The 57671-nt window shown below is 39.8% G+C and carries 54 protein-coding genes, 2 tRNA genes and 9 pseudogenes (1 of these 65 running past the window's edge); 19 read left to right on the top strand and 46 right to left on the bottom strand.

Going from position 1 to position 57671, the window contains the following annotated elements; genetic code table 11:
- The 8 genes from glnA to PRIP_RS13610 all read right to left on the bottom strand — a co-directional run.
- Window positions 1-878, bottom strand: the 5' portion of a protein-coding gene (gene glnA / locus PRIP_RS13645; RefSeq protein WP_036101727.1) for a type I glutamate--ammonia ligase. Its footprint begins 460 nt before the window's first position; only the first 878 of its 1338 coding nucleotides appear in the window; its start codon is at window positions 876-878; the stop codon falls past the left edge of the window.
- A gap of 59 nt (window positions 879-937) precedes the next feature.
- The gene (locus tag PRIP_RS13640; protein ID WP_036085503.1) at window positions 938-1306 is read right to left on the bottom strand and encodes a MerR family transcriptional regulator; all 369 of its coding nucleotides are present in this window, start codon (window positions 1304-1306) and stop codon (window positions 938-940) included.
- A 196-nt stretch (window positions 1307-1502) separates the two neighbouring features.
- Window positions 1503-2780, bottom strand: coding sequence for a methionine gamma-lyase family protein (locus tag PRIP_RS13635; RefSeq protein WP_149023835.1), 1278 nt, complete (start codon window positions 2778-2780; stop codon window positions 1503-1505).
- Window positions 2777-3991, bottom strand: a complete 1215-nt coding sequence (gene hflX / locus PRIP_RS13630; RefSeq protein ID WP_036101725.1) for a GTPase HflX — start codon at window positions 3989-3991, stop codon at window positions 2777-2779. Before hflX ends, PRIP_RS13635 begins: the two co-directional genes overlap by 4 nt.
- Window positions 3992-4130: 139 nt before the next feature.
- Window positions 4131-4364 (bottom strand): RNA chaperone Hfq, encoded by a 234-nt coding sequence (hfq, locus tag PRIP_RS13625; protein WP_036064844.1) that lies wholly within the window; start codon window positions 4362-4364, stop codon window positions 4131-4133.
- Between the two features lie 133 nt (window positions 4365-4497).
- A complete protein-coding gene (gene miaA, locus PRIP_RS13620; protein WP_036101723.1) occupies window positions 4498-5424 on the bottom strand; it encodes a tRNA (adenosine(37)-N6)-dimethylallyltransferase MiaA in 927 nt (308 codons plus the stop codon).
- Window positions 5425-5507: 83 nt separating this feature from the next.
- On the bottom strand, window positions 5508-7178 hold the full coding sequence (locus tag PRIP_RS13615) for a glycerol-3-phosphate dehydrogenase/oxidase (RefSeq protein WP_036101721.1): 1671 nt from the start codon (window positions 7176-7178) through the stop codon (window positions 5508-5510).
- A 196-nt stretch (window positions 7179-7374) separates the two neighbouring features.
- Window positions 7375-8103 carry a glycerophosphodiester phosphodiesterase gene (locus PRIP_RS13610; protein ID WP_036101719.1) on the bottom strand — a complete coding sequence of 243 codons (729 nt, stop codon included), beginning with the start codon at window positions 8101-8103 and terminating at the stop codon, window positions 7375-7377.
- A 266-nt stretch (window positions 8104-8369) separates the two neighbouring features.
- Here PRIP_RS13610 and PRIP_RS13605 point away from each other — a divergent pair, with 266 nt between their 5' ends.
- Window positions 8370-10211: an acyltransferase family protein gene (locus PRIP_RS13605; RefSeq protein ID WP_036101717.1), complete on the top strand. Its 1842-nt coding sequence runs from the start codon at window positions 8370-8372 to the stop codon at window positions 10209-10211.
- A gap of 39 nt (window positions 10212-10250) precedes the next feature.
- Here the strand turns inward: PRIP_RS13605 and PRIP_RS13600 are convergent, their stop codons facing one another.
- The 7 genes and pseudogenes from PRIP_RS13600 to PRIP_RS13570 form a co-directional block, all read right to left on the bottom strand.
- Window positions 10251-10895 carry a hypothetical protein gene (locus tag PRIP_RS13600; protein ID WP_036101715.1) on the bottom strand — a complete coding sequence of 215 codons (645 nt, stop codon included), beginning with the start codon at window positions 10893-10895 and terminating at the stop codon, window positions 10251-10253.
- A gap of 23 nt (window positions 10896-10918) precedes the next feature.
- Window positions 10919-11230: a hypothetical protein gene (locus tag PRIP_RS13595; protein WP_036101712.1), complete on the bottom strand. Its 312-nt coding sequence runs from the start codon at window positions 11228-11230 to the stop codon at window positions 10919-10921.
- Window positions 11231-11385: 155 nt separating this feature from the next.
- Window positions 11386-11854 (bottom strand): annotated as a pseudogene (locus PRIP_RS13590) (S-ribosylhomocysteine lyase).
- A gap of 94 nt (window positions 11855-11948) precedes the next feature.
- Window positions 11949-14378 carry a DNA topoisomerase IV subunit A gene (parC, locus tag PRIP_RS13585; RefSeq protein WP_036101710.1) on the bottom strand — a complete coding sequence of 810 codons (2430 nt, stop codon included), beginning with the start codon at window positions 14376-14378 and terminating at the stop codon, window positions 11949-11951.
- Window positions 14375-16342, bottom strand: a complete 1968-nt coding sequence (gene parE / locus PRIP_RS13580; protein ID WP_036101708.1) for a DNA topoisomerase IV subunit B — start codon at window positions 16340-16342, stop codon at window positions 14375-14377. The genes parC and parE overlap by 4 nt, the downstream gene beginning before the upstream one ends.
- A gap of 204 nt (window positions 16343-16546) precedes the next feature.
- Entirely contained in the window at window positions 16547-16966 is a 420-nt protein-coding gene (locus PRIP_RS13575) for a CoA-binding protein (protein WP_036101706.1), read from the bottom strand.
- Between the two features lie 73 nt (window positions 16967-17039).
- The gene (locus PRIP_RS13570; protein WP_036101704.1) at window positions 17040-18326 is read right to left on the bottom strand and encodes a purine/pyrimidine permease; all 1287 of its coding nucleotides are present in this window, start codon (window positions 18324-18326) and stop codon (window positions 17040-17042) included.
- A 189-nt stretch (window positions 18327-18515) separates the two neighbouring features.
- On the opposite strand from PRIP_RS13570, the gene plsY reads away from it, so the two are divergent.
- Window positions 18516-19109, top strand: coding sequence for a glycerol-3-phosphate 1-O-acyltransferase PlsY (gene plsY, locus PRIP_RS13565; RefSeq protein ID WP_036101703.1), 594 nt, complete (start codon window positions 18516-18518; stop codon window positions 19107-19109).
- Window positions 19110-19151: 42 nt separating this feature from the next.
- Here the strand turns inward: plsY and PRIP_RS13560 are convergent, their stop codons facing one another.
- From PRIP_RS13560 to PRIP_RS13480, 18 genes and pseudogenes are all read right to left on the bottom strand, one after another.
- Entirely contained in the window at window positions 19152-20018 is an 867-nt protein-coding gene (locus PRIP_RS13560; RefSeq protein ID WP_036101745.1) for an aldose 1-epimerase family protein, read from the bottom strand.
- A 12-nt stretch (window positions 20019-20030) separates the two neighbouring features.
- Window positions 20031-20333 (bottom strand): annotated as a pseudogene (locus PRIP_RS17450) (hypothetical protein); the annotation flags it as partial.
- An 8-nt stretch (window positions 20334-20341) separates the two neighbouring features.
- Entirely contained in the window at window positions 20342-20761 is a 420-nt protein-coding gene (locus PRIP_RS13555) for an acyl-CoA thioesterase (protein ID WP_036101701.1), read from the bottom strand.
- Between the two features lie 177 nt (window positions 20762-20938).
- Window positions 20939-21718 (bottom strand): GTP-sensing pleiotropic transcriptional regulator CodY, encoded by a 780-nt coding sequence (gene codY, locus PRIP_RS13550; RefSeq protein WP_036101699.1) that lies wholly within the window; start codon window positions 21716-21718, stop codon window positions 20939-20941.
- Window positions 21719-21738: 20 nt separating this feature from the next.
- Window positions 21739-23131: pseudogene (gene hslU / locus PRIP_RS13545) on the bottom strand (ATP-dependent protease ATPase subunit HslU).
- 23 nt (window positions 23132-23154) lie between these two features.
- Window positions 23155-23683, bottom strand: a pseudogene (gene hslV, locus PRIP_RS13540) (HslVU peptidase proteolytic subunit).
- A 26-nt stretch (window positions 23684-23709) separates the two neighbouring features.
- Window positions 23710-24613 (bottom strand): annotated as a pseudogene (gene xerC, locus PRIP_RS13535) (tyrosine recombinase XerC).
- 255 nt (window positions 24614-24868) lie between these two features.
- Window positions 24869-26173 (bottom strand): FADH(2)-oxidizing methylenetetrahydrofolate--tRNA-(uracil(54)-C(5))-methyltransferase TrmFO, encoded by a 1305-nt coding sequence (gene trmFO, locus PRIP_RS13530; protein WP_036101698.1) that lies wholly within the window; start codon window positions 26171-26173, stop codon window positions 24869-24871.
- 59 nt (window positions 26174-26232) lie between these two features.
- Window positions 26233-28311, bottom strand: a complete 2079-nt coding sequence (gene topA / locus PRIP_RS13525; protein WP_036101696.1) for a type I DNA topoisomerase — start codon at window positions 28309-28311, stop codon at window positions 26233-26235.
- A gap of 285 nt (window positions 28312-28596) precedes the next feature.
- Window positions 28597-29451 carry a DNA-processing protein DprA gene (gene dprA, locus PRIP_RS13520; RefSeq protein ID WP_036101695.1) on the bottom strand — a complete coding sequence of 285 codons (855 nt, stop codon included), beginning with the start codon at window positions 29449-29451 and terminating at the stop codon, window positions 28597-28599.
- 150 nt (window positions 29452-29601) lie between these two features.
- Complete coding sequence (locus tag PRIP_RS13515) at window positions 29602-30381, bottom strand: ribonuclease HII (protein ID WP_036101694.1); 780 nt, start codon at window positions 30379-30381, stop codon at window positions 29602-29604.
- Window positions 30356-31252, bottom strand: coding sequence for a ribosome biogenesis GTPase YlqF (ylqF, locus tag PRIP_RS13510; protein WP_036101692.1), 897 nt, complete (start codon window positions 31250-31252; stop codon window positions 30356-30358). Before ylqF ends, PRIP_RS13515 begins: the two co-directional genes overlap by 26 nt.
- Window positions 31253-31264: 12 nt before the next feature.
- Window positions 31265-31804 (bottom strand): type I signal peptidase SipZ, encoded by a 540-nt coding sequence (sipZ, locus tag PRIP_RS13505; protein WP_036101690.1) that lies wholly within the window; start codon window positions 31802-31804, stop codon window positions 31265-31267.
- A gap of 153 nt (window positions 31805-31957) precedes the next feature.
- Window positions 31958-32557, bottom strand: coding sequence for a signal peptidase I (gene lepB, locus PRIP_RS13500; protein WP_052008937.1), 600 nt, complete (start codon window positions 32555-32557; stop codon window positions 31958-31960).
- 204 nt (window positions 32558-32761) lie between these two features.
- Window positions 32762-34030 (bottom strand): ATP-dependent protease ATP-binding subunit ClpX, encoded by a 1269-nt coding sequence (gene clpX, locus PRIP_RS13495; RefSeq protein WP_036101688.1) that lies wholly within the window; start codon window positions 34028-34030, stop codon window positions 32762-32764.
- Window positions 34031-34291: 261 nt separating this feature from the next.
- Window positions 34292-35609 (bottom strand): annotated as a pseudogene (tig, locus tag PRIP_RS13490) (trigger factor).
- A 118-nt stretch (window positions 35610-35727) separates the two neighbouring features.
- Window positions 35728-36678 carry a hypothetical protein gene (locus tag PRIP_RS13485; protein ID WP_036101686.1) on the bottom strand — a complete coding sequence of 317 codons (951 nt, stop codon included), beginning with the start codon at window positions 36676-36678 and terminating at the stop codon, window positions 35728-35730.
- Window positions 36679-36863: 185 nt separating this feature from the next.
- Window positions 36864-37076: a helix-turn-helix domain-containing protein gene (locus PRIP_RS13480; protein ID WP_036101684.1), complete on the bottom strand. Its 213-nt coding sequence runs from the start codon at window positions 37074-37076 to the stop codon at window positions 36864-36866.
- Window positions 37077-37227: 151 nt separating this feature from the next.
- Between PRIP_RS13480 and PRIP_RS13475 the strand changes: the two are divergent.
- The 4 genes and pseudogenes from PRIP_RS13475 to PRIP_RS13460 all read left to right on the top strand — a co-directional run bounded on the left by PRIP_RS13475 (window position 37228) and on the right by PRIP_RS13460 (window position 41133).
- A pseudogene (locus PRIP_RS13475) lies at window positions 37228-37636 on the top strand (helix-turn-helix domain-containing protein).
- Window positions 37637-37766: 130 nt separating this feature from the next.
- A complete protein-coding gene (locus PRIP_RS13470) occupies window positions 37767-38954 on the top strand; it encodes a PrsW family glutamic-type intramembrane protease (protein ID WP_036101682.1) in 1188 nt (395 codons plus the stop codon).
- Window positions 38955-39061: 107 nt separating this feature from the next.
- Window positions 39062-39889: a glutamate 5-kinase gene (gene proB, locus PRIP_RS13465; protein WP_036101680.1), complete on the top strand. Its 828-nt coding sequence runs from the start codon at window positions 39062-39064 to the stop codon at window positions 39887-39889.
- Entirely contained in the window at window positions 39886-41133 is a 1248-nt protein-coding gene (locus PRIP_RS13460) for a glutamate-5-semialdehyde dehydrogenase (protein WP_036101679.1), read from the top strand. The genes proB and PRIP_RS13460 overlap by 4 nt, the downstream gene beginning before the upstream one ends.
- Before the next feature lie 20 nt (window positions 41134-41153).
- Here the strand turns inward: PRIP_RS13460 and PRIP_RS13455 are convergent, their stop codons facing one another.
- The gene (locus tag PRIP_RS13455) at window positions 41154-42074 is read right to left on the bottom strand and encodes an alpha/beta fold hydrolase (RefSeq protein ID WP_036101678.1); all 921 of its coding nucleotides are present in this window, start codon (window positions 42072-42074) and stop codon (window positions 41154-41156) included.
- A gap of 141 nt (window positions 42075-42215) precedes the next feature.
- Between PRIP_RS13455 and PRIP_RS13450 the strand changes: the two genes are divergently transcribed.
- Both PRIP_RS13450 and PRIP_RS13445 read left to right on the top strand, forming a co-directional pair.
- Window positions 42216-42680: a hypothetical protein gene (locus tag PRIP_RS13450; protein WP_036101677.1), complete on the top strand. Its 465-nt coding sequence runs from the start codon at window positions 42216-42218 to the stop codon at window positions 42678-42680.
- Between the two features lie 123 nt (window positions 42681-42803).
- Window positions 42804-43439, top strand: coding sequence for a DUF1361 domain-containing protein (locus PRIP_RS13445; protein WP_036101676.1), 636 nt, complete (start codon window positions 42804-42806; stop codon window positions 43437-43439).
- A 218-nt stretch (window positions 43440-43657) separates the two neighbouring features.
- Here the strand turns inward: PRIP_RS13445 and PRIP_RS17800 are convergent, their stop codons facing one another.
- Genes PRIP_RS17800 through PRIP_RS13435 form a run of 3 tightly spaced genes read right to left on the bottom strand, consistent with a single transcriptional unit; the run spans window position 43658 to window position 44671 of the window.
- Window positions 43658-43807, bottom strand: coding sequence for an AzlD domain-containing protein (locus PRIP_RS17800; protein WP_241434186.1), 150 nt, complete (start codon window positions 43805-43807; stop codon window positions 43658-43660).
- 46 nt (window positions 43808-43853) lie between these two features.
- Window positions 43854-43982 (bottom strand): AzlD domain-containing protein, encoded by a 129-nt coding sequence (locus PRIP_RS18030; protein WP_277620102.1) that lies wholly within the window; start codon window positions 43980-43982, stop codon window positions 43854-43856.
- On the bottom strand, window positions 43979-44671 hold the full coding sequence (locus PRIP_RS13435) for an AzlC family ABC transporter permease (RefSeq protein ID WP_036101675.1): 693 nt from the start codon (window positions 44669-44671) through the stop codon (window positions 43979-43981). The genes PRIP_RS18030 and PRIP_RS13435 overlap by 4 nt, the downstream gene beginning before the upstream one ends.
- A 170-nt stretch (window positions 44672-44841) precedes the next feature.
- On the opposite strand from PRIP_RS13435, the gene PRIP_RS13430 reads away from it, so the two are divergent.
- From PRIP_RS13430 to PRIP_RS13410, 5 genes are all read left to right on the top strand, one after another.
- Entirely contained in the window at window positions 44842-45417 is a 576-nt protein-coding gene (locus PRIP_RS13430) for a TetR/AcrR family transcriptional regulator (protein WP_036101674.1), read from the top strand.
- Between the two features lie 2 nt (window positions 45418-45419).
- The gene (locus PRIP_RS13425; protein ID WP_036101672.1) at window positions 45420-46058 is read left to right on the top strand and encodes a FusB/FusC family EF-G-binding protein; all 639 of its coding nucleotides are present in this window, start codon (window positions 45420-45422) and stop codon (window positions 46056-46058) included.
- 44 nt (window positions 46059-46102) lie between these two features.
- A complete protein-coding gene (locus PRIP_RS13420; RefSeq protein WP_036101670.1) occupies window positions 46103-46516 on the top strand; it encodes a VOC family protein in 414 nt (137 codons plus the stop codon).
- A 237-nt stretch (window positions 46517-46753) separates the two neighbouring features.
- Window positions 46754-46843: transfer RNA gene (locus tag PRIP_RS13415), tRNA-Ser, on the top strand.
- 244 nt (window positions 46844-47087) lie between these two features.
- A complete protein-coding gene (locus PRIP_RS13410) occupies window positions 47088-48734 on the top strand; it encodes a SpaA isopeptide-forming pilin-related protein (protein WP_036101668.1) in 1647 nt (548 codons plus the stop codon).
- A 21-nt stretch (window positions 48735-48755) separates the two neighbouring features.
- Here the strand turns inward: PRIP_RS13410 and ybaK are convergent, their stop codons facing one another.
- Together ybaK and PRIP_RS13400 are read right to left on the bottom strand one after the other, a co-directional pair.
- The gene (gene ybaK / locus PRIP_RS13405) at window positions 48756-49253 is read right to left on the bottom strand and encodes a Cys-tRNA(Pro) deacylase (RefSeq protein WP_036101667.1); all 498 of its coding nucleotides are present in this window, start codon (window positions 49251-49253) and stop codon (window positions 48756-48758) included.
- A 68-nt stretch (window positions 49254-49321) separates the two neighbouring features.
- Entirely contained in the window at window positions 49322-49777 is a 456-nt protein-coding gene (locus PRIP_RS13400; protein ID WP_036101665.1) for a YslB family protein, read from the bottom strand.
- A gap of 200 nt (window positions 49778-49977) precedes the next feature.
- Here PRIP_RS13400 and racE point away from each other — a divergent pair, with 200 nt between their 5' ends.
- The 5 genes from racE (at window position 49978) to PRIP_RS13375 (ending at window position 52923) form a co-directional block, all read left to right on the top strand.
- Window positions 49978-50796 carry a glutamate racemase gene (gene racE, locus PRIP_RS13395; protein ID WP_036101664.1) on the top strand — a complete coding sequence of 273 codons (819 nt, stop codon included), beginning with the start codon at window positions 49978-49980 and terminating at the stop codon, window positions 50794-50796.
- Window positions 50793-51542, top strand: a complete 750-nt coding sequence (gene rph, locus PRIP_RS13390) for a ribonuclease PH (protein WP_036101663.1) — start codon at window positions 50793-50795, stop codon at window positions 51540-51542. The genes racE and rph overlap by 4 nt, the downstream gene beginning before the upstream one ends.
- Entirely contained in the window at window positions 51539-52144 is a 606-nt protein-coding gene (locus PRIP_RS13385) for an XTP/dITP diphosphatase (RefSeq protein ID WP_036101662.1), read from the top strand. Before rph ends, PRIP_RS13385 begins: the two co-directional genes overlap by 4 nt.
- 32 nt (window positions 52145-52176) lie before the next feature.
- Window positions 52177-52701 (top strand): metallophosphoesterase, encoded by a 525-nt coding sequence (locus PRIP_RS13380; RefSeq protein WP_036101661.1) that lies wholly within the window; start codon window positions 52177-52179, stop codon window positions 52699-52701.
- 148 nt (window positions 52702-52849) lie between these two features.
- Window positions 52850-52923, top strand: a tRNA-Arg gene (locus tag PRIP_RS13375).
- Between the two features lie 257 nt (window positions 52924-53180).
- Here the strand turns inward: PRIP_RS13375 and PRIP_RS13370 are convergent.
- Genes PRIP_RS13370 through PRIP_RS13345 form a run of 6 tightly spaced genes read right to left on the bottom strand, consistent with a single transcriptional unit; the run spans window position 53181 to window position 55525 of the window.
- Window positions 53181-53507 carry an Imm59 family immunity protein gene (locus PRIP_RS13370; RefSeq protein ID WP_036101659.1) on the bottom strand — a complete coding sequence of 109 codons (327 nt, stop codon included), beginning with the start codon at window positions 53505-53507 and terminating at the stop codon, window positions 53181-53183.
- Window positions 53504-54055 carry a TNT domain-containing protein gene (locus tag PRIP_RS16840; RefSeq protein WP_241434185.1) on the bottom strand — a complete coding sequence of 184 codons (552 nt, stop codon included), beginning with the start codon at window positions 54053-54055 and terminating at the stop codon, window positions 53504-53506. Before PRIP_RS16840 ends, PRIP_RS13370 begins: the two co-directional genes overlap by 4 nt.
- Complete coding sequence (locus PRIP_RS17795; protein WP_241434184.1) at window positions 54027-54482, bottom strand: hypothetical protein; 456 nt, start codon at window positions 54480-54482, stop codon at window positions 54027-54029. Before PRIP_RS17795 ends, PRIP_RS16840 begins: the two co-directional genes overlap by 29 nt.
- On the bottom strand, window positions 54479-54979 hold the full coding sequence (locus tag PRIP_RS13355) for a hypothetical protein (RefSeq protein ID WP_149023832.1): 501 nt from the start codon (window positions 54977-54979) through the stop codon (window positions 54479-54481). Before PRIP_RS13355 ends, PRIP_RS17795 begins: the two co-directional genes overlap by 4 nt.
- A gap of 35 nt (window positions 54980-55014) precedes the next feature.
- Window positions 55015-55305, bottom strand: a complete 291-nt coding sequence (locus PRIP_RS13350; protein ID WP_036101653.1) for a hypothetical protein — start codon at window positions 55303-55305, stop codon at window positions 55015-55017.
- Window positions 55289-55525: a hypothetical protein gene (locus PRIP_RS13345; protein WP_036101647.1), complete on the bottom strand. Its 237-nt coding sequence runs from the start codon at window positions 55523-55525 to the stop codon at window positions 55289-55291. The genes PRIP_RS13350 and PRIP_RS13345 overlap by 17 nt, the downstream gene beginning before the upstream one ends.
- Before the next feature lie 277 nt (window positions 55526-55802).
- Here PRIP_RS13345 and PRIP_RS13340 point away from each other — a divergent pair.
- Window positions 55803-56930: pseudogene (locus PRIP_RS13340) on the top strand (IS3 family transposase).
- A gap of 195 nt (window positions 56931-57125) precedes the next feature.
- Here the strand turns inward: PRIP_RS13340 and PRIP_RS13335 are convergent.
- A pseudogene (locus PRIP_RS13335) lies at window positions 57126-57671 on the bottom strand (ACT domain-containing protein); the annotation flags it as partial.

Genomic DNA, 57671 nt, shown 5'->3' with positions numbered 1-57671 from the left:
GTCGGATTTGTCACAGCAGTGTAACCTTTTGCATGCTTTAACATACCTGCTAAGAAATGATAGGCTGTTTGGCTTAATTGCTCTTCACCATTCTCATCGAAGAACGCATTTCCATTTTCATTAAATAGGGACATATTAAAGTGCATACCTGAACCATTTACGCCGAACAATGGTTTTGGCATGAATGTCGCATGTAATCCGTGTTTACGCGCAATCGTTTTTACCACTAGCTTAAAGGTTTGGATATTGTCACAAGCAGTAACAGCATCCTCATATTTAAAGTCAATTTCATGTTGCCCTGGCGCTACTTCATGGTGGCTAGCTTCAATTTCAAAGCCCATTTCTTCAAGTTCTAATACAATATCACGACGACAGTTTTCACCTAAATCCGTTGGTGCTAAGTCGAAATAACCGCCGCTATCGTTCAATTCCAATGTCGGTTTGCGATTCTCATCTAGTTTGAAAAGGAAGAATTCGGGTTCAGGTCCTAAGTTAAAATCTGTAAATCCTAAATCATGCATTTCGGCTAATACACGTTTTAAGTTAGCACGCGGATCCCCTGCAAAAAGCGTTCCATCTGGATTATGAATATCACAAATTAGACGTGCAACCTTGCCTTTTTCGGCTGTCCATGGGAAAACTACCCACGTATCAAGGTCTGGAAATAAGTACATATCGGACTCTTCAATACGAACAAAGCCTTCGATGGAGGAACCATCGAACATCATTTTGTTATCCAATGCTTTCGTCAATTGGCTAATCGGAATTTCTACGTTCTTGATAATTCCTAGAATATCCGTGAATTGCAAACGGATGAATTTCACATTTTGTTCGTCTGCGAAGCGAAAAATGTCTTCTTTAGTATACGATGTCGTCATAATTAAATCCCCCTAATATTTTGATATTATATAAACTTTTTAAAAGTAAATATCTTCTGTTAGAACCTCGGCAACTGTTGCTTTCCAGAGGCATCTTGTTTCACAAAGCGACCAGCTTGTTGCATTTCTTTGCGTAAGATCTTGCGCACATCTTCATCCGTGAGTGGTGTTTTCTGTTCATCCTGCTGCATTTGGTACATTTTCTTAATTCCTGCAATATTCAGACCATCATTCAAATAATCTTTAATCTCAAGTAATGTATCGATGTCTTGAAGCGAATATAACCGATGATTCCCTTGATTTCTTGCTGGGTGTATTAATCCTTGATCCTCATAGTAACGAATTTGCCTAGCTGTTAAATCCGTTAACTTCATCACAGGGCCAATTGGGAAAAGAGGCATCGATCTTCTAATTTCCTTCTCACTCACGATTTTTCCCCCTTTACAAAACAGCATTTTTTCATTTGTTAGTTGCATTATAATGTATGTAATATCTTTTGTCAAATTTATGTTAGATAATCTAACATAACCAGAAAACCTCTCATATCAGTGCTTTTGCTACCAAATAAAAAAAAACAGCAAAAATAAATTTACTGTTTTTTTCAAACTTTTTTACACCTAGATGTCATACCGGTAATTGTAAAAGTCCACGTTCTATTAGGCTTGCCATTGCTTGTAATACAGCAATTTTTACGTGTTCATAGGTCAGACCACCTTGAACATATAATTGGTATGGCTCGCGAATTGGACCATCAGCAGTCAATTCTAAACTAGCGCCTTGAATAAATGTTCCTGCTGCCATAATGACATCATTTTCATAGCCAGGCATATAAGCACCTTCGGGAGTTACGTGCGCATTGATTGGAGACGCTGATTGAATCGCTTGGGCAAAAGCAACCATTTTTTCTTGGTCGTGAAAAGATACACTTTGAATAAGATCCGTTCGCGATGCATCCCAGACTGGATCCGTTTTGATTGCGCATGCCGCTAACATTCCGGCTGTGAACCGCGCCCCTTTTATAGCTTGTGAAACGACATGTGGCGCTAGAAAAAAGCCTTGGTACATTTCTAATAAGCTATATAAAGATGCGCCTGCTTCCGCTCCGATTCCTGGTGTCGTTAAACGGTATGCGCAACGTTCTACTAAATCACTGTGTCCCGCAATATACCCTCCAGTTTTCGCTAGCCCACCACCAGGATTTTTAATTAAAGAACCCGCAATCAAATCTGCACCAGCTTCAATTGGTTCTGTCATTTCGACAAATTCGCCGTAGCAATTATCTACAAAGACAATAACATCCGACTTTATTTGACGAACATGAGCAATCATTTCTTGTATTTGCGCAATCGTGAACGACGGCCGGTCTGCGTATCCTCGCGAACGCTGAATACCAATCATTTTTGTTTTCGCCGTTATCTTTCTCCGTACCGTTTCTAAATCTACTGCACCGTCTGCAAGTAACGGCACCATGTCATATCCAATCTGATATTCTTTCAATGAACCTATGCCCGCACCCCGAACACCAACGATTTCTTCTAACGTGTCATATGGCGCGCCTGTCACATATAACAAATCATCTCCAGGTCGCAAAACGCCGAATAAAGCTGTCGCAATCGCATGTGTCCCAGAAATAATTTGCGGCCGAACTAACGCAGCTTCCGCTTTGAACACATCCGCATATACACGCTCTAATGTATCTCTGCCATCGTCATCATAGCCATAACCTGTTGAAGGCGTAAAATGAAAATCGCTAACTCTGTTTTTCTGAAAAGCTTGCATGACTTTCCATTGGTTTTCTAGTGCTATCTGCTCGGTTTCTTGTTGCAATGGCAAAATCTGTTTTTCCACTTGACTAGCTAATGCTTGTAGCGGCTCAGGTATTTGATTAAAAAATGTTGTCATTTCCTCGGTTCCTTTCGTGCTTGATACCCTTTTAATTGATAATTTTCCGTCTCCTCATCAAATGTTTCTTCAATGACGACCGTTTTTTGTTTGTATTGATATAACGCATGTCCATCACTCACCGGAATCGTCACAATGTACGGTTGCCAAATTTGTTTAATCTCCCATAACATATGCTCTTTTAAAATGGCTTGGGAGGATGGCTCTAGTGCACTAATTTGGACATAGTTCGGCTGCGTTGGAATAAAATAAGGTAACTGCTTGTCCGCTTTATTATAGATCGTCAAAATAGGAATATGTTGCATCTCCAGTTCTGCTAAAAGTTCAAGTACCGTTTTTTCATGCTGTACATAGTCTGGATTCGAGCAATCTACCACATGCAACAGTACATCAACATTCGCAGTTTCCTCTAGCGTCGAGCGAAACGCAGCCACCACCGTCGTTGGCAAATCCTGAATAAATCCAACTGTATCCGTCAAAAGTGCCGTGTAACCTTGCGCAAATCCTAGTTTTCGCGTGGTCGGATCAAGTGTCGCAAACAACTGATCTTCTTCCAGCGTCTTCGCGTCGCTTAAACGATTGAACAGCGTCGATTTACCAGCATTCGTATAACCAATCAAGCCGAACCTGAAAATATCCTGATCATTTCGCCTTGCCGTCATCCGTTCTCGGTGTTTCACAATAACGTCTAGCTGCTTCTTAATATCCACCATCTTTTGCCTAATATGGCGCCTATCCATTTCAAGCTTCGTTTCCCCAGGGCCACGCGTCCCAATCCCACCACCAAGCCGTGACAAAGAAATTCCCTGTCCGCTAAGTCGAGGTAATAAATACTGATACTGCGCCAAAGCCACTTGCAATTTCCCTTCTCGCGTTTTGGCCCGCATCGCAAAAATATCTAAAATCAACTGCGTCCGATCCAAAATTCGCGCATCAACTACTTTCGCGATATTTCGAACTTGCGTCGCACTCAATTCACTATTAAATAAAACGATATCGACATCCATCTCTTCCACAAATGCCGCAATCTCTACCAATTTTCCCGAACCGAGAAATGTTGCCGGATGTATTCGTTCCCGTTTTTGCGTTACTTCACCGACTACGTCTGCCCGCGCCGTCTTCGCCAACTTACCCAGTTCTAGCATCGAATAATAAAAATGTTCCTCACTTACTTTTGGCAATTCACAGCCAACTAAAATCGCTCTTTCCATCGCTTGATGTTCGCCCCTCTATTCTTGACCTCATGCCTAATCGTAGCATAAAAGCTAGCACATGAAAAGCCGAATGTTCATGGCGCAACATAGCACACACAAACATTCGGCTGGGTAATCATTTTGTTATTCTGATTACTTATTCATCATCTGATTTCAATGCCACATTTTTTTGCGGCGAAAATGTTGATATCGCATGTTTAAACACTAGTTGTTGCTTACCATCCACATCGAGTAGCACAGTAAAGTTATCAAAGCTAATAACACGTCCGCGCAACTGGAACCCATTTGTTAAAAACACTGTTGCCAAAATTTTCTCTTTCCGCAATTGATTTAAATAATGATCTTGTAACCCTTGCCCACCTTGTTTCATATTGAATCTCTCCTATTCTCTATCTTTATCAGTTATCTTTATTTTAAACGAAATGCGGCAGAACTACAAATCGCACTCCCTAAAAAAAGATTCTTTTTTCTATGCTAGTTTCAAATACCCTTTTTGGTTATAGTTAAAACCCTTTTTTCCTTGCTAAAAACTGTTTAATCTCGCTTGTAATCACGCTTTCCATTTCTGGTTGATCGACATCAAACCAACGCACATCCATGCGATTTCGAAACCACGTTAATTGCCGTTTAGCAAAGCGCCTAGAATTTCGTTTTAATAAAGTAATCGCATCCTCCAACGTTATATTGCCATCAAAGTATGTAAACAGTTCTTTATAACCGATGCCACGCACCGCTGGCACATCGCGCAAACCACTGTCGTATAAAGCTTTTGCTTCCTCTAACAGCCCTTGCTCCATCATGATATCGACACGTAAATCAATCCGCGCATACAAAAGTTCCCGTTCGCGTGTCAGCCCAATCAATAACGGAGCAAACTCGCTCGCCTGCTCTTCTTGGCTCTGCAACTCCGAAAACTTCTTACCCGAAAAATGATACACCTCCAATGCACGAATGATGCGTCTGGGATTGTTCGCATGCAGTCTTTCCGCACTTTCAGGGTCCACTTTTTGCAACATGTCTAATAATTTATCACCAGATTTCTCTGCTAAAGCTTCACGATAAGCCGCGTCGCCCGCTACCTCAGCGAATGTATAGTCATAGAGTACAGATTGGATGTATAAACCGGTTCCTCCAACGATAAACGGAATTTTTCCAGATTGCCAAATGTCGCGAATAAGGCGATGTGTTTCCTTTTTAAAAATGGATGCATCATATGGTTCACTTGGTTCGGTAATGTCGATTAAATAATGCGGAACACCAGCCATTTCTTCAAGGGTTATTTTAGCTGTGCCAATATCAAGTCCCTTATACACTTGCATCGAGTCACCGCTTATGATTTCACCGTGGAACTGCTTGGCTAGGTTAATGCTAAGCGCTGTTTTCCCAACCGCAGTCGGACCAACGATAACAATAACTGGAATCTTATCCAAAAAAACCTCCCCTTTCGATATCTCCAATGTATCATAAATTAGAGATTTGTAAAGGGAGGTTAGGATATCATGCCTATTATTTTTTAATGCCAGTCTGCTGGTTCACGAGCATCGGCAATTTGTGTTTGTAATTCGGTTACAAGTTTTGCTTTTGTTTCTTCATCCCACCGGAATAACTCGTCCATATCTGCGATAACAGCTTCTTTCCATTCTAGCAAATATGGCATATCGAACAGTAAGTAACCCGTGCGACGTAGCAAAAAGTCAATTGGATGTACAACAGATTCGTGATAAATCGCGTAACGTAATTGCGCATATAAACTATTTGGTAACTCGGAGGTACCTTTTTCTTTATGTTCTTGCGCATAGGTGAAGACAAGATCAATATTAGAACCGTAGCGTTTCGCTAGTTCACGCCCTTCTGCTAACGTCCAGCCAAAGCGATTATTGCCTTCTTTCGCTTTCTTCTCAATGAAAGCATCGATATTAGCAGAACCACCGACATCGCCACCCGAGATTGGTAAATGATGCGTTTGTACCGTTTTAAACTTCTTGCCTGTTTCTTTTGCGAGCGATTTGGATACCTCATCGAGTAGTTTCTCTGCCATTTTACGATAGCCAGTTAGTTTTCCACCGGCCATTGTTATTAAACCACTTTCAGAGAACCAGACCTCATCTTTACGAGAAATTTCAGATGGATCTTTTCCTTCTTCATAAATGAGCGGACGCACGCCAGCCCAGCTTGATTCGATGTCATTTTCGCTGATATGCACATCTGGGAACATATAATTGATGGCTTTAATTACGTATTGGTGGTCTTCTTCATTTGCTTTTGGATTAATCACCATTTCATCATACACTGTATCCGTTGTTCCGACATACACTTTCTTCTCTCGCGGAATTGCAAATACCATGCGACCATCTGGTGTATCAAAATAAACAGCCTGTTCCATCGGGAATTTCGATTTATCAATGACAAGGTGAATCCCTTTCGTTAAGCGAAGATGTTTATTGTTAGTCGTATAATCCATTTTTCGAACTCGGTCAACCCAAGGCCCCGCAGCATTAATCACACGGCTACCTGTAATATCGAAAACTTTACCCGTAATCAGATTACGCGCTACAACACCAGTCACATGTTTTTTGTTATCATAAAGAAAATTCTCTGCTTTAGTGTAATTGATAACTTTCGCTCCTAATTCGACGGCTTTTTTCATCACTTCAATTGTAAGGCGGGCGTCATCTGTACGGTATTCCACGTAATAACCTGATCCCTTCAAGCCATCTTTCTTAACAAACGGATTTTTAGCTAATGTTTCTTTTGCAGATAAAATTTGGCGACGTTCGTCTTTTTTCACGCCTGCTAAGTAATCATAAAGACGTATTCCGAATGAAGCGCTTAATTTACCCATATTGCCGCCTTTGTGGAACGGTAGCATCATCCATTCTGGCGTTGTTACGTGCGGGCCATTTTCATAAACGATAGCACGCTCTTTTCCCAAATCTGCCACTTCTTTAATTTCAAATTGTTGCAAGTAACGCAAGCCTCCGTGCACTAATTTTGTGGAACGACTTGAAGTTCCTGCTGCAAAATCTTGCATTTCAATAAGCGCCACACTCATGCCGCGTGACACCGCGTCTAATGCGATACCTGCACCTGTGATTCCTCCACCAACGATGACTAAATCAAATGTCTCCTCCGCCATCTTCGTTTGAATTGTCTCTCTGTCAAAAGCTGAAAATAATTGCACCATTCTCGTTTCCCCCTTCAATGTTTAAGCCTATTTATTATCTGTTTTCCACTTTCGATCCAAAATGAAACCGAACACAAAAAAGGAGAGACTACAAAATAAGCGATTGCGCTCGCTATTTGCAGTCTCTCCGTATCTCAGACAATAAGTATTATTAACTTGTAACCAATTATAGTACACCGCTTTAACAAAAGTAAAGCTATTTGTTTCTTTTTTTTCGAAGTTTCACTGCCTTCTCCGGAAAATCCGTCATAAAGCCAAGCACGTTTTCACTAAAAAGCGTTTCGATTTGTCTGTCCTGATTTGCCGTCCAGCACCTTGTTGGAACACCTACAAAGGCACCATTATTACGAATCTTATACGGAGGGTTGATACTGTCTAATCGTAGCCCCTCTTTTTGCTCCAATGCCTCTTCAAATTCAAGGCCTGTAATTGCTGAAAGTTTAATCTCCGAATCTAATTCGCGTAGCCTTCTAAGCGTTTCTATGTTGAATGAGCAAAATAAAAAGCTAAGGCTCCCCACATTTTTTTTGCACTGCTCTAATACTTTCGCTTCGATACCGGGATAATCGTAAACATCAGTCTTTAATTCAATATTTAAAATTAACGGGTATTTATTTAGTGTTTGGAGAGCTTCTTGTAAGGTTGGAATCTTTGTTTTCTTAAATAAAGCCGCAAGATGTTTACGATAACCTTGATGCGCGTCTAATTTTTTTAGTTCTTTTAGCGTTAGTTCACGTACCAGGCCTGAGCCATTGGTTGTACGATTGACAGTATCATCATGAATAACTACCGGGACACCATCCTTAGATAATTGTACGTCTAATTCAATGCCATCAGCGCCGACCCTTACTGCTTCTAAAAAAGCGGGTATTGTATTTTCTGGATGTGTCCCTTTACTGCCTCGATGAGCAAATATTTCTGTCATCTTCTTCACCTCGTCATATACGTCATATTTCATTCTTTATTATACATAGATATGACCATTGTCTCAAATTTTTTAAAAAAACCGATTATTTTGCCCCCTATCGAATTACAGTCGAGCGTGGATGTGTTATTATAGGGTATGTAGTTGGACACATTGGTTGACGAAAATATAATTCGGAAGCTAGTGATATCATTTTACCCACTACGGATTTTAGCAAGCGATGGGAAACATTCTTTCCATATAGATTTGCAGTTAGGAGAGATTGCATGGAGAGATCCGCTCGACATAAAAGAAAATACGTACCGAGCATAGACGGACTTCGAGCATTGGCAGTTATTGCCGTTATCGCGTACCACCTAAGTTTTGGGTGGGCTTCTGGTGGTTTCCTAGGAGTTGACATCTTTTTTGTTTTATCAGGTTATTTAATTACGAATATTTTATTAACAGAATGGGAAAATAACGAACGGATTGATTTAAAGAGATTTTGGATTGGGCGTTTTAGACGGTTGATTCCCGCAGTTTACTTGATGATTGTAGTTGTAGTCGTTTTTGCAGTTATTTTTAATCGACCGTTACTCGCAACTTTACGTGGGGATGCCACAGCTTCGTTTCTTTACGTGAGCAATTGGTGGTTTATATTCCATAATGTCTCTTATTTCGACTCATTCGGGATGGCCTCACCATTGAAAAATTTATGGTCGCTAGCGATTGAGGAACAATTTTATCTAATCTGGCCCTTATTTTTATTTGGTGCCTTGAAATTTATCAAAAAACCAAAAGTGATTTTGCGAATCATTATTATTGCAGCTATCCTTTCAGCAGTATGGATGGCAATTCTTTACTCTCCAGATGGCGATCCTAGTCGTGTATATTACGGCACCGATACACGAGCCTTTGGTTTGCTACTCGGTGGAGCACTAGCTTTTGTCTGGCCGTTTACAAGACTTTCGCCGAACATTCCGCGAAAAGGCAAATTAACAGTAAATATTGCTGGAACTGTAAGTATCTTGATTTTCTTGTTTTGCGTTGTTAATTTGAATGAATATGATTCCTTCTTATACCGTGGTGGTATGTTCTTAATAGCAATTAATGCGATTGTGATGATTGCAACGATTGCCCATCCTGCTTCTTATCTAAGTAAATTGTTTAGTTTTAAACCATTACGCTGGATTGGCATGCGATCATACGGCATTTATTTATGGCACTATCCAATTATTACGTTGACAACACCAGTTACAGAAGTCGGCACACCAAACTTGATACGTGCAGCCTTACAAGTAGCTGCAACATTAATTATCGCCGAGTTGTCTTATCGATTTGTGGAGACACCGATTCGAACAAATGGATTTATCGCTTATATCAAATCTTTTCGTTTCCAAAATCTATTACATTGGCGAGGTTATCCTGTCGGGAAATGGGCACTAACCGCAAGCCTTGTTATTATTTTAGGATTTTTCGCATTAGGTATGAGCAACTTAATTCCGGTTAAATCAAATGCAGAAGGCACACAAAAAACAAGTGTCAAAACAGTCACGAAAACTGAAACACCAAAGAATAGCACAACACAAGAGACAGTAAAGAAAAAAGCTACGGCACCACCACCTAAAAAAGAAGTCGCAGCTACACCACCAGATCAAATTAAATATGTCAAAACCGTTGCTATCGGTGATTCACTTATGATTGATATCCAACCTGTCCTAGAAAAAGCTGTTCCAAACATCGCGATTGATGGACTCGTTGGACGTCAAATGGTTGATGCGCTAAATACGGCAACCCAATACGAAAGCTACAACGCAAATGGCAACGCAGTAATTATCGAACTCGGAACAAACGGCCCGTTCGCATTAAAGAAAATGGAAGAACTTGTTCAAATGTTTGATAAAGCAAGCATCTATCTCGTAAACACACGTGTTCCTCGTCAATGGGAATCAGAAGTTAATGAGTCCATCAAGAAAATTGATTCGGAATACGACAATGTGACACGTGTAGATTGGTATAGCCTTGCCGTCGACCATCCAGAATATTTTGGTCGCGACGGCGTCCATTTAACGAAAAAAGGAGTAGCGGCATATGTCAATTTACTAACTCATAAAATGGCAAACAAATAAAGAAAAGGAGTTTGGCAATTTCGCCAAACTCCTTTTTAGTTATAAAAAAACTAGTCGCTCCTGTTCGTTGAAAAGCGTTCGAATTTCCTTAGATTGAAACAGCGCATCTTGTTCTTGGTAAAATAAATACAACATCAACACACGATCAAAAGCGATACTAATCGCAATACTTTTCGGGCGAACTAACGTTTCTCTATGTCTTTTGCCTTTTAAATCAATATAAAAACTTCGCCCCGAATCCCAATCCGTCTCCAAATTAATGGAATCTGGCTTCTGCTCATTTTCAAAACTATACAAATGTTTTGGTATGTGCAATCGCAAAAAAAGACCTAGTGCTCGTTCCACTGTTGCAACATCTGGGCTCATATCATAGTCCGTATCACGCAAATACGCTCTGATTTTATGCACATATTTTTGCCTATAATGACTACGCATTGTCCATAGATAAAAAGTCCGAGCTCCCTCGCATTCGTCAGAAAATGTTGCTAAATGCTCTCTTTCCAATAATTTTGCCTGTCTGCTGCGAATGTAAAAATAATGCCATTGTTCACTTTTAGATAATCGCTCACGCTCTAGTCGATAATAGTCTTCATCGCTTTCGTGGTAAGTCTCAACTCCATTTTTAGTGACAATAATTTGCTCCCCACGTTGCTGCAATAATCGACAAATACGCTCTAATTCCATAAACCAAATTCCTCTCCTAAAAACTATTCCTCCACTTTCAAATAGCCATAATCCATGAGGTTTTTGATAGAGGCGACAATCCATAATTCTTTTTCTACATGTATACGTCCTTTTAAGTAGTGGCGCAATCCATAATCAATAATTTCTTGTTGCTTTATTTCTTTCTCGCAAACTATTTCAAATGATTCAATAACGCTGTACTTAGCAGTTTGCTGAATTTCTAAGTTTTTATTTATCTTCTTTTTTTGGATTCCTTGCAGCTTATTTATAGCCTCATTAAAACGCTTCAACTTAAAATCCATTTCATTTTGATGCATAAACGACAGGTTGTTCATCTCATTCCCACCTTTCCATAAACTTCTTGTCTACTATAGGTGTTTCCGCTTTCACCATAAAAAGGAAAAGAAGGCCACAGCTTCAGTGACCTTCATCGTTGTGTATATATATACAATCTAACACATTCCTGCTAAACTGTAAATGTTTTTACAAACTATTCCCCGAAAACTTGTGGCCATTCTTGTTTTTTTGGCTAGAAAATTGCGTGCCAATTCTTGTGCACCTTCTAAACTATGACTTGCCGCCCAACCACATTGTACTTCGTTACATGCAGGAACTTCTGTAGCTTCCAACACATCAAGCAGTGTTTTTTCCAAAATAATTAGCACATCATCATAATCCGTATGGTTAATCAGCGACATATAAAAACCAGTTTGGCATCCCATTGGGCTGATATCAACAATCTTATCCGAATGGTTACGCGATAACTCAGCCATCAAATGCTCTAATGAATGCAAAGCGGGCATTTCCATATGTTCTTTATTAGGTTGCATAAAGCGCACATCGTATTTATAAATTTCGTCACCATGTGTCCCTTTTTTTTGACCAGCCAGCCGAACATACGGGGCCTTTACTTTTGTATGATCTAAATTGAAACTTTCTACGTTCATTTTTTCAGACATAGTACAAACAATCCCTTCTTTTTAAAAGAACGATTCCTAGGACGGACTTCTATATTAGGAATCGTTACTTGTTATTATTCTACCGTACTTTCGGCTATGGGGCTAGCGATAACCATGTTTCTACCGGAACGCCTTCTAATTGCTCATCCATTACAAATGAGCCGTTGGAATAACGATCAGTCACGCGCAAGTTCGCAACATTTAAGTCTACAACTACGTCTTTGTTTGTAGCAATATGAATGATATCGCTATTATCTGCTAAATCTAAACTAATAAAGCGATGCGGGCTATTTTTTAGTTCGCGTAACATGAGTAAGCCGCGCTTAGCACGCGAAATTGGTTCGAATTCGGATAATTTCATTCTTTTTGCTGAACCGCGTTGTGTGATTAGGACAAGATCTTTTTTCTCGTCTGATGCGATAACCGCAACTCCTGCTACAAAATCTCCTGCTTTAAGGTTCATTGCCTTCACACCAGCTGTACGGGCGCCCGAAACAGGTACTTCGCTAACTGCATAACGTAATCCATAGCCATTATGACTTGCTAAGAAGACATCTTCTGTACCATTAATGACAGACACAGAAAGAAGCCTATCATCTCCTTTTAAGTTCATTGCCATCAATGTTTTCGAGTAACGTTGTGGCTGATAATTCAGTACCGCGGACGCTTTTATCATGCCATTTTTTGTTGTGAAGAGGAAGTTATCGGTTTCACTGAATGTCTTCATTGGGATTGCAGCAATGACATCTTCGTCTCCAGAAGCATCTGTGACAAGGTGGCTAATGTGCTCGCCTAAGCTCTTCCACTTAATGTCTGGCAACTCATGCACTGGACGATAAATATAATTCCCCTTACTTGTAAATAAAAGTAATGCATCCATTGTATTCATCGACTGCACAAAAATCGCATGATCGGTTTCTTTCATCGACAAATCTTCCCCGTTAGAAGCCGCATAAGAACGCATACCTGTACGTTTCACATAGCCTTCTTTCGTTACAGAAACAACGACTTCTTCGCTGGCTACAAGCACTTCTGTATCGATTTTGATTTCTGTAATTTCATTTTCAATGCTTGTCAAACGCGGTGTTTTGTAAGCTTTCTTAATACCTTGCAGTTCTTCTTTCAAACATTGAACAAGGTTCGCTTCATCACCTAAAATAGCTTCTAGTTCAGCGATTAATTTCGCCAATTCTTCTGCTTCTTGTTGTAGTTGCGTAATATCGGTATTTGTTAAGCGATACAATTGTAAAGAAACAATAGCCTCTGCTTGCTTTTCGCTGAAATCATAATTCGTTTGTAAATTTAACTTCGCATCTCGTTTATCTTTAGAACCACGAATAATACGAATGACTTCATCCAGAATAGACAAAGCTTTCATCAAGCCGTCAATAATGTGTTGGCGAGACTTGGCACGTCTAATATCATATTCTGAACGTCTCGTAATAATCTCTTTTTGATGCGCAATGTAGGCATCCAACATCGAAATAACACCCATCAACTGCGGACGTTTATTAAAAATCGCCACCATATTAAAATTATAGGAAATTTGCAAATCGGTATTTTTGAAAAGGTAGTTCAGTACGCCGTCAGCATTCGCATCTTTTTTAAGTTCGATAACAATACGTAATCCAGAACGGTCTGTCTCGTCACGCACTTCAGAAATGCCTTCGATTTTTTTATCGATTCGCAAGTCATCCATTCGTTTCACAAGTGTTGCTTTATTGATTTCATATGGAATTTCTGTAATAACGATTTGTTGGCGTCCTCCGCGCATATCTTCAATTGTCGTCTTGGAACGAACAACAACGCGTCCTTTTCCAGTTTCGTATGCTTTTTGAATCCCATCGATACCTTGAATAATACCGCCCGTTGGAAAATCTGGACCTTTAATATATTTCATAATGTCGCTCGTGGAACAGTTCGGATTGTCCAGTCGCTTCAACACGCCATCAATAACTTCCGTCAAATTATGTGGTGGAATATCAGTCGCATAACCTGCCGAAATCCCCGTGGAACCATTCACTAACAAGTTGGGAAAACGACTCGGCAATACCGTCGGCTCACTCGCCGTATCATCAAAGTTCGGAACAAAGTCGACCGTCTCCTTGTCCAAATCGCGTAATAGTTCCGCCGAAATTTTCGAGATCCGCGCTTCCGTATAACGCATTGCAGCAGGCGGATCACCGTCCACACTCCCGTTATTTCCATGCATTTCAATTAGCGTATTGCGGACTTTCCAATCTTGACTCATCCGTACCATCGCTTCATACACTGAAGAATCTCCGTGCGGATGGTAGTTACCAATCACATTACCGACCGTTTTCGCCGACTTGCGGAAACCTTTTTCTGCCGTATTGCCTTCCACATGCATCGCAAATAAAATCCGTCGCTGTACTGGTTTCAAACCATCACGCGCGTCTGGCAATGCCCGTTCTTGAATAATATATTTACTGTAGCGGCCAAATCGATCGCCCAGCACTTCTTCTAATGCTAAATCTTGAATTTTTTCATCTGGAGAACTCATTCGCCTGCCTCCTCAATAATCATGTTTTCATTTTCTAAAATGCTTTGGTCTTCTTCCAATGTAAACTCGACATTTTTCTCAATCCAGTCACGTCTTGGCTCTACTTTGTCACCCATCAATGTCGCCACACGACGCTCAGCGCGCGCGAGATCATCAATCCGTACACGTATCAGCGTTCGCGACTCTGGATTCATCGTTGTGTCCCATAGCTGGTCAGCATTCATTTCACCAAGTCCTTTGTAACGCTGAATGATATAGCCTTTACCAATTTTCTTGATGGCAGCGTCCAACTCGTCATCCGTCCAAGCATAGGCCATCACTTCTTTTTTACCAGCACCTTTACTTACTTTATAAAGCGGCGGCAAAGCGATGTATACTTTTCCAGCTTCCACAAGCGGTCGCATATAACGATAAAAGAACGTAAGTAGCAACACTTGAATATGCGCTCCATCTGTATCGGCATCGGTCATAATGACGACTTTATCATAATTACAATCATCCACTTCAAACTCAGCGCCAACACCAGCGCCGACCGTATGAATAATCGTACTAATCTCTTCATTCTTCATAATATCTTGCAATTTCGCTTTTTCCGTATTAATAACCTTGCCACGCAAAGGTAAAATCGCTTGAAAACGGCGATCACGACCTTGTTTCGCCGAACCGCCAGCAGAGTCACCTTCGACAAGATACAATTCATTTTTTTGCGGGTTGCGCGATTGTGCTGGCGTTAATTTACCGGAAAGCGATGTTTCAGAACGTTTGCGTTTCTTTCCGTTTCGCGTTTCCTCACGCGCTTTTCTAGCCGCCTCACGTGCTTCGCGTGCCTTCACCGCTTTTTTGAGCAACAACGCCCCAGCTTCTGGATTTTCCGCTAGAAAATAACCAAGATGTTCCGCTACGACCGCATCAACCGCTGGACGAGCTTCTTGCGTCCCAAGTTTTTCCTTCGTTTGTCCTTCAAATTGTAACAAGTTTTCCGGAATTCGAATCGACAAAACCGCTGCTAACCCTTCACGAATATCGCTGCCTTCTAGGTTCTTATCCTTCTCTTTTAAAACACCAACTCGACGCGCATACTCATTGAATACCCGTGTCATCGCCGCCTTCATCCCAGCTTCGTGCGAGCCAGCGCCCTTCGTTCGAACATTATTAACAAAGCTCAAAATATTTTCTGCGTAGGCATCATTAAATTGGAAAGCCATCTCTATTTCAATCGTATTATTTTCACCTTCAAATGAAACAACAGGATGCAAAACGTCCTTGCCCTCGTTAATATATTCCACAAAGTTCTTCACGCCGTCTTCAAAATGAAACTTCTCTTCCATCCCGATACGCTCGTCTACCAGCTCAATATCCATGCCTTTTAACAAAAATGCTGATTCGCGTAGTCGTTCCGATAAAGTCTCATAATTATAAGACGTCATAGAAAAAATCGTTTTATCAGGTTTAAAACGAATCGTCGTTCCTCTTTTGTTAGTTTTACCAAGCTTGCGCAACGTACCAACTGGTTTACCACCATTTGCAAAATCCATCTCGTATGTAAAACCATCTCGGTGAATCGTCACTTTTAACCATTCAGAAAGCGCATTAACAACCGAAGAACCTACACCGTGCAAGCCTCCACTTGTTTTATAACCGCCTTGACCGAACTTACCGCCAGCATGTAATACCGTTAGAATAACTTCAACAGTCGGTTTTCCTGTTTTATGCATACCGACCGGCATTCCACGACCTTCATCCGATACACTGACACTTTCATCGGTATGCAATACTACTTTAATTTTCTTTCCGTAGCCAGCTAACGCCTCATCTACAGAATTATCCACGATTTCATATACTAAATGATGCAATCCGCGCGCATCCGTTGAACCGATGTACATCGCAGGACGTTTACGAACAGCTTCAAGCCCCTCGAGTACCTGAATCGAATCATCATTATATTCATTTTTTGAACGACTCATCCTTTTTTTCTCCTTCCGTTTTATGCTTTATCTAGCTGTTTACCCATATCTACAAGCTAACCAAACACATGTGCTTAGCCACTACCTTATCAGAATAGCACTATCCAACAAAATAATAAAGCCCCATCAACAAAAAATTTTAGACAAGTCAAAAGCCTCTATCAACAAGAGGCTTCTACTCGCAACTATTTATCTAGTCTACCACTATCCCTTACCAGAAAGCAAATACTCCACCATAATACAGCGATCCATAATGACCGTATGCCCTCTTTCTTTCAAAAAATCATACGCCGTTTCATCCGAAATTCCAGACTGTGCCCAAAAGACATCTGCATCTATAGCGTCAAATTCTTCTGCAAGCGCCGGCAAAAATTCCGACCTCCGAAAAACGTCCACAATATCAACATGTCCTTCAATATCCGCAAGGCTTGCCACTGCTTTCTCACCTAGCACTTCGTCTACCTTAGGATTCACCGGAATAATCGTATAACCTTCTTGTTGCATACGTTCCGATATTTGATAGGACGTCCGTTCTGGATTATCACTGAGCCCAACAACTGCAATCCGTTTTGCTTTGTTCAAAATCTGATGAATCTCCGCTCTTTCAGGATTCAATATCGCCATCGAAATCCCCTCCTATTACGCCTATCATAGCGGATAAGTTTAGAAAATAGCAAGCTATAACTTCACGTTTCACTTATTTCGCCACTTTTTCTCGAAACAAGAAAAACTGTTCTAAAATAATCGCAAAAACACTGCCGACGATAAGTCCGTTATTTAATACCGCAACGACTGCAGCTGGCAAACCTTGTGTTGCCGTTGGAGATAAGAACATCACGCCAACACCTACCATCAATGAAATACCGATAACAAGATACGCATTGTCTTCTCCGCTCGTAATGTTTTTTAATTCTTTTAAAGCCATAACGACCATATTCGAGAAAAGTACGAAAGTTACCGCATAGCCTACAGGAGCTGGCAACGCGCTCATGACGTTCATAATCGGAGGAAAAAGCGTTATGCCAATGACCAGCATACAGCCAATCAAGAACGGTTTAATCGATTTTTGTCCCGTTTGCGAAACAAAGCCCGCCGCACCAGAAATCGGTACCGAACCAATCGCTGAAAATCCGCCACCAAGTAGTTGGTTTACACCAGAGATAAGTCCGCCGCGTTTATACCTGTTTGGATCACTCGGTTTATTTCCCGCCACAATCGTTTCCATCAACCGAACAGATGCGACTAAATTCGTAATCAGAAGTAGCGTAATGAAAATCGCGGTTGTAATCACACCTGAATCAAATGTTGGTGGACCAAAGGCGAATAATTTCGGCATATCAAACCACGAATGCGCCTCGCTAACATGCGGTGCTTTTCCAGCAACTAAAAACAAGCCCCAGCCTAGTATCAAACTAAAAATAACCGAATATTGACGTAACCACATTATTTTGGAGCGACCAAAGGCGAATGTGGCAATAATGACAATCGCGCTCAGCAATGCCATCCAAGGGTCCATTTTTGCATGATTCGCAGAGATTCCGAACATCCCCTTCATAAAGGAGCCGCTAAGTTGTAAAACGAGTAACATCAAGTACACAAAGGTGACAGTTGGCGTGAATAATTTAGCGAGAACGCCGATAAAGCCGCTGACAGCTAAAATAATGAAAAATACACCACTGACAAGCAAGCCGCCAGACAATGCCTGTAACGCCTCAATATTCGATGTATAAAGCACACCAATAAATCCTGCGTAAATAGTAAAAACGCTCCACCACAAACCTGCGGGTCCTTCATGAATGGGCAACCGGTGTCCAAGCAATCCTTGCAATAGCCCCGCAATACCTAAAACAAAAATTGTGCGCTGCATAAAGCCTGCCGTATCAGCAGCACTTAACTGGTATAAATCGGCAATCGCAATCGGCGCCACAATCGCAGCCGCAATCATGAAAATCATCCATTGCAAACCAGCAATACCTACTCTCATCTGAAAACCTCTTTTCTTTTGTGTTATTTTCTGATATTTCCTGCAATGGCAAAAAACTTTACAACCATTTATTTTACGCCATATTTGTAAAAAAGTCTATAAAATTCGGCGAAGCGTAGTATTATCTCATCTCTTTTTGTGTTATAATTGCGAAGATACATAGTTCGAATTTAAAGGGGTTTCGTACACATGGAAATGATTATTTTACTTTGCGTTATAGCTTACATTCTCGGTTCCATTCCTTCAGGGTTATGGATTGGAAAGATTTTTTATAAGAAAGATATTCGTGATTTTGGCAGTGGAAACTTAGGCGCGACGAATTCATTCCGTGTTCTTGGTGTCAAGCCTGGTATTGTTGTCACTGTGATGGATATTTTGAAAGGAACAGTTGCAACGCTCTTGCCGTTTTTCTTCCAACTCGATATCAGCCATCATTTTTGGTTGCTAACTGGAGTCTTTGCGATTATTGGTCATAGTTTTCCGATATTTGCTCGTTTTAAAGGTGGAAAAGCCGTGGCCACTTCGGCTGGTGTGATTCTAGCATACGCTCCGTGGTTATTTGTAGCCGCGCTCCTGATTTTTGTCATTTCACTCAAGTTAAGCAAATTCGTGTCGCTAAGCTCGATGATAGCAGCTACCAGCGCATTGATTATTTCGATTTTCTCGTTTGATTGGATATTGGTCGGCATCATAGCAGCCATCGCAGCATTTATTATTTATCGCCATATCCCAAACATTAAACGCATCAAAAAAGGCGAAGAGCCTAAAATATCATGGATGTAAAAAGGCTTGGCGCCCATATGAGTGCCAAGTCTTTTCTTTCGTTTAGCCGATAGTAATTGTGTATTCGCTATTAAACGTAGCACCAATATCAAGCGTTTCAATCGCCTGTTTATCTTTTAGTTCAACAGACGAGCCTTGCGTATCAGCAATACCAAACCACGGTTCAATACATAGGAACGGCGTGCCAGGTTTTGGCGTCCATAAACCGACAAATTTGAAATCTGGAAACACTACTTTAACAAAATGACGATTTTTGCGAGAACGAATCGTCACTTCATTTTTTGTAAGTCCTTCAAAAATGAGCGCATCATTTCCGAATAGCTCGTAATTTAGTGGTAATTTCTTCGTTTTTCCGATTTCCTTCTTCTCGCCAGATAAATAAGCACCAGCAAGCGTTAACGAATCAAGTTGCTCCTCCGCGCCAAAATCAAGGTAATAGTCTTCAAACGTTTCACCAGCAACAAATGGCACATTAAACGCTGGATGCGCGCCGATAGAGAAGTACATCGTCTTGTCGTCTAAATTCTCGACATGATACCCTACATGAATCGTGCCACCATCTAATCTGTACGCAATTTCTAATGCAAAACGGAACGGGTAAATCGCTAAGGATTCTTCATCATATTCTAGTCGTAATGTAATCGCCTCACCACTTTGTTTCACCACTTGAAAAACACGATCTCGTGCAAATCCATGCTGTCCTAAATGAAAAGCCGCGCCATCTACGAAATACGTATCCTCCACTAATCGGCCAACCGTTGGAAATAAGACCGGTGCACGTCTTGCCCAATATTCACCATCGCCATGCCATAAAAACTCTTTTTGCGAGTTCTTATCGAAAATACGCGTTAACTCCGCGCCATCTTCTTTTAATTCTACTAATAATGCATCATTTTCTAATTTTAACATCGTCTCGTCACCATCCAAATGAAATCGCTCTATTTGATCCCATATGCCTTCTTGTTTTAATACGGTTCGTTGTATTTCTCCAAACAAATCATAGTGAGGATAACCCGTGTGACGGCTATCAATCCACTCTGGCTTAAAACCGTACGACGCGCCCCATGCCTTTAACTTCTCGATATCCGCGCTAGCCGCCTTTGTCACCGTTTTTGAATCTGGAAAGCGTTCATCTAACCAGTAATGCGTCAAAAAAGCGATTTCGCCACTGTCCGCTCGTTTTTTCCACGCTTCTAATTCTGCTCGTTTGACACCAAAAGCCATTCTCTCACCTACTTCATTGCTTCTAAATACGCTTCATGCCATTCTGGAAATGTTCGGCGCATACTTACCGGTTTGAAATCGTCTTTACGAACCGCTATATGCTCTGTTTCACCAGCTATATGTAATTGCTCGCCGTCCTGCTGCCGAATTTCATACCCATAAACAACTCGAAAACCATCATAAGACTTAATCCACGTTTTCACGACCGCTGTTTGCCCATATTTCATCGCCTGCTTATACGAAATATGCACATCCAATACTGGCGAAATATAGCCCTCTTGCTCCATATCAAAATACCGCAATCCTATACTCTCTAAAAACTCGGTACGACCAATCTCCATCCAAACCAGATAATTTGCATGATATACAATCCCCATCTGATCCGTCTCTGCATAACGCACGACAATCGTCGACTCCTGATACTTCACAAGCATCCCTCCCTATACTAATTCTACCATGAAAAAAACGAGTCTGGGACATCACCCAGATAAATCGGCTACAAGCGCTCGATTTATGTAAAGCAAAATTTTTCGTCTTACCCAAAGAATGGCTCGGCGGTTTTGCTTTATTTTGAGTTTTGTCCCAACCTCGTTTTTATTCTTTAATTAATGATTTTTTAGTTTTTCTAATTCTACTAGGAATTTATCATTCAAAACACGAATAAATGTCCCTTTCATACCTAGCGAACGAGAATCGATAACGCCAGCACTTTCTAGTTTACGCAATGCATTAACGATTACAGAGCGTGTAATACCAACACGGTCAGCAATTTTTGATGCTACAAGCAAACCTTCTTTGCCGTTCAACTCATCAAAAATGTGTTCAATTGCTTCTAACTCACTGTAAGATAACGAGCTGATTGCCATTTGAACAACCGCACGACTACGAGCTTCTTCTTCGATTTCTTCCGCTTTTTCATGTAAAATTTCCATGCCGACAACTGTTCCACCATATTCTGCAAGCAGCAAATCTTCATCTGTAAAATCATTTTCTAAACGAGAAAGAATCAATGTACCAAGACGCTCACCACCACCTACGATAGGAACTATTGTCGTTAAGCCCTTAACGAATAAGTCGCTATTTTCGATTGGGAAGGCTGTGTATTGACTAGACACCTCTAAGTTTGAAGATGTTTCATTCACATTAAATAGGCTGTTTGTGTACTCCTCAGGAAATTGTCGCTCTACTAACATTTGTTTCATACGTGCATTTTCGATGGGCAATACTTCAGAATAACCTAAAAGTTTTCCTTTACGGCTTACTACATAGGTATTTGCTTCGATAACATCAGCTAATGTATCTGCCATTTCTTTGAAGTTAACCGTTTTACCTGCTGCATTTTGCAACATAGCGTTAATTTTTCTTGTTTTTGCTAATAAATTCATTATTAGTCCTCCTAAAATTTTTATAATATGAATTGCGTTAAATCTTTATCCTTCATAATCGTAGCTAATTTGTCATTTACATAACTTTCTGTTACAGTGACTGATTCAAGTGTAATCTCAGGCGCTTCAAAAAGCAAATCTTCTAGTAGCTTCTCCAAGATAGTATGCAATCTTCTAGCACCGATATTGTCCGTCTCTTGGTTAACATGGAAAGCAATCTCAGCTAATCGTTCCACGGCTTCCTTCGTAAAAACAAGTTCAATATCTTCTGTCTTCATTAGTGCTTTATATTGTTTAATTAGCGCATTATCCGGCTCCGTCAATATCTTAACGAAATCTTCTTGGGATAACTTATCTAACTCAATCCGAATTGGAAAACGGCCTTGTAATTCAGGAATAAGATCTGATGGCTTAGACATATGAAAAGCTCCAGCCGCAATGAATAAAATATATTCCGTATTTACAGTTCCGTATTTTGTTGCAATTTGTGAGCCCTCAACAATAGGTAAAATATCTCTTTGAACGCCTTCACGCGAAACTTGAGCATTTCCCCCGCCTTGTCCGCCACTTGCAATTTTGTCTATTTCATCAATAAAGATAATTCCCATTTGTTCTGCTCGCAAAATAGCTTCTGACGACACTTCATCTTGATCGATTAATTTCGATGCTTCATCTTCGAACAATACTTTCCGTGCTTCTTTCACTGTCACTTTACGCTTCTTCGTTTTAGCCGGGAACAAACCTGAAAACGCGTCTTGCATCCCGCCCATCTGATCCATACCTGTACCTCGGAACATATCAGCCATTGGACTTTGCTGTTCTTTGACTTCAACGGTGACATAATCATTATCTAAATCCCCGTTTTTTAATTGCCATTCGATTTGGCTACGTTTCGAACGTACTGTATCATCTTCTGGCTCTGTCTCTTCTTCTTGCTGTTGATTTCCACCACCAAATAGCATTTCTAAAGGGTTTTGCGATGTTTTGTTTTTGCTTTTTCTTGTTTGGTGCAAGTAGCTTCACAAGACGCTTCTCTGCATTTTCTTCTGCTTTCACACGAACGAGTTGCATCTTTTCTTCTTTTACAAGCCGAACAGACACCTCCACTAAATCACGTACCATCGATTCTACATCACGTCCAACATAGCCGACTTCCGTAAATTTCGTTGCTTCTACTTTAGAAAATGGTGCGCGAACAATTTTGGCAATACGGCGAGCAATTTCAGTTTTTCCGACACCTGTTGGTCCAATCATCAAAATATTCTTAGGAATTACTTCATCGCGTATATCATCTGACATCAATGAACGACGATATCGATTTCTTAACGCAACGGCTACCGATTTCTTAGCACCAGTTTGCCCGATGATGTATTGATCTAGCTTTTCAACGATTTGGCGTGGTGTTAAATTCATATTTGACAAATCGATCCACTCCTTTACAATTGTTCTACGATAATATTGTCATTCGTAAATACGCAGATTTCTGATGCAATATCCAGCGCATTCTTAGCAATGTCCTTTGCCTCTAAATTATCATCGTTAAATCTTTTCATCGCCCGACCAGCCGCAAGCGCATAATTGCCACCGGAACCTATTGCCAAAATGCCATCATCCGGTTCAATAACCTCTCCAGTTCCTGATACTAACAACAACTTCTCATCGTTCATCACGATAAGCATTGCTTCTAGCTTACGCAACACACTGTCACTACGCCACTGTTTCGCGAGTTCAACTGCCGCACGCTCTAAATTTCCATTATACTCATTTAATTTGCCTTCAAATTTCTCAAATAGCGTAAAAGCATCTGCTACAGAACCAGCAAATCCCGCCACTACTTTATCATGAAAAAGGCGTCTTACTTTTTTTCGCAGTATGTTTCATCACGACAGAATTACCAAGTGTTACTTGACCATCGCCTGCCATTGCAGATTTCCCATTATGACGAATCGCAAATATCGTTGTCATTTACATATGCCTCCATTCTTAAAAAATTAAGCTCTCGGATGATGTTTCATATACATATCCTTTAAATGTTCTTTCGTTACATGTGTATAGATTTGTGTGGAAGAAAGGCTTGCGTGTCCCAATAATTCTTGAACAGTCCGCATATCAGCACCATTATTTAATAAATCCGTCGCAAATGTATGGCGCAACATATGTGGGTGAATTTTCCTTGTCAGCGCAGCTTTCTCGATGACCTTGCTTAAACAATAACGAATGCCCCTTGGGGTTAGTGGATCTCCATAGTGGTTTATCAATAAATAGTTATGCTCTTTTTGATGGTGTTCCATTAGCACATTACGGCTACCAATTGTATAATCATTCACAGCATCCAACGCAAAAGCACCAAAGGGAACGTATCTTTCCTTATTCCCTTTTCCCCTAATTAAAATAGCTTGGTAGGATTGATCAATATCAGGCAATAAAATACCAGCGCATTCGCTCACACGAATCCCAGTTGCATAAAGTATTTCTAGTAAGACTCTATCACGTAAAATTAACGGGTCATTACTAGCATATACAACATCAAACAAAGCTTCCATCTCTTGTGAATAAAAAAAATTTTGGCAAACGTAACTGCTTCTTCGTATGCGATACTGTTACAAAAGGGTTTTCTGCCATTACGTTTTCTCGCAATAAAAAGGCATAAAAACTGCGCAAACTTGAAATTTTCCTAGCTACGGTTGTGCGAGCAAATTCCCTTTTGCGTAAATATGTCAAATACAATCTCACATCAGCATATGTCACATCCATAAATGTTGCGATAGCTTCTTCTATCATAAATTGATGAAAGTCTTGAATGTCGTGAAGATAGTTAATATTAGTATGTTCTGAATAATTGCGTTCAGTGCATAAATAATTGCTAAACTCTTGCTCCCAATTCCGCCCTGTCATCACATCTACACACCTCTCAAACAAGTCAATCGTAACACACATGGTGTGATGTTGCAATAATTTTATACATTTTTCGCAACCTTTCGAATTGAACCTAGAAAGTGCAAATTAAACGGACAAACGTCAAGGAGAAGCGGTTTCCACAAATAGTTAATTTTTCAGTTTCTTCAGATTCTATCGCTACTACTTCACTTTATAGTACAAAACACGTAACAATACGACTCCATGTCACACATAAAGCCGTATTGTCAATTTCTATAAGGTAGGAATTACTTGTTTTACCGCTTCAATGGCGCGATTAGCATGTTGTTCATTTCTTTCTTGTTTGCCGCGAATACGTTGCGGTAAGTCTGGGAACAAACCAAAGTTCACGTTCATAGGCTGAAATGTCTTCATATTCGTATTGGTAATATAGTATGCCATACTACCGATTGCTGTTTCTGGCGGGAAGACGAGTAGCGACTCACCTAATACAAGACGAGCAGCATTAATTCCTGCTACTAATCCACTTGCAGCTGATTCTACATAGCCTTCAACCCCCGTCATTTGTCCAGCAAAGAATAAGTCTTGACGCTCTTTTAATTGATATGTTGGCAATAAGACTTTTGGTGAATTAATAAAAGTATTCCGATGCATCACACCATAACGGACAATCTCTGCATTCTCTAATCCAGGAATCATTTGGAATACTCGTTTTTGATCACCCCATTTTAAATGCGTTTGAAAGCCGACCATATTATACAATGTTCCTGCAGCATCATCCTGACGCAATTGCAAAACAGCGTACGGACGTTTACCAGTTTTGGGATCTTCTAAGCCAACAGGTTTCATAGGTCCAAACAGCATCGTCTTAATCCCGCGTTTGGCCATAACTTCAATGGGCATACAACCTTCAAAAAAGATTTCTTTTTCAAATTCTTTTAACTCTGCTGTTTCAGCTGTTACTAGCGCTTCATGAAATGCATTAAACTCTTCTTCTGTCATTGGGCAGTTAAGGTAAGCCGCTTCTCCTTTATCATATCTCGATTTCAAATACACTTTCTCCATATCAATACTGTCTTGCTCGATAATTGGTGCAGCAGCATCATAGAAATAAAGATATTCTTCACCAGTTAGCTCTTTAATTTTCCCAGCTAAAGCTTCGCTTGTTAGTGGCCCTGTAGCAATAATTGTTGGCCCTTCAGGTATCTCTGTAATTTCCTCATGATGAACCGTTACATTCGGATGTTCTTTGACTTTCTCTGTAACATATCCAGAAAATTCATGACGATCAACCGCTAAAGCACCACCTGCAGGAACAGAGGCCTTGTCTGCCGCTTCAATAATAATCGAGTCTAACAAACGCATTTCTTCTTTAATAACACCTACAGCGTTCGTCATGCCATTAGCACGCAACGAGTTACTACAAACTAATTCTGCAAATTTGTCAGTATGATGGGCAGGTGTTTGCTTTACCGGCCTCATTTCATATAAGTCTACTTTAATCCCGCGTTTGGCCAGTTGCCATGCTGCCTCACTTCCAGCAAGACCAGCCCCAATTACATTAACTTTCTTTTCCATTATATCCTCCTGTTCAGTACACTAGCAACGCACAATAAGTTCCACTATTCCAAAGGTTCTTATTGTTGTGGCTCCTCTTTATAATCACAATGCGTACATTGAACCTGCACGCCTTTTTTCAGTTTCTTCTCAACTAACGCTTTTTTGCTGCACTTCGGACATGGTCGCGAAATAGGTTTGTCCCACGAAACATAATCACACGCTGGATAACGATCACAACCATAGAATATCCGTTTCTTCTTACTCTTACGTTCGATTACCTGTCCTTCGTTACATTTCGGACATGTTACACCAATTTCTTTCACAATTGGCTTTGTATTACGACAATCCGGGAACCTACTACAAGCTAAAAACTTACCGTATTTCCCCATTTTGAATACCATTGGCGCACCACAAAGATCACAATCAATTCCTGCCGGCTCATCTTTAATCTCGATTTTTTCCATCTCTTTATCTGCACGCTCTACATTCTTTTCAAAGCCTTGATAAAATTGATCGATGACTTTGACCCATTGCATATCGCCATGTTCTACTTCATCAAGTTCTGCTTCCATGTTTGCTGTAAATTGCACATCTAAAATTTCAGGGAAATAATCGCGAATAAGTTCATGAACAATTTCGCCTAACTCAGTTGGCACAAAACGCTTATTGTCTAGTGACACATAGTTCCTTCTTTGAATCGTATCTAAGGTTGGTGAATACGTAGAGGGCCTTCCAATACCAATTTCTTCAAGTGTCTTTACTAACCGTGCCTCTGTAAAACGTGGTGGTGGCTGCGTGAAATGTTGGCGCTGTTCTAAGGATTGCGACTCTACTTTATCACCTTTTTTAAGGTCGGGCAAAATATTTTCTTTTTCCTCTTTGTTGTCATCGTTACTTTCAACATAGACTTTCATAAATCCAGCGAATTTGATTTTCGAACCATTCGCACGAAACATGACGCCATTGTTGTCTAGGTCCACCCGCATAGTATCCAAAACAGCTGGAGCCATTTGACTTGCGATAAATCGTTCCCAAATAAGGCGATACAATCGTAATTGATCACGACCAAGATATTCTTTCACTTCTTGTGGCGAACGCATTGCACTTGTTGGACGAATAGCTTCATGGGCATCTTGCGCACCTTTGGCCTTCTTGTCATTACGCTTATTAGCGCGCGCAAACTCTTTTCCATAATTCTCATTAATAAAAGTTGCTGCTTCTTGTGTCGCTGTATCTGAAATACGCGTAGAATCGGTACGCATATAAGTGATTAAACCTACCGTTCCTTGCCGACCTAGCGCAATCCCTTCATACAGTTGTTGGGCTAACATCATTGTCTTACGCGTACGGAAATTCAACTTACGTGCCGCTTCCTGTTGTAGTGATGATGTCGTAAATGGTGCCGCTGGATTACGCAGGCGTTCTTTTTTTACAACATCTATGACTTCAAACTGCTTGCCTTTAATTGTTGACATTACTTCCTTCACATCATCTACATTGGAAAGCTTTTTCTTTTTACCATTCATACCATAAAAATTCGCTTGGAATTCTTTCTTACCTTTTTTGAAGTTTCCATCAATAGTCCAATACTCTTCTGGAATGAAGGCCTTAATCTCATTTTCACGATCTATAACTAATTTCAAAGCCACTGATTGCACGCGTCCCGCACTCAGTCCTTTTTTTACTTTCTTCCATAGAATAGGACTAATATTGTAGCCAACAAGACGGTCTAATATACGGCGTGCTTGTTGTGCATCCACTAAATCCATATCGATTTTACGCGGATGCTTAAATGATTCTTTTACAGCATCTTTTGTGATTTCATTGAAAACAACGCGAAGATCGTCTGTTTGGTCTAAGCCTAAGCTATTCGCAAGGTGCCAAGCAATTGCTTCACCCTCGCGATCTGGATCGGCTGCAAGGTAGACTTTCTTCACTTTCTTAGCTGCTTGTTTCAATTCTTTTAAAATAGGACCTTTTCCGCGAATTGTAATATAGCGCGGTTCAAAATTATTTTCTGTATCGACCCCCATCTGGCTTTTTGGTAAATCACGAATATGCCCCATGGACGCTTTTACTTTATATTTCTTTCCAAGATATTTCTCAATTGTCTTTGCTTTTGCAGGTGATTCTACTATTACTAAATAATCAGCCATTGTTCATTCCTCCCTAATTTGGGATACGCATTTAAGACAGCGGAGCGCGCCGTATTTACTTATATTGGCATTCAGCTTCCGTTTTCTAAATAGTCTCCAACTCTGAATTACAAAATTAAACTTGTAATCAGTAGTAAATGTTATCCTTAGTTGTGCTATTTGTCAAACCATTTTTACTTCTGCCACTACATCTATGTGTCAGATAATGATGATTCTTTAGCCAACTTATATCAAATAGGTGAGAAATGCAAGCTTAATCACTTAAAAAGTAGAAATTTATACTGTTCAACCTATTTCTTCTATTATATCCGTTGCATCCATAACTAATTTTGCTCCTTCTTGGATTAGCTTATTCGTTCCTTCTGAGCAAGCATGCAGAATATCTCCAGGAACTGCAAAGACTTCCCGATTCTGGTTTAAAGATGCATCTGCTGTAATTAGCGAACCGCTTCTTTTCTCCGCCTGCACAATAACGGTTCCCAGAGATAAACCACTTATTAATCTATTCCGTTCTGGAAAATGCCACTTTCTTGCAGTCACATTTGGCGCATATTCGCTAATAACTAAGCCATTAGACACGATCTGCTCAAACAATTGTTTATTATCAATAGGATAAAATTGTAAAAAACCACTCCCGATTACTGCAATCGTGTTTCCACCGACATTTAGCGCCTCTCGATGGGCCTCCGCATCTACACCTAAGGCTAAACCACTAACAATCGTATAAGAGGCTTTACAAAGGGGTGGAATTAATCGCCTCAGCACTTGTTTGCCGTAATTCGTCATCTTACGCGTCCCAACAATAGCCAACTTCTCTTCCGAAAGCAAGCTTCTTCTTCCTTTTAAAAATAGCAATAATGGCGGATCATACAACTGAAATAATAGCTTTGGATAATCCTCATCTTTATACGTAATAAAATCGATATTGCATTGCGTTAACTCATCCAAAACTGTTTCAAGTTCAAAAGTATAAAATTCTCGCTTGAAACGTTCATGTTGGCTATCTTTCATTCCTAAATAAATCGCTATTTCATCCGCTGACCACTCCTTCACTTCCGATTCAACTTCCCTAAACAACTGACCTAACTGCTTGATTGATAGCGATGGGCAATATTTCATATGCAATAGCCAATACCTCATATACTGTCAACTCCTCTAAGTTTTCCCCATTTTAACTGCTATTTCTTCTTTTGTAAATTGTCTCAAAACAAATAAAAAAGCAATATCGAAAGTATAAAATGTATCTTTTTTAAACAAAAGATTATTTTATATCACGATATTACTTTTTGATTATGATTCATCGGCTAAAAAAATATTTTTAACTGGTGCAAAAGTCAGCCGATGAATCGGACAAACGCCTTTACTTTCCAATCCTTTTAAATGCTTTTTCGTTCCATATCCCATATTTTGCGAAAAGCCATAACCAGGAAAAGATTTATCATAAGCCAACATCATTCTGTCACGCGTCACTTTCGCAACAATAGAAGCTGCTGCAATTGAAATACTCTTGCTATCCCCTTTAATCAGAGATAACTCATTTTTGCAGTACTTTAACGGCATCGCATCTATCAAACAAAAATCTGGTGGCACATCAAGGTTATCGATAGCTTCGCGCATCGCTAATTTTGTCGCCTCATAAATATTTACCTTATCTATAACTTCATGCGACTGCACTCCGATTCCTACAGCGACAGCGGTGTCCATAATCGTAGCGAATAACTCATCACGTTTTGCCCCACTTAACTGTTTCGAATCATTAACACCTACAACGCTAAAATTTTCTGGTAAAATTACAGCTGCTGCAACAACTGGACCTGCAAGAGGACCACGCCCAACTTCATCAATCCCTGCAATCATCTGAAATCCTTGTAATCGCGCCTCTTTTTCATACTTTTTCATTAGCTCAAGTTGCTCTAGTAAAGCTCGTTGTCTTAGCTGTTCCCGCTGAAATGATGCTATCAAACGTTGGACGCCTTTTCTTTCATCCAATAAACAGGCTTGAAAAAACGGATCCTCCTCTGTATAAACGGTCTGCAATTTTTCCTTAATTTTTGCTATTGTTTCTGCCATCTAACTCGTCCTCCACTGCTAACAAATCATCAGGGAAATCAAAAGACACACGCCCCATTTTCTCTTGTCGCATCTCTCGTACTAGCAATTCTGCAGCACGAGAATAATCTGGATCACGATATCTATCAAAAATCCCACGCCTTTCTGCTACTAACGCCAAAATTTCAGTCATATCTTCTGGCAGATTGTCAATTTGTAACCAATTCTGCAGTTTCTCTGGATAATGCTCTTCCAAAAAGCGTAATCCAAAACCAGCGATTTCTTCCATATGCAGTAAATCATCTTTAATCGCACCAGTTAATGCTAGTTTATAGCCAACTCGTTGATCTTCAAACTTAGGCCACAAAATCCCTGGAGTATCTAGCAACTCCAAAGTTTTACCAACTTTAATCCATTGCTGCGCCTTCGTTACACCAGGCTTATTTCCTGTTTTTGCAATATTCTTCTTGACTAAGCGATTAATTAGCGTAGATTTCCCGACGTTTGGGATACCTAAAATCATTGCTCGAATCGCTCTCGGTTTCATACCACGACTACGTTGACGCTCGAATTTCTCTGCCATCAAAGCTTCTGCAGCACGTTCGATTTTGTGCATGCCTTTACCTTCTTGAGAGTTAACAGCCACTGCAAGCAAGCCTCGATCAGCAAAGTGTTCAATCCACTCTTGCGTCATCTTTTCATCTGCTGTATCCGCTTTATTCAATATAATAACACGCTTCTTTTGATGAATAATTTCTTCTAACATCGGATTCGACGAAGAATACGGAATTCTTGCATCAACCAACTCAAATATTACATCTACCAACTTCAATTTTTCTGTTACTTCACGACGGGCCTTTGCCATGTGACCCGGAAACCATTGTATTGTCATAATAAACTCCTTCTAATTAATAAACTTTGCATGCTCTAATGGCCAATAGCAGAGCGGGGTTGTTCCAATAATTTTTGATTCTGGAATAGGCCCCATAATACGGCTATCCTTGCTTGCGCGCCGATTATCGCCTAATACAAACACTGTTCCTTTTGGCACAACGCCGCCTGGAATCATTTCGCCAGTACTAAAATCATCAGTCAACAAGCCATCTTGTAACTGTGCTTTGTAGCTATCTAAGTACGGCTCATCCTGTTTTTTCCCATTTATGAATAACTCATCGTTCTTGTATGTAATTGTATCCCCAGGAAGCCCAACCACACGTTTCACATATTCCCTATCCTCATCTTTAAAAATAACGACATCAAACCGATTCACATTGCCAAAACGGTTAATAATCACACGATCTCCATCGTGCAACGTCGGCATCATTGACGAACCATCTATCATTATCGGAACAAACAAATAAAAACGAATAATTAAGGTCAAAAAAAGGCCTAGTACAATCGCCCATGTCCAACTCCATAATCGTTTTAAACTCTTTTCTTTCAACTGGCATCTCCCCTACATCTCTAGCTATTCTCAAGGTACATATCGTTAAGTATACACTAATTCCATACATAAAAAAAGCTTGTACACTATTGTACAAACCGACTTTTTAAGAAAGTGGTAAACAAAACAGTTGTCTTGCCTACCACACCTTTTTTATTTTTGCAATGATTTTCCAAACGAGATGACTTTACCCAGTACTTTATCCTCGTCTATAAAGCCAATATAGCGGCTATCCTTACTAATTGGACGATTATCCCCTAGAACAAATAATTTGCCTTTAGGAACCTTTGTTGCACCGCCACACGCTGGAATTGTCGCAAGTGAAAAGTTCGGATTCCCTTGTGCACCATCGTTTAGTGTTGTTAAATAACCATTTGTTAAATCTTTTTTCTCTGAATCTAAGTATGGCTCATCATATTTCTTGCCGTTAATATACAATTGGTCTTGTTTATACTCTACTGTATCACCTGGTAATCCAATAACACGCTTAATATATTCCGTATCTTTCTCATCTGGTGCCGGGAATACAATAATATCAAATCGATCTGGCCCTGTTACTTTATTAATAAATAAGTGCTCACCATCGTGCAACGTCGGGTACATCGAATCTCCAAAAACTGTAACAGGTGAAATTACAAAATAGCGGAGTGCCATGGAGAGAATAACCGCAATCAGGATTACTTGAACCCATCCCCATATCGCTTTTCCTTTGCCACGACCATTTTTTTTAGTCTCATTAGTCTCACTATCCATATCCTCTAGTTCCTCTCTACAATTACTACTAAACACAGCTTTAAGTATAGCATGAAATCCTTCTAAAAAAACAGTATAAAATGCTGAGCAGTAGTAATTCTAATCCATTTCTAATAAAAAATATCTATCCTAACCACTGTTTACCCCATTATACAAAAGAAAAACGCCAACATCCAATAAATGGACACAGCGCTTTCTAATTTATTATGCAGAAGTTTTAATTGGGATTACGGAGCCATCTTCTAATTGAAGTTGAGGTTCTGCATCCCCTGTAACAGCTTCTTTTGTAATAATACATTTCTTAATATCATCACGTGATGGAATTTCAAACATGACTTCTAGCATGATATGCTCAATAATCGAACGCAAACCACGTGCTCCTGTTTTACGGGCAATCGCTTCTTTAGCGATTTCTGACAATGCTTCTGGCTGGAATTCTAATTCTACATCATCCAACGCTAACATTTTTGTGTATTGCTTCACTAGTGCATTCTTTGGTTCTGTTAAAATCGAAATCAAAGTTTCTTCATCCAGTTGCTCCAATGTCGCAATGACAGGCAGACGACCAATGAACTCGGGGATTAAACCGAATTTTAACAAGTCTTCTGGAACCACTTTAGAAAGATAGGTTTCATTTTCTCTTAGTTGTTCATTCTCTGTACCAAAACCGATAACTTTCTCGCCAAGGCGATTCTTAACAATTTGTTCGATACCATCAAATGCTCCACCAACGATAAACAAGATATTTCCTGTATCGATTTGAATGAATTCTTGATGTGGATGCTTACGCCCACCTTGTGGAGGAACGCTTGCTACAGTACCCTCTAAAATTTTCAGTAAGGCTTGTTGCACACCTTCACCAGAAACATCACGCGTAATAGATGGGTTTTCTGATTTGCGTGCTACTTTATCGATTTCATCAATGTAGATAATGCCTTTTTCGGCACGTTCGACGTCAAAATCAGCAGCTTGAATCAGTTTTAGCAAAATATTTTCCACGTCTTCCCCAACATAGCCAGCTTCTGTTAAACTAGTCGCATCTGCAATCGCAAATGGAACATTTAGCAAGCGAGCCAATGTTTGTGCTAGCAGAGTTTTACCACTACCAGTTGGTCCGATAAGACAAATGTTACTTTTTGAAAGTTCTACTGCTTCTTCTGATTTCTCGTTTTTTTCATTGGAATTGATACGCTTATAGTGATTATAAACCGCTACTGCTAAGGCTTTCTTTGCACGATCTTGGCCAATAACGTAGTCGCTTAAAATGCGGCGAATCTCTTGAGGCTTAGGCACATCGCCAAAGTCTACAAATTCCGACACATTCAATTCTTCTTCGATAATTTCGTTACATAGTTCGATACACTCGTCACAAATATACACGCCAGGTCCTGCAACTAATTTGCGCACTTGGTCTTGTGTTTTGCCACAAAAAGAACATTTCAATTGTCCTTTTTCGTCATTAAATTTGAACAAGGTTTTCACCCCTTCTATTTAAGTGTTTCATAAGCATCCTGCCTTCGTAAAACAAGCTTATGTCTTTTCATCATATCATTAGTCTGTGAGAAATGCTATTAAGAGCTATTGATGGATTACGTGATTGTATGGTTCACTTCTATTTGGAGCTCTAATTTCAGCTAAAGGCTCCTTATTATGACATCAAAAATAAAAGACGGAAAGCACAAGTCGAACTCATGCCTCCCGCCTCATACATTTCAATGAATTATTACGCTTTCTTTATTCCGCATCTTCTTCTTTTACTTCTTTAGGGGCAACTTCTTTTGCACTTTCAACTAAAAGATCAATTGCTTTGCGGATTTTAAGGTCTGATTTCAATTCGTTCATATCACCTAGTGCAGCGCGTACTGCATCTACTTCCATGCTGTATTTATCAGCTAATGTTTTCACTTCTTCTTCAATATCTGCCTCTGTTGGCACAATGCCTTCAGCTTCAGCAATTGCTTCCAAAACTAGGTTTGTTTTTACGCGTGTTTCAGCGTCTTTTTCCATTTGTGCGTGCATTGCTTCTTCTGTTTGACCTGTGAACTGGTAGTAAAGTTCTGGAGTTAATCCTTGTGCTTGCAAGTCTTGCGCAAAGTGATTCATCATATGATCTGCTTCATGGTGTACCATTGCGTGTGGAATATCCACTTCGGCATTTTCTACCGCTTTAGCAATAGCGTCGTTTTGTTTCGCTTGTGACACGCTGTCCTCTTTTGCTTCTTGTAAGCGTTTTTGTTACTTTTTCTTTCAGTTCAGCAAGAGTTTCCACTTCTTCATCGATGTCTTTTGCAAGTTCATCATCTAGTTCTGGAACTTCTTTTGTCTTCACTTCGTGCACTTTAATCTTGAACACTACGTCTTGACCTGCAAGCTCTTCTGCGTGATATTCTTCTGGGAATGTTAATTCGATATCTTTTTCTTCACCAGCTTTTAGACCAACAACTTGTTCTTCGAAGCCAGGGATGAATGAACCTGAACCAAGTTCTAATGAATGATTGACCGCTTGTCCACCTTCAAATGCAACGCCATCTTTGAAGCCCTCAAAGTCAAGAATCACTGTGTCTCCATCTTCTGCTGGAGCATCTTCACGTACAACAAGTTCCGCTTGACGTTCTTGCATGTTTTTAAGCTCTGTTTCGACTTCCTCATCTGTTAACTTAGCATCACGAGCCTCTACTTCTAAACCTTTGTAGTCGCCAAGTTTCACTTCTGGTCTAACAGTTACTTGCGCTGTTAATACCCAAGTTTCGCCTTTTTCCATTGATTCTACATTGATTTGTGGGTTATCCACTGGATCAATACCTGACTCTTCAATTGCTGCAGCGTACACTTCTGGTAGCAAGATATCTAATGCATCTTGATATAAAGCCTCTTCGCCAAAACGTTGGTTGAAAATTTGACGCGGCACTTTTCCTTTACGGAAACCTGGTACGTTTAGATTTTTACGAACTTTTTGGAATGCTTTATCCAATCCTGTTTTTACTTGTTCTTGACTCATTTCGAAAGTTAATGTTCCTACATTACCTTCTGCTTTTTCCCATTTCACTGACATGGTATTCCCTCCATACATCTATTTACTGGTTATTAGTCTTGATTCCTCAATACTTATTTCAGTCACACTCATACATAATAACATAAAACTTAGCGACTTGAAAACTACAATCCTTCACTTAAAGCAGATAATTTTGCTGTACCCGCTCCATTCTTTCAATAAACGCCAAAGCTTCTATTAGTTGTTCAGGGTTAACATCGATATTATCTTGCCATTCGTTCCCGTATAATTGCGATAACCACTTGCTATATGCCTCACTCCAAAGCGTAATATCTTCAGACGGAAAAGCAAATGGATACATAATGAACAGATGTTGCTGCACAATAACAAGTAACTGCTCCAGAAAGCTCGGGTTAGAATGCTCAAAACGCCGTGTCAAAGCATCGCTTAATTGTGCAGTAAAGTCATCTTGACTTAGCATCGGAACCTTGCTCGGATTGAACACGTCATCCATGCCAGCTTTACGAACAACAAACATCGCGTCCACTCTTTTTTCTTGTAACAGTTCAAATATCATCGATTTTACAAAAGGTGATGTCGTAGCATCGGCCAAAAAAGTTTTGAACGGTAAAATATACGACTCTACATCATGGAATCGCGCCTGTTGCAAAAATTCCAGTTGTTCCGGCGTACTCCACTTTGAAAATTGTTCAATCTTTCGTCTAGGCAACACTTTTTTAGGAAATTGAACGACATTATTTGGCGTAGCAACTACCTGTTCTGTTTCCTCTAATAACGATTCCTTTTCCAACTGTTGTTTCACTAAACTAAAATAGGTCTCCATATCATCCAACTGCAAAAAGGTAGCGGATAATTCGCCTAATACTTTCTTGTTATGCCCATCCATCATCAAAAAGGACTGTCCTATTTCTTTCGCGCTCGCAAAATCGGCTACTGCGTTATAAAACTTCACTAAAGCATACACCACTTGCTCATTACAAGGTCGCTCTATGTATGACCGTTCCAAAAAGCGCTGTACCTCTTCGACTTCCGATTCACGAACTGCTGCAATACCCTCTTTCAAAAATGTTTCCACAAGTGTTGGAAAAATAAACTCTGAATCTTTCATCACATAAACTCCTCACAATAAAACTATCAGTTGCATTCCTTAAAAAGCTATATATTATATCTATAATACACGATTCTTATGTAGTTAACATCCCTTTTTTATTTCATTTTTATTACTTTCTTTCAGCAATCTGTGTTACCATAAGAAAAAGCGTAGCACATCGCCACGCTTTGAGGGCATTGGAATCAAAAAAAATCTTCCTGCTTACAGTGTAAAATTTCTGCTAAAATTGCCGCCTTTTCTGCAGATAAGCGTACCATCCCTTTTTCCAAGTTAGAATAGCCGGAACTGTACTTATAACCCATACGTCTTGAAATAAAAGCTTGCGAGATGCCTAAAGATTCCCTCATGCTCCTTACTTTCTCCCAATCAATCTTTTTCTCTGCCGTTGACACCATACCTATCGCTCCATTCTACTCAATTTGTGTTTATAGATACTATAATATCAACTCTTTGCGATAGTGTCAACCGCTATAAAACTCAATTCGTGTAATATATTAGCTGTTTCGTGTACATTATGATATAATATTTTCTAAAAGGAGTGATAATATGTCAAGTTTGAGCAGTAGACTTACAATTTTACGAAATAAAAAAAGGGTGGTCCAAAGTTGAAACCGCTAAAAGATTAGGATTAAACGCTACATCTACGTATGGCAACTGGGAATATGGTATTCGTGAACCAGACATTACCATGTTACGCCATATCGCGACTACTTTTGATGTATCTGTTGATTACTTAATTGGGTATGCCGAAGAATCTTCTTACAAACCTAGTACAATTGTGAAGAAAAACGATGTGCATGAAAGACTAGAAAAAGTGCAGGAGAAGTTGCGCTACGATGATGATTTACTTTTAAGTGGCGCACCTCTAAATCCAGAAGTTGGTACTTTTATTGATGACTCACTGAAGTTCGTACTAGAGCAGGCACACAAGTTGAATGAACAAGCAGGTAAATAATACTTATACGCCTCCCTTTTAAATAACATAATCTAAATTTCCTAATATTTTTAGTTTAATTATGTTTTAAATGGTGCATTTAGTGGAAAGGGGTATAAGACTATAAATATAAATAAGGGAGGCGATCCTATTGTCTCATTGGTATTTCCAAAAAAATAATAAGACAATTGGTCCACTGACAGATTACGAACTAAAAACGCTCTACAAGAGAAAGGAACTGACGCCAGACACGAAAGTAAAACAATCAGAAGACAGCGAATGGCAATTATTGAAAGATACGCCACTGATTCATGATCACACAGAATCTACTCATGAAAAAGATTTACATACCAAGCCAACCAACCATCGCCCCCATGAGAAAAATGGCATGCAACATTTAGGCATAGGTGATATATTTGCGGATGTCTTCAAAAAACATCCTAAAGCAGATAGCGAAAAAGTCTTTATTGCAGGTACCATTTACACAACACCCGAGGAAAAAGATATTGCAGGTTCTTGGACGCGGCCATTCTTATTCTCACGTGTATTCCTTGCTTTAGCAATTACTTATTTATTACTTTATGCTTGTACTTATTTCTTCGCGAATTCAAATACCATCCCAGGTTTGATGGTTATTGGTTCTTTTACAGTGCCATTCTCTGTACTCGTACTATTTTTTGAAGTAAATGCACCGCGAAATATTAGTTTTTTTGATGTTTTGAAAATGTTCTTTATCGGTGGTGTAGCAGCGCTTGTTGCAACATTAATCCTATACGATGTGATTCCTGTTGGGAAATTGAACTACTTTAATGCATTCCTTGTTGGTATCATTGAAGAAACTGGGAAAATGGTAATCGTTGCGCTCTTTATTGTAGCTCTTCGTCCAAAATATATTTTGAATGGTTTACTTATTGGTGCGGCAGTTGGTGCTGGTTTCGCGGCATTCGAATCACTTGGTTACGCGTTTAACTATAGTATCGAAGCTGCTGCTGTATTCAAAAACCTACACTTTGCTGGAAACACGATGTTAAATATTATTTTCTCTCGTGGCTGGCAATCCGTTGGTGGACATGTTGTGTGGGCTGCTATTTCCGGTGCGGCGCTTATGATTGCGAAAGATTCTGATGCGAAACTTGGAATGCGCCATATCTTTACTGGCAAATTCTTTGGACTTTTCATTATTCCCATTGTCCTCCACTTCCTTTGGGATTGCCCTTGGAACCCACTTCCGCAAATCGCATTTAAACAAATCTTGTTAATCATTGTTGCTTGGATTGTTATCTTCTCTCTTATCAACAAAGGTTTACGCCAAATTTCTGGTAAGAAAGCTACGAACTAAACAAGATACAACCCATTTTATCTTTTTTGGATAGAATGGGTTTTTTTGCGCTTCAAAATAGTGTACAATGAATGAATATCATCTGACTTGAAAAGGAGAATCGTTCTATGCGCGCATCTTTAAGGAATTGCAAACGGATTGTTATCAAAGTTGGTACAAGCACTTTAATGTATCCGAACGGCAATGTAAATTTACGAACTATTGAGAAATTAGCGATGGTTCTCAGCGATCTTTGTAATGAAGGTAAGGAAGTCGTGCTTGTTTCTTCTGGAGCCATTGGTGTCGGTTGTCATAAATTGCAACTCCCAACGCGCCCCACAGAAATGCCCGATCTTCAGGCGATTGCTGCAGTCGGTCAAAGCGAACTAATGAATATTTATAATAAATTGTTTGGCGAATATGGTTATACCGTCGGACAGGTGCTACTAACGCGCGATGTCATTGACTACCCTACTAGCCGAAAGAACGTAATTAATACTTTTAATAAATTGTTAGAAAATCGCATTATTCCCATTGTGAATGAAAATGATACAGTTGCAATTGAAGAAATCGAGCATTTGACTAAGTTTGGAGATAACGATCGTCTGTCTGCTATTGTTTTGGAAGTTATTCAAGCTGATTTATTGATTATGCTTTCGGATATTGATGGTTTTTATGATAGTAACCCAACTGAAAATCCAAATTCGAAAATGTTTACAGAAATTCACCAAATCACCCCTGAACTGCAAAAGCTTGCGGGCGGTAAAGGCTCTGCTTTTGGTACTGGGGGCATGTTTACAAAACTCGCCGCGGCAGACAAAGTTTTGAAAAACGATAGTAAAATGGTGCTGGCGAATGGAAATAAGCCCGCGATTATTTTTGATATTATGAATGGCGAGAATATTGGAACATTGTTTGCAAAGGAAGCACTAGTAAAGGGGGAAACACGACAATGAGTGGACTTGTAGAGATGGGAAAAAGGGCGCAAGTGGCTGGTTTGACTTTAGCCCAAGCGAAAACACAAAAGAAAAATGAGGCGCTACTTGCACTTGCCGAGCGTCTAGTTGCTAATACAGCTATTATTTTAGCAGCAAATGAAAAAGATTTAGCATCAGCTGCTGACAACGGTGTAAGAGATGCTATGTTGGACCGATTACGCTTAACGGCTGAACGAGTGGTTGATATGGCGGAAGGCGTCAAACAAGTTGCCACACTTGCTGATCCAATTGGCGAAGTAACGCACATGTGGAAAAACCAAGCCGATTTAACGATTGGTAAACAACGCGTTCCACTTGGTGTCATTGGTATTATTTATGAATCCCGTCCAAATGTGACCGTTGATGCCGCAGTTCTTTGTTTTAAAACTGGCAATGCGACGATTTTGCGCGGTGGTAGCGAGGCTTTTCATTCTAACATTGCCTTGGTAAAAATTATTCGCGAATCGCTTGCCGCATCTGATTTCCCAGCAGATGCTGTGCAGATTTTAGAAGATACGTCACGAGAAACGGCGCAAGGTTTGATGAAATTAAATGCATATCTGGATGTTTTGATTCCACGTGGCAGTGCGCGACTCATTCAGGCTGTGCTTGAAAATGCAACTGTTCCTGTCATCGAAACTGGGACAGGTAATTGTCATGTTTACATCGATAAAGAAGCGCAACAAGACATGGCAACCAAAATTATCGTGAACGCAAAAGCAAGCCGGCCTTCCGTTTGTAACGCTGCAGAAACCCTTTTAATTCATGAAGATGTCGCACGCGCTTTCTTACCTTCCATCGTCGCAAAATTACGAGAAGAAAACGTCGAAATCCGTGGCGATGAGCAAGTAGCCGCCATTATTCCAGATATTATTGCTGCGACTGAATCTGATTGGGAGACCGAATTCGCCGACTATATTTTAGCAATCAAAATTGTTCCAAACGACGATGCTGCTATTGCACACATTAACAAATATGGCACCAAACATTCAGAAGCTATCGTCACAGACAATTATTTCACTAGCCAGAAGTTCCTCCAACAAGTTGATGCTGCAGCGGTTTACATTAACGCCTCTACCCGTTTCACAGACGGTTTTGAGTTCGGTTTCGGAGCCGAAATTGGCATTAGCACACAAAAACTACATGCCCGAGGTCCGATGGGATTGAATGAACTGACGTCTACGAAATACATTATTTATGGTGAAGGACAAATTCGAGAGTAGCTTAAAACAGGATTGGCAATTTACGCCAACCCTGTTTTTTTATACCAAGCTACAACATCTTCAAATACCGTATATTTATTAATTTCATTGGTTAGTTCATGTCGTGCCCCTTCATAAATTTTTAGCGTCACATCTTCTATACCCGCCTGCTCGTATTTAACGGCTAGTTTTGGGACATCCTTACCTAAATGTCCCACTGGATCTTTACTTCCGGAAATTAGTAGCAACGGCAGATTTTTTGGTGTATTGGTAATAGTTTCTGCGTTTTGCGATTGCTCTATACCACGAAGTAAGCTGTGATAGAATCCTAATGAACCAACTACTTGTCCACCCAACGGATCTTCCATGTAAGCTTGATGCACCGCTGCGTCCCTAGAAAGCCAGCTAAATGGGTGTTTTTCCTTCGCAAATTCACGATTAAATCCATAAAACGATAATTTATGCAAAACTTTGCTGCGTTTGTTAGCATTGCTTTTCGCCCTCAAGTTTGCATAAAACAGACCTGTTCGCAGCAACGAATCTGGTTGCAAACCACTTCCTGCCAAAACTGCCGCGTCGACATGGTATTTTGTTAAGAAAACACGTGTCACAAAGCTTCCCATGCTGTGGCCAAAAATAACATGCGGTATCTCTGGGTAACGCATTTTTATAAAATTAGCCACGATTTCTTCATCCGCTACCATTGCATCAAAACCGTCTGGATACGGTAAGTGTCCTAAATTTTCCGTATCTGCAGCGCTCTTCCCAAAACCACGATGGTCATCCGCAATGACAATAAAACCTTCCTTGTTCAAATACGATGCAAATTCAGCATACCTCGCTCCATGTTCTGCCATTCCGTGAACAATTTGCACAATACCAACAGGCTTTTTAACGTCCTCCCAGATATGTACATGTAGTGGTAATTCATCATACGACATTATTTTTAATTCGGTGTGCATAAGACCCCTCCTCTTTCTTACAAATATACGCTAATTCCTACTCTTTACCCAATCATTCTACCCTACTATGGCACTTTTTACACTTGTTCATATTATCACAAGTGTGTTAAAATGAAATTATGAATCAAAGGAGATGTTGACATGACAAAAGATATCGCGCACTTACAGATGTTTGACTACGTATTAAAAAAATATGGTAACAAGGAACTTTTTGCAAACACACGTATGGTTGTAGAGATTGATGGCAAGCTTTGGACAGGCGATTTTCTAATTTTAGATGACTGTCATATCATTGAGGTAGATTGGGCGGATAATGATTATACGCAGGTCAAATTAACTCGTGAAGCTATTAACGCAACTTTTGATGAAGCTATTCAAGTGTCTAACGTGAACGTAAGTCAGAACCGTATTGATGCTAAGATTGCTTCGTTAAAACATCCAGAAATGCTGTATCAAGAAATAAGTCGTTTCATCGACGCCGTAGATAGCCAAGAAACTGGCTTGAAACCATTGTTATACAACGCGTATTGCTTGGATACACGTGTGAAATTACCATTCTTAGATATTTCCAATAAGGAAATACGCTTAGTATCTTTAACTGTATAAGTTAAGACGGTAGCCTTTCACTAGGTTGCCGTTTTTTTATATGTTACAATATGTTCTTAAATCAATACTTTCTTATTTCAACAACTCGATAAGAATGTGCTACACGAAAGGAGTTGATTGTTTATGATGAAATGGTCCCGCTTATTTATCGTCCTTTATTTCATCTACATCTTTTTCATTTTCCAAAGCTATAAATTCCTTATTTTGAATGTATCGTTAGCCTATATTCCACTCGAATTAGCTAACTTGGCTTGCAAAAAGAAATGGCACCCGATGATTTTTTGGCCACTGACGGCTTTATGGCTATTATTCTTTCCAAACTCGCCGTATTTATTGACCGATTTCTTCCATTTGGAGAACTTACGTGTCAATGCAATGCAAATTGGTGTTTTTTCGAATGATCCGTTTATTTGGAAGCATTTCACTGTGATGACTGTGGGTATTCTATTTGGTCTCTACACTGGTTTTGTCTCATTGAAATGGATGTTAGACGCTTTGATGGCTCGTTTTCGAACTACTACCAATGCGGTTGTCTACTGGGGAACATTTGGCGTTATTATCGTGCTTTCTGGCTATGCGATTTATCTAGGACGATTCGCGCGTTTACATACGGTGTACTTGTTTACAGACCCTATGTATGTGATTCACCAAATGCTTGATGCGTTTTCGTATGAAATGTTTTATTTTATAGCTTGTTTCGTCGTTATCCAGATAGTTATTTATTTCATATTCATAAAATTTCCCAATAAAAAAGGCTAGCGCTTTAAGAAACGCTAGCCTTTTTTTAATCATCGGGTGTGGATTTGCACCACACAAACTCATATTTAAATCTTAACTTGTTTAAATGTACTTTATACTGTTGCTTTGCTTCGAAGTTCTTTGCAACTAAATGCGTCTACCTATTCCGCCACCGATAATGATTATTTGACAACGATATACATAATATCATGAATTCCGAATAAATGCAAGCTTTTTTTTTAAAATAACAGCCGAAGTAGTGCCATAATTATGACGCCTATAATGACTGTCCATAGTAAACTTCGCGTGAGCAAAGAGATAATAAATGTTGCAATGACAGCGATTAATTCTAGCCAATTAATTTGAAAACCTTGTGTACCATTTGACATAAAGCTTTCAAAGACTAACGCACTAAAAATACAAATTGGAATATAACTAAGCCATTTTTAAAATCGGTGCTGAAATCTTCCGGTTGCGCATAACAAGAAATGGTAGCATCCGCGGAATCGCCGTAACAAGACAGCAACCGAGTAGCATCAACAAGAAACTTGGTGTAACACTCATCGGTCTGTCACCACCCCAAGGGTCGCCACAATAATAGTGGATAACACAACCGCTACGTTACTAGAAACAACAAATGATAACCCTATCATGAAAATAAGCATATACAAGATTAGAAATGCAATGTGGCGCAGTTTTGACTTAGGAACGCTCTGCAATTGGAATACGAAAAGTGCTACAAACATCGCTGTGAGTGCGAAATCAAGTCCAAATAACGCTGGATTAGGAATTAGCTTGCCAACGATTCCACCGAGTGCACACGCGGCAATCCATACGATATACGCCGTCATATTTAGTCCGTTCATCCAAGCCGCATACATCGGCTCCTTTTTTGCCAGTTTCATCGCCGCAACACCGAAGGATTCATCTGTGACAAGAAGGCTGATACCAATATTTTTAAACATGGAATCTTTTTGAAAATGTGGTGCTAATGTAGCTCCTAATAGAAAATGGCGAAAATTCACAATGAATGTCGTCACGATGATAGCAAGTGTTGTACTGTTTGTAAGTAGCATTGCGCAAATAATGAACTGTGCGGCACCAGCATATACAAACACGGCGAGCAAGGTAACTTCTAGCACATTTAAATTTGCCGCAATCCCCGCAACTCCAGCAGCAATACCGATGCTTATATAACCAAGTAATGTCGGTATGCAATCTTTTACCCCTTCTAAAAATGAGCCTTCAGAAATTTTTCTGGCATCTAATCCCTCCCCTTTTACTTCTTTATTATCCTACCAAAATTACAGTACGGTGACTAGGGGCTATTGACTTTTTTTGGTTCTGATTATATAATAAAACAAAAAAATGACTTCTGAGTCAAATTATGACCGCAGTTATTTTTATGAAAGGTGGCCTCTAAATGAATTGGAAGGAACAGCAAAAGTACGACCGAGAACAATTAATACTTGCCGAAGCAGAAACCATGTTATTTCAAGCCGCGGATAACACGATCAATATGGATGCACTTGCGCTTTCTGTTGGGATTTCTAAAGGAACATTATATAACCACTTCACCAATAAAGAGGCAATTATTACACGTATTTTAGAGCGAAACGCGCAAAACTTGCTACAGATGATGCGCGAAACAATGATAAATGTAGATGATAGCAAGATGAAATTACAAACATTGTTACGTACTATTATTCGTAATCCCTACTTCACTTTGGTTTTAAAAAATCAACCAGATATGAGCCAAAGCAACGAACTCACATATCTTTTCGAACGAGTTATAGAGGAACTTACCCTACTTTTTCGTCATCTTCAAGAAAAAAACATCATTGATTCGGTATACCCAGCAACATTTTTAGTAGCGCATTTTATGCATCTATTTGATCCAACTATCTTTCGGCATTTACTAAAAGAAGGCGTTTTGGAAGACCATATCGTCGACTTGACCGAGCGCTTCTTTTTCCAAGGAACACAAAAGGAGATGTAAACATGCAATTTATTACCAATGCAAATTACCACTTTATTATGCACCAAGCTTTCAATGCGTATCATGGCGCTATTAATACGAATGATGAAAGCGTCAAAAATGCCTTGCGATTCTCATGTATCGACAAAGCAAGAGCGATTTTTGAAAACTTAACAACCGAGCAAGATGCTTTAATTGGCGAAATTTTTCATATTCGTTCTGAAGAGGAATTAGAGACGTTCGATGCCAAACTGCAGAACTATTTAATCCCCTTTCCAATCATTAACGAAAAAACTGTCAAAAAGCTATTTCCAAAGGTGAAAAAACTAAAAGCGCCTGATTTACCAGCTGAACAAATAAATCGCCTTGTTTTTTGGGGCTGGAATGACACGGGTGCGCAAAAGAAATTTATCATCGCGCAACATGACAATCAACTTGTAGCCGTTCATGGTAGCTTCACACTTATTTCCAAAAAAGGTATCTGTGCTTTTTGTCACCAAAACGAGCGTGTTGGCTTGTTCAAAGCAGATATAAAGTCGAAGGGGAACAATGATAATTTCCGCGCTATCGGCCAGTACATTTGCGCAGATAGCCTCACGTGTAGCAGTAATATCAAAAACGAATCTCGACTCCTAGAATTTATTAATGTATTAAAAGCCTAACTTTGGGTATACTAGTATAGAAAAATCAAAAGGAGGGCAAAAAAATGGCAAGAAAACCAAAAATGCTTTTTGTGAACTTAGCAGTAAAAGACTTAGACAAATCGGTGGAATTTTTCACAGCATTAGGATTCGAGTTTAACCCCCAATTCACCAATGAAAAAGCAACATGTATGATTTTAAATGAAAATACGTTCATTATGTTACTAGTAGAAGAGTTCTTCCAAAACTTCACCAAGAAAACAGTCGCCGAGCCTGCAACAACTACCGAAGCAATCATGGCTATTTCTGCAGACACACGTGAAGAAGTAGATGAAATCGTAGAAAAAGCACTTGCAGCTGGCGGAAAAGTTTCTAATGATAAAATGGACGAAGGTTTCATGTACAGTTGGAGCTTCCAAGATGTTGATAATCACTTATGGGAAGTTATTTACATGGACCCAAGTACGATAAATGGCTAACTTATAAAACGAGGCGGGAATTAAAAATCCGGTGCCTCGTTTTTTATTACGCCTTTTTCTAAACTAATAAAATAAACGGTTTAAATTAGCTATGCATCTACCATTGCTATTCCAAGTGTTTTTCGATTCTCTCATACATTGGCTTTTAAAATTTATTATGTTCCCTTTTTATTCAAAAACTTTATAGTTTAGGCTTGGCAAATGAATAGATCCATGATACAATAAATCTTGTGTTTTGGAGGAATACCCAAGTCTGGCTGAAGGGATCGGTCTTGAAAACCGACAGGCGGGTAAGACCGCGCGGGGGTTCGAATCCCTCTTCCTCCTTTCTTAAAAACAGCTCATAGATTAAAGTGAGTTGTTTTTTTTATGCGCTCTTATAAAAAGTTATATTTATTACCATAAAAAAATAATTATTCAAACCCAACAATCCCATTATACTGATATTAACGTGGTTTTTGTAACTTTTATAGCTATAAAATATATTGCTTTTCAAATTTAGTTAATGTATAATACATTTTGTTAATATTTTGTTAACACTTTAACAAAATATTAGAGGGGATGTTACAACATGCAAGTAAAGAAAAAATATCAAAAATGGCAAGGCATATTTCTAATCACAATATTAATCATTGGCTCCGTTTTCTTCCAGAGTTTTCTACCCATACAGGGACAAGCCATTGGGAAGGCAACATTGAACAAAGTTTCCATCACTTATCCAGATGGACAAGATTATATTACTGCTTTTAAAGATACAGCCACACTTCACTTCGATGTAGAGCTACAGCCACTTACAAAAGGTGATAGTACTACAATCAATTTTGCCGCGGATAATCACATTGGTTATAGCAATACGAGTTTTAATATTGGCGAAGCTTACACGGTTACTCCATCTGCATCTGGGTTAACAATAACAGCGCTAAAAGACACGAAAGCAACATCGACTACTATAGATATTCCATGTAACTACGTTCAAAACACCACCTCAGAAATCACAAAATCCCTTGTGTTTACCATGCAAGATGTGAGTCAAAGTATTAATATTTCAGTAAAACCCTACCAAGAAACAGTTCCTGAAAACGAATTAGTAAAGAACGTTTGCTTTGGCTTTAATCCTGACGGCACTATTTCTTGGGGCATTTACTACAATTACAATAAAGTAAATATTGCAGGAACCCCGTCTTTTCCATACACATTCAAAAACAACATCGGCCCTGGTCAAAAACTAATTCCTGGTTCCATCATTGTGTATACCGTAAGTAGTCCTAAAGATTCTAACAATGTTCGCAACTTAGATCATGATGCTTTTGACTACGACATTGATTATTTCATAAAAAGCCTTGGTACAATGGCTAATAATGGTTTCTCCTATTCTAGTGATCATTTCAATGGCTTCCCTACAACAACCGGCAGTTATGAAGCGGGTACCAATGCCTATATGATTTTCTATTCCACGGAAGTTACCGATTCAAGTGTCGGTGTATACACAAATGATGTTTCTATCCAAGGAACGCTTGCTGGAAGTGGTGGGCAAGATATAAAAATTCAAGATGAATCATTTGCATCGATTACAGCTCCTGCAAGTGGAAGTGGAGATAGCGGCGACCTAATTGGTTCTGTCACTTTCCAAAAAGTAGACAAAGATAATCCAACACTTGGTCTGGCAGGTGCAATATTTGCCGTTCAAGATAGACAAGGTAATGAAATTGCGACAGTTACAACAGATAGCAACGGAAAAGCAACGCTAGATAACTTGCCATACGGAAGCTATAACCTTGTCGAAACAACTGCTCCTGATGGCTATGAACGTAACGATACGCTTATTCCGTTTGAAATTTCAGATAAAACACAACTTGTTGATTTAGGTAAAATCACGAATACGAAAAAAGATAACCCAACCCCGGTTAACCCAAGCGAGCCTGATACACCTGATACACCGGACAAACCAGACACGCCAGCAGATACACCAATAAAGCCTGATGAGCCAAAAACACCTACGAAAACTCCAGATACACAGAAAACACCTACATTAGTTCCAGATACAGCAAAAACGCCTAGTCCAACAGAGAAAGCGCCAACTGTCTCTACAACGACCAATGAGAAGCCTTTTACTTCTAATTCTTCCCTACCTCGTACAGGCGATTCACATGATATGGTAGGAACTTTGGCTGGACTTACAGCGATTATTCTTGGCTACGCCCTTTACAGGAGAAAATAACATCTGTCAGAGTCTGAGCAATCAGACTCTGGTCTTGTATATGTCTTCAAAATTTGCATTTGTAACTTGCACTAAATCCATTGGTGCAATCGCTAACTGAAGCCCTCTTTTTCCCGCTGAAATAAATAATTGTTCTTGATTTTTCGCATCATCTGCAATAAATGTTGGGAACCGTTTTTTCATTCCAATTGGTGAACAGCCACCGCGTATATAACCTGTTACTTTTTCTAAGTCTTTCATTGGTAGCATTTCTACTTTTTTGTTTCCGCTTACCTTGGCAAGTAATTTTAAATCAAGTTCTTTATTCGCTGGAATACATGCAACGATAGTACCCGTTTTATCGCCTTCTGCGACAAGTGTTTTATACATTTTTTCAGGTGACACATGCAACATTTTAGCAATTTCGGTTGCATCCATATGCTCTTCCTGTATTAGTATTTGACGTAGTTCGTAATGGATTTTTTGCTGATCTAAAATTCGGCTAGCATTAGTTTTGGCGATTTTTTTATGGTGATTCATTTTCTTCACTCCAGTTTTATGAAAAATAGCGGTATTCTTAGAAGAATAACCGCTACAATCAAGATTATTTAGCTGATAATAGCATCATCAGAAACCGCTTCTTTAGAGTCCCATTTGACGATAATACGTACCGTTTTTTTGCGTTTATCTACTTCTTCGTAACTTTCCGTGTAGAGCTTCCGTTGATACTGAATTTGCTCTGCAACAAAGCCTGCTTCTAATTTAAAGGTTGCTTCGCTGTTTCCTGCTAATCGCGATGTTACAAGCTCACCGCTTAGAAGCAATTGCAGTTCGTCTTTTTTTTCACTGACAACTGATAGATCACCAAAGGATGCGCGTTTAAAGAAATCAGCAATGGCTTCCATTGTCTCCAAACGATATTCTCGAGCCAATTCTTTTCCCGCCCAGTATAGAATATGTGGCGTTTCTTCACCAAGTATGTTCGGTACTAACCTGTCGCGAATTAATTCATAACCAAAAACTGGTATCATTTTTCCATTTACAATTTCTTCATTTTCTGTCATTTATAAATACCCCGCTTTCTACTCCAACTATTATACCCAGAAAATCGACAAAATAGAACTAACAACATCAAAATTTCTAAAAAAAGCTCCAAATCCATCAAAAAGCTTGCGAAAACCGTTAAAAAATAAGAAAATGAAGTGTGTAATTAAATTATCTATAGTATACTTTATTCTAAAATGAAGAAATTGAGGCGAAACGTGTGAAAAGAGCAATTGGTTTTATTGATTCGGGCGTTGGTGGATTGACAGTTGTTAAAGAAGTCCTAAAACAGCTCCCTCATGAACAAATATATTATCTTGGTGATACCGCACGTTGCCCATATGGTCCGCGGGATCGCGATGAAGTACATCAATTCACTTGGGAAATGACAAATTTTCTGGTCGAACGAAATATTAAGATGCTAGTTATCGCGTGTAATACGGCTACAGCAGCGGCGCTCGCAGATATTCGTGCGACATTAGATATACCAGTTATCGGGGTAATTCAACCAGGCTCAAGAGCGGCTCTAAAAGCAACGCATAATAATCGTGTTGGTGTCCTAGGCACAATCGGTACCGTTCAAAGCATGGCGTATCCTAAAGCATTAAAAGGGCTAAATCGTCGTGTCGAAGTCGATTCGCTGGCATGTCCTAAGTTCGTATCGGTCGTAGAAAGTGGCGAATACAAAAGCGCGATAGCCAAAAAAATTGTCGCTGAGTCCCTACTACCGCTAAAAAGTACGAAGATTGACACGATTATTTTAGGTTGTACGCATTATCCTCTCCTTAAAACATTGATTGAGAATTTTATGGGCTCTGATGTTGCGGTGATTAATTCTGGTGAGGAGACGGCTAGTGAAGTTAGTGCGTTGCTTGATTATCATGATTTATTAGACCAAGACGATAAGGGCGTACAACATCGTTTTTTTACAACGGGTTCTGTGTCCATTTTTCAAGATATTGCGCAAGACTGGCTTGATATACCAGACATGCATGTGGAACATATCAAATTAGGAAATGAAAAGGGAGTGTACCAATGAGATTCGACGGCAGAGAAAAAGGCATTTTGCGACAAGTAGAGATGGTTCCAGGTTACATTAAACATCCAGAAGGCTCGATTTTAATTACAGTTGGCGATACGAAAGTGATTTGTTCAGCTTCTGTAGAAGATCGTGTCCCACCATTTATGCGTGGTGAAGGTCGTGGCTGGGTTTCCGCAGAATATGCGATGCTACCACGTGCGACAGAACACCGAAACATACGCGAATCTTCCAAAGGAAAAGTGACAGGCCGGACGATGGAAATCCAGCGCCTTATTGGTCGTGCATTGCGAGCAGTTGTTGATTTAGATGCACTTGGAGAACGCACGATTTGGTTGGATTGCGATGTGATTCAAGCGGATGGCGGGACACGAACAGCATCCATTACAGGGGCTTTCGTGGCAATGGTGATTGCGATTGCGAAACTTCATGCGGCTACACCTTTTGCAAAATTCCCTGTCAATGATTTTCTTGCAGCTACAAGTGTCGGCGTTTTAGAAGATGGCACGGCGGTTCTTGATTTAAATTATGTAGAAGATAGTGCCGCAGCTGTCGATATGAACCTTGTTATGACTGGTGCAGGACGCTTCGTCGAACTTCAAGGCACAGGCGAAGAAGCAACGTTCTCTGAGGACGAGCTAAGCGAACTTATAACACTTGGCAAAAAAGGAATTGCTGAACTGATTACCTTCCAAAAAGAAATACTAGGCGAAGAAGTGAGCCATTTAATTGGAGGTCAAGTATGAAGAAACTAGTAATCGCAACGAATAACCCCGGCAAAGCCAGAGAATTCGAGAAACTATTCGGCGTGCACAGCATTGAAATTTTGACATTATCCGATTTTCCAGAGATTGGCGAAATCGAAGAAACTGGCACGACTTTTGCAGAAAATGCGGCGTTAAAAGCGGAAGCCGTAGCACAAAAAATAAACCAAGTCGTGATTGGTGATGACTCAGGCTTGATTGTCGATGCCTTAAATGGCGCACCTGGAATATACTCTGCGCGTTATGCTGGAAATCAACATAATGATGCAGACAACAACGAAAAGCTTCTAAAAGAGCTTACAGGCGTTCCTGCGAGTGCGCGACAAGCCCGCTTCCACTGCACACTAGCCATTGCTTTCCCTGGCGAAGAAACACAATTTTTCACAGGCGAATGTGAAGGTTCGATTTTAACAGCACCACAAGGCGAGAACGGTTTTGGCTACGATCCCCTCTTTTACTTGGCGTCGTTTGACAAATCCATGGCAGAAATTCCGCCTGAAGAGAAGAATAAAATCAGCCACCGCGCAAAAGCTTTAGAAAAAGTTGCAAAAAATATAGACCAATTGATAGAAAAGATTGTATAATGGTACAGTAATGAAAGATGGGGGAGAAAAATTTGAAATTACTAGTAGTTAGCGACAGTCATCATGAACGCGACTGTCTCATCCATTTAAAAGAGAAATATGAAGGCGAAGTTGATGCGATGATTCATTGCGGAGATTCCGAACTTGAGAAAGATGATCCTGCCATTCAAGGGTTTCATACGGTTCGTGGGAATTGTGACTTTGGCTCTGACTTCCCGAATGATTGGGTTGGCGAAGTCGATGGATACCGCATTTTTACCACACATGGGCATCTGTATAACATTAAAATGACATTGATGAACTTGCGTTACCGCGCGCGCGAATTAAATGCCGACTTTGTTTTCTTCGGTCATTCACATGAATTAGGCGTTGATATGTTGGATAATACAATTATTTTGAATCCAGGTAGCATATCCCTTCCAAGAGGACGCATCCATGAGAAAACATATGCATTAATTGATGCAACCGATGACGGCGTTAAAGTGCGCTTTATGACGATTGATGACAAAGAACTAACCGACCTAACACAAACATTCCCGCTCGTGAAGAACAATTAGTTTTTCCGGCGGGTTTCGGTGATTAGTGGCACTAAAATTGGATAAACTTACAACAACATGAATATTTTTCGAAAATATCGCCTAAAAGCATTGACAAATCGGCAAATAAAACATAAAATGATACTTGGCTGTGAAAATTGTATAGCGTGTCCTGATAGCTCAGCTGGATAGAGCAACGGCCTTCTAAGCCGTCGGTCGGGGGTTCGAATCCCTCTCAGGACGTTAGTAAACTCGTTGGAAACAGCGAGTTTTTTATTTTACTTTTTTGAAATCAATTAGGAACTGAAATTCGGGGCAGATTTGGGGCAGGATTTAACTTTATTAAAATCGACCCATAATAAAAAGCGACTAGCTAGCACTTTAGTAGTCGCTTTTTATTTACCTCATGTTTAGGATGATTACAGAATCAGTATATCAGATTCATTTGAGGAGCAAAGCTCTAATTTTTATCGTAAGTGTATACCCCTCAATATGGTATTTCACTTATCCCATAACTGGCAGGGGTATTCAGGAGGATCTCCATCCCTCACCCTTTTCCTATTTGAAAGGATAGTATCCTGCATTATGCTTAGAAATTGATGGAATGCATCAAAAATATCTTTAAACTCGTATTTTCCCATTACCCCAGCTCTATCAGCTGTCATATAAACTTCAAATGTTTCTCCATTTTTTTCGATTCTAATTTGATATTCTTGTCTGTTGTTTTCTGGTCCCTCAAAAATGGAATACCTTAAGTCTTCATAGTCTAATATTTGAATGTCATCCTCTAAAATCTTTTTATACTCTTCCATTAAATCACGGTTCATTTTGCTACCTCCTTTAAAAGCCCTAATTTTTCATACCAGTCGACCACAGTTCCTAGTTGAATCTGAGTACCTCCGCCTGCTCCAAAAACTTCTGCTACTTTTCCTTGTTGGGGATTCGCTATATCGTCCAAAGTAAAATTATGTTTTCTCATCCCTGTTCTTAAGTTGTTTTGCATTGCAGGCGGGAGGTTTTCAACAGCTTTTTTTACATTTACCAAGTTTATATCTTGAACCACTTCATATTGGTAATAGGGTTTTATACTCTCTGGATACGGTAACCCTCTGGTATCATACTCGAGAATTTTACCATTTTCCACAGGACTCGTAAATCTTCCGAAAGAATCTCCGTACCTATCAATAACTTGTCCAGCTTTCAAATTAGCATTTACTGTAATCGCTTTTCCTGTTTTATCAACAATAAAGCCATCTGCTTCTGGCCATTTTATATTTCCAAAGTCGTCTAAATACCTGGGTGAGCGAACAAGAACTCCTCCCTGCGCTTCATAAGCGATTTCTCCACTAGCTAAGGTGATTTTTTTTCGGAACAAAAGGCTTTACAACCGCGCCAACTTCATCGCCTAAAGTATTGATTTTAGAGCCAGCACTCACTTCTCTCACGTTTTTTATCTTGCTGAAATCGTTAATCCCTCTTGTAATTCCGAACATACTGGCCAAAAATATAGTGGTACTAGCTAATCCATAGGCATCTCCCTTTTTATAAGGCTCTAAATAGCTAGACACGATACCATCCCAAAACATTCCCATTGTTCCAGATGGATCACTACGTAAGTTTTTCATCAGCATTGCAATGCTTTCTAGTTGCTTCTCTGGATGTTTCAAGCTTTCTATCGCTCTTTTTCCGAATCCGAAAATAGAATCTCTTGTAGAAGCACCGATTTGGCGTACTTTATTTCGATCATATTGGCGATAATCTTTCTCTATTTTAGAAGCATGCGTGTGATCCATTTCCATCAACGCCGCATGTCTTGGCTGATTCGGTGCATCGCTTCGCCTTCCTCTTGCTGTAATTGCGTCAACTTTTGTCTCAGGTAATCATCTAAGTCTTCCATCAATCCTTGATTATGACGCATGACCCATAGCTCGTCTGGATCATCTGGCAAGGTTCCAATACTCGGTTGCGGCACGCGAAACACATCACTTTTCGCATGATCTAAAATATCACGCTGGGTTTCTGCCAGCCTTTGAAGTCCACGGGCATCGATTAACATATCCCGATTCCGATAGGTTGGACTGTCAATCGATTTGAGGTTCGACACATAGCTTTCCAGGTATGTATAGAGCTTAGTCACCGTTCCCTGCTGCCGGGAAATATCGTCTCGGTGGGCGCCGAATTCAATGGAAAGGGCATCCGCTAATTTTCCTTTTTGTTTCCCCACTGCATCTTGGACATTCACCAGAACACTATCCAGCGTTTCTAAACTTACCTTCATTTTGTGCAAAGATGTCAGCACTTCCTCCAATTCCCCCATATTTAGTTTGAAATCCATCAGCCTTTGCCTCCTAACTTGGCATCCGTTTCGATGAACTCACGCACTGCGGTTTGGCTATCCACAAAAGCTTGTTTTAACTTCGTAAATTGGTCCGCTTTTATTTCTGTTACTAGTCCTTCTTTCACTTCGATGTAGCGTGTCATAAAATCAGGGGTGACTTGCTTATTCAATGTATCCATGGTGTGTTGAATCCTTGTGGCTTCAGCTTTGAAATCTAACGCGGCTTGCTCTCCCATTTTTAATTGTTTCAAAACCCAAGCGGTGTCTATATCAATTGGCGTTGACATATCCTATCTCCCTCCGTAAAGCATTCGCTGTCTGCTCGCAGTAGGAAATCATGTCGTTGGCTTCCGCTTCTATTTGATTCAGCCTATGTATCATTTTTTCCCCTATTTCGTGGTTTTCATCTTGCATCCCGTTTTCCCTGTTCTTAATAGCATCCTCTATACTTTCTAAACTATGTTTTCTAGCAGAAATCACATGTCTAATCTGTTCATAATGTGGCATAGGGCACTTCCTCTTATGTTAGTATCTTCCAATATCCATTATAACAAATATATACAAAATAAAAAAGACTCCCAAACGAGAAACTTCATAAGTCAGTCGATACTTCCTTCATCACCCGCATAGTTATGGAATACTTCCAATTTTCCAAACATTTTTAATAGGTATTTTCTTTATCCCTTAATGAGAATGAAATTTGGACGTATACTAATAAAGTAGACAGTGAAATTAAATGGTATACTGTTTTCAAGTAGACACAAAAACGAAAGGAAGTAGAACGATGTCTGGTTACAAAAAATACGATGAATCATTCAAGCAAAGTCTTGTCAACCTTCATCAAGGAGGGAAAACACAAACTTCGTTGTGTCAGGAATACGGCGTTTCTTTCACTGCGTTATCCCGCTGGGTCAAACAATATTCCGAAGTTCCAATGGAAGATGGATCTGTTCTTACAGCCAAGCAAGTGAAAGAATTACAAAAGAAAAATGCCTTACTAGAAGAAGAGAATTTAATCTTAAAAAAAAGCGATTACCACACTCACACAACGATTAGATGCTATCCATCTTCTTCGATTGTTCGTTTATGTCAGGCCTTACGTGTCAATAGAAGTAGCTATTACAAACGATATCATCAGCCACCTGCTGCACGAACAATAGAAAATCAACAACTTCGCCAACATATTTTAACTGTTTATACAGAAACAAAATATCGCTTAGGTGCGGCTAAAATACAAGTTCTTTTAAAGCGTGATTATGGTATCAATATCAGTGCCGGTAGAGTGTATCGTCTGATGAAATCCATGGATTTACCTAAAATGTCCACATCGAAACCAACCTACCGCTATCAAAAACCTACGGTTTCTTTTGCTTCTCCCAACCTGTTAAAGCAACAATTTCAACCGGAAGCGCCAAATCAAGCATGGGTAAGTGACATCTCTTATATTTCTGTCAAGCGCTCTTTTGTTTATTTATGCGTCATTTTAGATTTATTCTCTCGAAAAGTGATTGCTTGGAAGGTCAAACAAAGGATGACTGCTTCTTTAGTCACGGAAACCATTGCGCTTGCCTCTCAAAATCGTATGTATGATGAACCCGCCATCTTTCATTCGGATCAAGGCTCCCAATATACCTTCTCAAGCAGTACGACAAGCTTTGGATAAACACCGACTCGAGCCTTCTTTCTCCAAAAAAGCATATCCTTGGGATAATGCAGTCAATGAAGCTTTTTTCAAATACATGAAAAAGGAAGAACTAAATCGACGGATTTTTCAAACACTAGAAGACATAGAGTTAGCTTACTTTAATACATTGAAGGATTTTATAATTCGAAGCGACCACATGGTTTCAATGACATGCTTACACCAGATGAAAAAGAGAACTATTTTTTCCATGCGTCATCATTATTTTAGCTATTTTACTGTCTACTTTATTGACATTTGTCCAATATAGTCTTCTAAGCCGTCGGTCGGGGGTTCGAATCCCTCTCAGGACGTTTTTTGACTCATTGGAAACAATGGGTTTTTATTTTGTTCTCTTTCGGTCCTAATTTTTCGTTTATAACACAAAAAAAGCTAGGCAAAGTGAACTCTGCCTAACTCCTCTTCTCAATCCTCCAACTCAAACGTATCGTGCAGCACTTGGGCAGCGCGGATCATTTTCTTTTCATCTACTACGGTTGATACTTTAATTTCTGATGTGCTTATCATTTTAATCGCGATGTCATTATCTGTCAACGCTTCAAACATGTGGGCTGCGACGCTGGATTCGAAACCATGCCGGAACCAACGATAGACACTTTGGCTAGATTTTGTTCGGATTCGAGTTTTGCGTATTGGAGTGTTTCTTGGTGTTCTTCTAGTACTGCCAATGTTTCTAGTAGCGCTTTTGTTTTAATGGTGAAGGACAGATTGCCGTGGCCTAGTCCTGTGATGCCTTGGATGATAATGTCGACGTCGATGTTGTGTTCGGCTAATGTTGTGAATACTTTGGAGACGCGCATGTTTTCTTTTTTGTCCCAGTGAATGGTTATGCGGGTGATTTTATCTTCGAATGCGATTCCTCGCACGACTTTCGTGTTTTCCATGGTCATTTCCTCCTCAATCATGGTTCCTGCTTCGTCTTCGTGGCTGGCGCGAACTTCGAGTGGGATG

Origin of the sequence: Paenilisteria riparia FSL S10-1204 (assembly GCF_000525995.1) — a bacterium.
Lineage (GTDB): Bacteria > Bacillota > Bacilli > Lactobacillales > Listeriaceae > Listeria_A > Listeria_A riparia.
This window is presented reverse-complemented; position numbering and strand designations above follow the sequence as displayed.

Coding starts and splice junctions, on each gene's coding strand:
- PRIP_RS13635 (WP_149023835.1), bottom strand. CDS start 2,780: ATGACAACATTTTTTAATCAAATACCTGAGCCGCTACAAGCATTAGCT.
- hflX (WP_036101725.1), bottom strand. CDS start 3,991: ATGGAAAGAGCGATTTTAGTTGGCTGTGAATTGCCAAAAGTAAGTGAG.
- hfq (WP_036064844.1), bottom strand. CDS start 4,364: ATGAAACAAGGTGGGCAAGGGTTACAAGATCATTATTTAAATCAATTG.
- PRIP_RS13615 (WP_036101721.1), bottom strand. CDS start 7,178: ATGGTGCAATTATTTTCAGCTTTTGACAGAGAGACAATTCAAACGAAG.
- PRIP_RS13610 (WP_036101719.1), bottom strand. CDS start 8,103: ATGACAGAAATATTTGCTCATCGAGGCAGTAAAGGGACACATCCAGAA.
- PRIP_RS13605 (WP_036101717.1), top strand. CDS start 8,370: ATGGAGAGATCCGCTCGACATAAAAGAAAATACGTACCGAGCATAGAC.
- PRIP_RS13600 (WP_036101715.1), bottom strand. CDS start 10,895: ATGGAATTAGAGCGTATTTGTCGATTATTGCAGCAACGTGGGGAGCAA.
- PRIP_RS13595 (WP_036101712.1), bottom strand. CDS start 11,230: ATGAACAACCTGTCGTTTATGCATCAAAATGAAATGGATTTTAAGTTG.
- parC (WP_036101710.1), bottom strand. CDS start 14,378: ATGAGTTCTCCAGATGAAAAAATTCAAGATTTAGCATTAGAAGAAGTG.
- parE (WP_036101708.1), bottom strand. CDS start 16,342: ATGAGTCGTTCAAAAAATGAATATAATGATGATTCGATTCAGGTACTC.
- PRIP_RS13575 (WP_036101706.1), bottom strand. CDS start 16,966: ATGGCGATATTGAATCCTGAAAGAGCGGAGATTCATCAGATTTTGAAC.
- PRIP_RS13570 (WP_036101704.1), bottom strand. CDS start 18,326: ATGAGAGTAGGTATTGCTGGTTTGCAATGGATGATTTTCATGATTGCG.
- plsY (WP_036101703.1), top strand. CDS start 18,516: ATGGAAATGATTATTTTACTTTGCGTTATAGCTTACATTCTCGGTTCC.
- PRIP_RS13560 (WP_036101745.1), bottom strand. CDS start 20,018: ATGTTAAAATTAGAAAATGATGCATTATTAGTAGAATTAAAAGAAGAT.
- codY (WP_036101699.1), bottom strand. CDS start 21,718: ATGAATTTATTAGCAAAAACAAGAAAAATTAACGCTATGTTGCAAAAT.
- trmFO (WP_036101698.1), bottom strand. CDS start 26,173: ATGGAAAAGAAAGTTAATGTAATTGGGGCTGGTCTTGCTGGAAGTGAG.
- topA (WP_036101696.1), bottom strand. CDS start 28,311: ATGGCTGATTATTTAGTAATAGTAGAATCACCTGCAAAAGCAAAGACA.
- dprA (WP_036101695.1), bottom strand. CDS start 29,451: ATGAGGTATTGGCTATTGCATATGAAATATTGCCCATCGCTATCAATC.
- PRIP_RS13515 (WP_036101694.1), bottom strand. CDS start 30,381: ATGGCAGAAACAATAGCAAAAATTAAGGAAAAATTGCAGACCGTTTAT.
- ylqF (WP_036101692.1), bottom strand. CDS start 31,252: ATGACAATACAATGGTTTCCGGGTCACATGGCAAAGGCCCGTCGTGAA.
- lepB (WP_052008937.1), bottom strand. CDS start 32,557: ATGGATAGTGAGACTAATGAGACTAAAAAAAATGGTCGTGGCAAAGGA.
- PRIP_RS13485 (WP_036101686.1), bottom strand. CDS start 36,678: ATGAAAGATTCAGAGTTTATTTTTCCAACACTTGTGGAAACATTTTTG.
- PRIP_RS13480 (WP_036101684.1), bottom strand. CDS start 37,076: ATGGTGTCAACGGCAGAGAAAAAGATTGATTGGGAGAAAGTAAGGAGC.
- proB (WP_036101680.1), top strand. CDS start 39,062: ATGCGCGCATCTTTAAGGAATTGCAAACGGATTGTTATCAAAGTTGGT.
- PRIP_RS13460 (WP_036101679.1), top strand. CDS start 39,886: ATGAGTGGACTTGTAGAGATGGGAAAAAGGGCGCAAGTGGCTGGTTTG.
- PRIP_RS13455 (WP_036101678.1), bottom strand. CDS start 42,074: ATGCACACCGAATTAAAAATAATGTCGTATGATGAATTACCACTACAT.
- PRIP_RS13450 (WP_036101677.1), top strand. CDS start 42,216: ATGACAAAAGATATCGCGCACTTACAGATGTTTGACTACGTATTAAAA.
- PRIP_RS13445 (WP_036101676.1), top strand. CDS start 42,804: ATGATGAAATGGTCCCGCTTATTTATCGTCCTTTATTTCATCTACATC.
- PRIP_RS17800 (WP_241434186.1), bottom strand. CDS start 43,807: ATGTCAAATGGTACACAAGGTTTTCAAATTAATTGGCTAGAATTAATC.
- PRIP_RS18030 (WP_277620102.1), bottom strand. CDS start 43,982: ATGAGTGTTACACCAAGTTTCTTGTTGATGCTACTCGGTTGCTGTCTT.
- PRIP_RS13430 (WP_036101674.1), top strand. CDS start 44,842: ATGAATTGGAAGGAACAGCAAAAGTACGACCGAGAACAATTAATACTT.
- PRIP_RS13425 (WP_036101672.1), top strand. CDS start 45,420: ATGCAATTTATTACCAATGCAAATTACCACTTTATTATGCACCAAGCT.
- PRIP_RS13420 (WP_036101670.1), top strand. CDS start 46,103: ATGGCAAGAAAACCAAAAATGCTTTTTGTGAACTTAGCAGTAAAAGAC.
- PRIP_RS13410 (WP_036101668.1), top strand. CDS start 47,088: ATGCAAGTAAAGAAAAAATATCAAAAATGGCAAGGCATATTTCTAATC.
- ybaK (WP_036101667.1), bottom strand. CDS start 49,253: ATGAATCACCATAAAAAAATCGCCAAAACTAATGCTAGCCGAATTTTA.
- PRIP_RS13400 (WP_036101665.1), bottom strand. CDS start 49,777: ATGACAGAAAATGAAGAAATTGTAAATGGAAAAATGATACCAGTTTTT.
- rph (WP_036101663.1), top strand. CDS start 50,793: ATGAGATTCGACGGCAGAGAAAAAGGCATTTTGCGACAAGTAGAGATG.
- PRIP_RS13385 (WP_036101662.1), top strand. CDS start 51,539: ATGAAGAAACTAGTAATCGCAACGAATAACCCCGGCAAAGCCAGAGAA.
- PRIP_RS13370 (WP_036101659.1), bottom strand. CDS start 53,507: ATGAACCGTGATTTAATGGAAGAGTATAAAAAGATTTTAGAGGATGAC.
- PRIP_RS13350 (WP_036101653.1), bottom strand. CDS start 55,305: ATGTCAACGCCAATTGATATAGACACCGCTTGGGTTTTGAAACAATTA.
- PRIP_RS13345 (WP_036101647.1), bottom strand. CDS start 55,525: ATGCCACATTATGAACAGATTAGACATGTGATTTCTGCTAGAAAACAT.